At 65.3% G+C, this 57058-nt stretch carries 49 protein-coding genes (1 of these 49 cut by a window edge); 23 read left to right on the top strand and 26 right to left on the bottom strand.

The genetic code is table 11. From position 1 onward, the window contains the following. A protein-coding gene (locus tag LR961_RS17390) for a carboxypeptidase regulatory-like domain-containing protein (RefSeq protein WP_232151234.1) crosses the window boundary here: on the top strand, window positions 1-1017 show its 3' portion. Its footprint begins 738 nt before the window's first position; the window shows 1017 of its 1755 coding nt (coding positions 739-1755); the start codon falls outside the window, past its left edge; its stop codon occupies window positions 1015-1017. A gap of 270 nt (window positions 1018-1287) precedes the next feature. Next, window positions 1288-3198, top strand: a complete 1911-nt coding sequence (locus LR961_RS17385) for a peptidoglycan recognition family protein (RefSeq protein WP_232151233.1) — start codon at window positions 1288-1290, stop codon at window positions 3196-3198. A gap of 326 nt (window positions 3199-3524) precedes the next feature. Here LR961_RS17385 and LR961_RS17380 read toward each other — a convergent pair whose 3' ends face one another. Further along, window positions 3525-5444, bottom strand: a complete 1920-nt coding sequence (locus tag LR961_RS17380) for a peptidase M61 (RefSeq protein ID WP_232151232.1) — start codon at window positions 5442-5444, stop codon at window positions 3525-3527. Between the two features lie 105 nt (window positions 5445-5549). After that, window positions 5550-5951, bottom strand: a complete 402-nt coding sequence (locus LR961_RS17375) for a helix-turn-helix domain-containing protein (protein ID WP_232151231.1) — start codon at window positions 5949-5951, stop codon at window positions 5550-5552. A gap of 196 nt (window positions 5952-6147) precedes the next feature. Here LR961_RS17375 and LR961_RS17370 point away from each other — a divergent pair, with 196 nt between their 5' ends. Then, window positions 6148-7155 (top strand): NAD(P)-dependent alcohol dehydrogenase, encoded by a 1008-nt coding sequence (locus LR961_RS17370; RefSeq protein ID WP_232151230.1) that lies wholly within the window; start codon window positions 6148-6150, stop codon window positions 7153-7155. Between the two features lie 78 nt (window positions 7156-7233). On the opposite strand, the gene LR961_RS17365 is transcribed toward LR961_RS17370, so the two are convergent. Further along, window positions 7234-8139, bottom strand: coding sequence for a LysR family transcriptional regulator (locus LR961_RS17365; RefSeq protein WP_232151229.1), 906 nt, complete (start codon window positions 8137-8139; stop codon window positions 7234-7236). Window positions 8140-8264: 125 nt separating this feature from the next. On the opposite strand from LR961_RS17365, the gene LR961_RS17360 reads away from it, so the two are divergent. The 4 genes from LR961_RS17360 (at window position 8265) to LR961_RS17345 (ending at window position 12294) form a co-directional block, all read left to right on the top strand. Continuing rightward, window positions 8265-9131, top strand: coding sequence for a pirin family protein (locus LR961_RS17360; protein WP_232151228.1), 867 nt, complete (start codon window positions 8265-8267; stop codon window positions 9129-9131). Window positions 9132-9228: 97 nt separating this feature from the next. After that, a complete protein-coding gene (locus tag LR961_RS17355; RefSeq protein WP_232151227.1) occupies window positions 9229-9918 on the top strand; it encodes an isochorismatase family protein in 690 nt (229 codons plus the stop codon). A 60-nt stretch (window positions 9919-9978) separates the two neighbouring features. Beyond that, window positions 9979-10620 (top strand): hydrolase, encoded by a 642-nt coding sequence (locus tag LR961_RS17350; protein ID WP_232151226.1) that lies wholly within the window; start codon window positions 9979-9981, stop codon window positions 10618-10620. Window positions 10621-10875: 255 nt separating this feature from the next. Beyond that, a complete protein-coding gene (locus LR961_RS17345; RefSeq protein ID WP_232151225.1) occupies window positions 10876-12294 on the top strand; it encodes a TIGR00366 family protein in 1419 nt (472 codons plus the stop codon). Window positions 12295-12545: 251 nt separating this feature from the next. Here the strand turns inward: LR961_RS17345 and LR961_RS17340 are convergent, their stop codons facing one another. After that, window positions 12546-13076, bottom strand: coding sequence for a GNAT family N-acetyltransferase (locus tag LR961_RS17340; protein WP_232151224.1), 531 nt, complete (start codon window positions 13074-13076; stop codon window positions 12546-12548). A gap of 164 nt (window positions 13077-13240) precedes the next feature. Continuing rightward, window positions 13241-15223 (bottom strand): UvrD-helicase domain-containing protein, encoded by a 1983-nt coding sequence (locus LR961_RS17335; protein WP_232151436.1) that lies wholly within the window; start codon window positions 15221-15223, stop codon window positions 13241-13243. 162 nt (window positions 15224-15385) lie between these two features. On the opposite strand from LR961_RS17335, the gene LR961_RS17330 reads away from it, so the two are divergent. Together LR961_RS17330 and LR961_RS17325 are read left to right on the top strand one after the other, a co-directional pair. Next, window positions 15386-16108, top strand: coding sequence for a sel1 repeat family protein (locus LR961_RS17330; RefSeq protein WP_232151223.1), 723 nt, complete (start codon window positions 15386-15388; stop codon window positions 16106-16108). Window positions 16109-16190: 82 nt separating this feature from the next. After that, on the top strand, window positions 16191-16811 hold the full coding sequence (locus LR961_RS17325; protein ID WP_232151222.1) for a thymidine kinase: 621 nt from the start codon (window positions 16191-16193) through the stop codon (window positions 16809-16811). A gap of 180 nt (window positions 16812-16991) precedes the next feature. Here LR961_RS17325 and LR961_RS17320 read toward each other — a convergent pair whose 3' ends face one another. The 5 genes from LR961_RS17320 to LR961_RS17300 form a co-directional block, all read right to left on the bottom strand. Beyond that, complete coding sequence (locus tag LR961_RS17320; protein WP_232151221.1) at window positions 16992-18593, bottom strand: glucan biosynthesis protein D; 1602 nt, start codon at window positions 18591-18593, stop codon at window positions 16992-16994. Between the two features lie 255 nt (window positions 18594-18848). Beyond that, on the bottom strand, window positions 18849-19661 hold the full coding sequence (gene mutM, locus LR961_RS17315; RefSeq protein WP_232151220.1) for a bifunctional DNA-formamidopyrimidine glycosylase/DNA-(apurinic or apyrimidinic site) lyase: 813 nt from the start codon (window positions 19659-19661) through the stop codon (window positions 18849-18851). 42 nt (window positions 19662-19703) lie between these two features. Continuing rightward, the gene (locus tag LR961_RS17310; protein ID WP_232151219.1) at window positions 19704-20171 is read right to left on the bottom strand and encodes a hypothetical protein; all 468 of its coding nucleotides are present in this window, start codon (window positions 20169-20171) and stop codon (window positions 19704-19706) included. Window positions 20172-20226: 55 nt separating this feature from the next. Continuing rightward, window positions 20227-20559 carry a hypothetical protein gene (locus LR961_RS17305; protein ID WP_232151218.1) on the bottom strand — a complete coding sequence of 111 codons (333 nt, stop codon included), beginning with the start codon at window positions 20557-20559 and terminating at the stop codon, window positions 20227-20229. Next, window positions 20556-21758, bottom strand: coding sequence for a fatty acid desaturase (locus LR961_RS17300; protein ID WP_232151217.1), 1203 nt, complete (start codon window positions 21756-21758; stop codon window positions 20556-20558). The genes LR961_RS17305 and LR961_RS17300 overlap by 4 nt, the downstream gene beginning before the upstream one ends. Window positions 21759-21884: 126 nt before the next feature. On the opposite strand from LR961_RS17300, the gene LR961_RS17295 reads away from it, so the two are divergent. The 3 genes from LR961_RS17295 to LR961_RS17285 all read left to right on the top strand — a co-directional run bounded on the left by LR961_RS17295 (window position 21885) and on the right by LR961_RS17285 (window position 25084). Further along, window positions 21885-22703: an ATP-binding cassette domain-containing protein gene (locus LR961_RS17295; RefSeq protein ID WP_232151216.1), complete on the top strand. Its 819-nt coding sequence runs from the start codon at window positions 21885-21887 to the stop codon at window positions 22701-22703. A gap of 226 nt (window positions 22704-22929) precedes the next feature. Further along, window positions 22930-23769: a phosphatase PAP2 family protein gene (locus LR961_RS17290; RefSeq protein ID WP_232151215.1), complete on the top strand. Its 840-nt coding sequence runs from the start codon at window positions 22930-22932 to the stop codon at window positions 23767-23769. A 190-nt stretch (window positions 23770-23959) separates the two neighbouring features. Next, the gene (locus LR961_RS17285) at window positions 23960-25084 is read left to right on the top strand and encodes a glycoside hydrolase family 18 protein (RefSeq protein WP_232151214.1); all 1125 of its coding nucleotides are present in this window, start codon (window positions 23960-23962) and stop codon (window positions 25082-25084) included. 175 nt (window positions 25085-25259) lie between these two features. Here the strand turns inward: LR961_RS17285 and LR961_RS17280 are convergent, their stop codons facing one another. After that, complete coding sequence (locus tag LR961_RS17280) at window positions 25260-27521, bottom strand: TonB-dependent receptor (RefSeq protein ID WP_232151213.1); 2262 nt, start codon at window positions 27519-27521, stop codon at window positions 25260-25262. Window positions 27522-27695: 174 nt separating this feature from the next. Here LR961_RS17280 and LR961_RS17275 point away from each other — a divergent pair, with 174 nt between their 5' ends. Together LR961_RS17275 and LR961_RS17270 are read left to right on the top strand one after the other, a co-directional pair. Further along, on the top strand, window positions 27696-28709 hold the full coding sequence (locus tag LR961_RS17275; RefSeq protein ID WP_232151212.1) for a TIGR00266 family protein: 1014 nt from the start codon (window positions 27696-27698) through the stop codon (window positions 28707-28709). A 395-nt stretch (window positions 28710-29104) separates the two neighbouring features. Then, entirely contained in the window at window positions 29105-30139 is a 1035-nt protein-coding gene (locus LR961_RS17270) for a patatin-like phospholipase family protein (RefSeq protein WP_232151211.1), read from the top strand. Window positions 30140-30735: 596 nt separating this feature from the next. Here LR961_RS17270 and LR961_RS17265 read toward each other — a convergent pair. Next, window positions 30736-31221, bottom strand: coding sequence for an Lrp/AsnC family transcriptional regulator (locus LR961_RS17265; RefSeq protein WP_232151210.1), 486 nt, complete (start codon window positions 31219-31221; stop codon window positions 30736-30738). 132 nt (window positions 31222-31353) lie between these two features. On the opposite strand from LR961_RS17265, the gene phhA reads away from it, so the two are divergent. Next, complete coding sequence (gene phhA / locus LR961_RS17260; protein ID WP_232151209.1) at window positions 31354-32244, top strand: phenylalanine 4-monooxygenase; 891 nt, start codon at window positions 31354-31356, stop codon at window positions 32242-32244. A 245-nt stretch (window positions 32245-32489) separates the two neighbouring features. Here the strand turns inward: phhA and LR961_RS17255 are convergent, their stop codons facing one another. The 4 genes from LR961_RS17255 to LR961_RS17240 all read right to left on the bottom strand — a co-directional run bounded on the left by LR961_RS17255 (window position 32490) and on the right by LR961_RS17240 (window position 37127). Beyond that, window positions 32490-34064, bottom strand: coding sequence for a PepSY-associated TM helix domain-containing protein (locus LR961_RS17255; protein WP_232151208.1), 1575 nt, complete (start codon window positions 34062-34064; stop codon window positions 32490-32492). A gap of 10 nt (window positions 34065-34074) precedes the next feature. Beyond that, the gene (locus LR961_RS17250) at window positions 34075-34377 is read right to left on the bottom strand and encodes a hypothetical protein (protein WP_232151207.1); all 303 of its coding nucleotides are present in this window, start codon (window positions 34375-34377) and stop codon (window positions 34075-34077) included. Beyond that, on the bottom strand, window positions 34374-34661 hold the full coding sequence (locus tag LR961_RS17245) for a hypothetical protein (RefSeq protein WP_232151206.1): 288 nt from the start codon (window positions 34659-34661) through the stop codon (window positions 34374-34376). Before LR961_RS17245 ends, LR961_RS17250 begins: the two co-directional genes overlap by 4 nt. A 288-nt stretch (window positions 34662-34949) precedes the next feature. Continuing rightward, window positions 34950-37127: a TonB-dependent siderophore receptor gene (locus tag LR961_RS17240; RefSeq protein ID WP_232151205.1), complete on the bottom strand. Its 2178-nt coding sequence runs from the start codon at window positions 37125-37127 to the stop codon at window positions 34950-34952. Between the two features lie 248 nt (window positions 37128-37375). Between LR961_RS17240 and LR961_RS17235 the strand changes: the two genes are divergently transcribed. Genes LR961_RS17235 through LR961_RS17220 form a run of 4 tightly spaced genes read left to right on the top strand, consistent with a single transcriptional unit; the run spans window position 37376 to window position 41482 of the window. Next, window positions 37376-38092 carry a DUF3348 domain-containing protein gene (locus LR961_RS17235; RefSeq protein ID WP_232151204.1) on the top strand — a complete coding sequence of 239 codons (717 nt, stop codon included), beginning with the start codon at window positions 37376-37378 and terminating at the stop codon, window positions 38090-38092. Window positions 38093-38101: 9 nt separating this feature from the next. After that, a complete protein-coding gene (locus tag LR961_RS17230; RefSeq protein ID WP_232151203.1) occupies window positions 38102-40198 on the top strand; it encodes a DUF802 domain-containing protein in 2097 nt (698 codons plus the stop codon). Continuing rightward, complete coding sequence (locus LR961_RS17225) at window positions 40195-40842, top strand: OmpA family protein (RefSeq protein WP_232151202.1); 648 nt, start codon at window positions 40195-40197, stop codon at window positions 40840-40842. The genes LR961_RS17230 and LR961_RS17225 overlap by 4 nt, the downstream gene beginning before the upstream one ends. After that, window positions 40832-41482 carry a DUF2894 domain-containing protein gene (locus LR961_RS17220; protein WP_232151201.1) on the top strand — a complete coding sequence of 217 codons (651 nt, stop codon included), beginning with the start codon at window positions 40832-40834 and terminating at the stop codon, window positions 41480-41482. The genes LR961_RS17225 and LR961_RS17220 overlap by 11 nt, the downstream gene beginning before the upstream one ends. Window positions 41483-41703: 221 nt before the next feature. Here the strand turns inward: LR961_RS17220 and LR961_RS17215 are convergent, their stop codons facing one another. Continuing rightward, window positions 41704-42408, bottom strand: coding sequence for a pirin family protein (locus LR961_RS17215; RefSeq protein ID WP_232151200.1), 705 nt, complete (start codon window positions 42406-42408; stop codon window positions 41704-41706). 136 nt (window positions 42409-42544) lie between these two features. On the opposite strand from LR961_RS17215, the gene LR961_RS17210 reads away from it, so the two are divergent. Beyond that, complete coding sequence (locus tag LR961_RS17210; RefSeq protein ID WP_232151199.1) at window positions 42545-43471, top strand: LysR family transcriptional regulator; 927 nt, start codon at window positions 42545-42547, stop codon at window positions 43469-43471. A gap of 72 nt (window positions 43472-43543) precedes the next feature. Here LR961_RS17210 and LR961_RS17205 read toward each other — a convergent pair whose 3' ends face one another. From LR961_RS17205 to LR961_RS17165, 9 genes are all read right to left on the bottom strand, one after another. Continuing rightward, window positions 43544-44275, bottom strand: coding sequence for an outer membrane beta-barrel protein (locus tag LR961_RS17205; RefSeq protein ID WP_232151198.1), 732 nt, complete (start codon window positions 44273-44275; stop codon window positions 43544-43546). A 221-nt stretch (window positions 44276-44496) separates the two neighbouring features. Further along, complete coding sequence (locus LR961_RS17200; RefSeq protein WP_232151435.1) at window positions 44497-45648, bottom strand: GDSL-type esterase/lipase family protein; 1152 nt, start codon at window positions 45646-45648, stop codon at window positions 44497-44499. A 343-nt stretch (window positions 45649-45991) separates the two neighbouring features. Beyond that, complete coding sequence (locus tag LR961_RS17195; protein WP_057635816.1) at window positions 45992-46630, bottom strand: RpiB/LacA/LacB family sugar-phosphate isomerase; 639 nt, start codon at window positions 46628-46630, stop codon at window positions 45992-45994. Between the two features lie 365 nt (window positions 46631-46995). Beyond that, window positions 46996-47751, bottom strand: a complete 756-nt coding sequence (kduD, locus tag LR961_RS17190; protein WP_232151197.1) for a 2-dehydro-3-deoxy-D-gluconate 5-dehydrogenase KduD — start codon at window positions 47749-47751, stop codon at window positions 46996-46998. A 219-nt stretch (window positions 47752-47970) separates the two neighbouring features. Then, window positions 47971-49029, bottom strand: a complete 1059-nt coding sequence (locus LR961_RS17185; RefSeq protein ID WP_232151434.1) for a LacI family DNA-binding transcriptional regulator — start codon at window positions 49027-49029, stop codon at window positions 47971-47973. A gap of 190 nt (window positions 49030-49219) precedes the next feature. Further along, window positions 49220-50503 carry a TRAP transporter large permease gene (locus LR961_RS17180; protein WP_232151196.1) on the bottom strand — a complete coding sequence of 428 codons (1284 nt, stop codon included), beginning with the start codon at window positions 50501-50503 and terminating at the stop codon, window positions 49220-49222. A gap of 3 nt (window positions 50504-50506) precedes the next feature. After that, complete coding sequence (locus tag LR961_RS17175) at window positions 50507-51043, bottom strand: TRAP transporter small permease (protein ID WP_232151195.1); 537 nt, start codon at window positions 51041-51043, stop codon at window positions 50507-50509. Between the two features lie 13 nt (window positions 51044-51056). Further along, the gene (locus LR961_RS17170; protein ID WP_232151194.1) at window positions 51057-52061 is read right to left on the bottom strand and encodes a TRAP transporter substrate-binding protein; all 1005 of its coding nucleotides are present in this window, start codon (window positions 52059-52061) and stop codon (window positions 51057-51059) included. A gap of 35 nt (window positions 52062-52096) precedes the next feature. Further along, complete coding sequence (locus LR961_RS17165; RefSeq protein ID WP_232151193.1) at window positions 52097-52924, bottom strand: 2-keto-4-pentenoate hydratase; 828 nt, start codon at window positions 52922-52924, stop codon at window positions 52097-52099. Between the two features lie 189 nt (window positions 52925-53113). On the opposite strand from LR961_RS17165, the gene LR961_RS17160 reads away from it, so the two are divergent. From LR961_RS17160 to LR961_RS17150, 3 genes are all read left to right on the top strand, one after another. Next, window positions 53114-54052, top strand: a complete 939-nt coding sequence (locus LR961_RS17160; protein WP_332311048.1) for an alpha/beta hydrolase — start codon at window positions 53114-53116, stop codon at window positions 54050-54052. A 72-nt stretch (window positions 54053-54124) separates the two neighbouring features. Next, window positions 54125-55726: a carboxylesterase/lipase family protein gene (locus LR961_RS17155; RefSeq protein WP_232151192.1), complete on the top strand. Its 1602-nt coding sequence runs from the start codon at window positions 54125-54127 to the stop codon at window positions 55724-55726. Between the two features lie 571 nt (window positions 55727-56297). Continuing rightward, complete coding sequence (locus LR961_RS17150) at window positions 56298-56891, top strand: cysteine dioxygenase family protein (protein WP_232151191.1); 594 nt, start codon at window positions 56298-56300, stop codon at window positions 56889-56891. The last annotated feature ends 167 nt before the right edge of the window (window positions 56892-57058 follow it).

The following is a 57058-nucleotide window of genomic DNA, read 5'->3' as shown; positions in this document are numbered from 1 at the left end:
TTGAAATACCTGCAACGCTGGGCCAGCGACACGGGCGCATCGCTGCAGACCGGCATCCAGGTCGGCGGCGGCGTGCAGCTGGGTGATGCTCCGGCGGCACTGGACGCTGCAAGCCTGGCCAAGCTCGATCTGCTGCTGCTCGATGAGCGGCGTCTGGCAGCATTGTCGTCGGCGCAGCGCGGCAGTATTGCCGGCGCCATGCGCGGCGGGCTCGGTGTACTGGTGCGGATGAGCGGGCCGCTGGATGCCAATGCGCGCCGCGCATTGCGCGAATGGGGACTCAACGCCGGCGGTGGTGAGCGCACCACCATGGTGAAGCTGCCCAACGTGGACAGCGGCGATGGCAACACCAGCAATGAAAGCGCCGCGCTCACCATCGAACGCTTCAACCTCAGCACCGCCGGCAACGACACGGTGCCGCTGCTGCATGCAGCCGATGGCAGCAGCATCGGCGGATGGCGCGCAGTCGGCCAGGGCCGTCTCGGCGTGTTGCCGGTGAGCGACAGCTACACGCTGGTGCTGGCCGGCCATGCGCAGCGTCACGCCGAACTGTGGAACGACGTGCTGGCAACACTGGCCCGGCCACTGCCCACGGCGCCACTGGCGGCATTGCCGGCTTGGGGCTGGGCCAACGAACGCAACGTGCTGTGCGGCCTGCCTGTACGCAGCCAGGCCATCGGCGCCGACGGTAAGCGCAGCGAACTGCTGGCCGATCCGATGGCCGGCAACTGCAGCGGCTGGTGGCCCACGCAGCCGGGTTGGCACACGCTGGTGGCGGGTCAGGCGCAGGCAACGATGATGCTGCTGGACCCCGCACAGGCACGTGCCCTGCACACGCAACAGATGCGTGACGCGACCTTCGCGATACGTGGCAGCGATGGTCCGGGTAACGTCATCCGCGTTGACGCACCCGGCACGCGTTGGCCGTGGTTGCTCGCCTTCATCCTGGTCAGCGGATTGCTGTGGTGGCTGGAGCGACGCAAGCCGCACAGTCCCGCTCCTGCAGGAGCGGCATAAGCCGCGATGCCGGTGGAGCGGAGCCACGCTCCGCTGAAACGCTCCCGGCGAAACCCCTGCCGAGCATGGCTCGGCGCTACCGATGGCGGATGCGCGGCCTCGTTCTCCGGGCCGTTGGCGATTGGATCCCCCAGGTTGTGACCGGCATCACCCTGACAATGCACACCGCTCAGCACTGCGCGCATCGCAGGTTGAAACCTTCACTTCCGCTGCCGGGCACTCCAGTAGAACGGCAGCCACGGGGGGAATCACAACCAAGGGGTTCACACGATGATGCATCGCCACGCCGCAGTGCTGCTGTCTGCCGTCATCACCAGTCTCGTGACCGCACCAGCACTCGCACAGTCCAGCTTCAACCAGGCTTCGGCCCTGGATGCGCAGTTGAATGCCGAGGAAGCCCGCCTCGCACCACAACGGGCCATGTACCTGCGTTACTTCCAACAGGCGTACCGCCGTTATCCATCCATCCCGGCAGGCACGCTGGAAGCGATGGCCTACGTGCAGAGTCGCTGGTCGAACCTGCAGCCGGCCGCGACGCAGGACAGCGAGCACCTGCGCATGCCACCGTCATGGGGCGTGATGGGCCTGTACGCCGGAGGTGGCTTCGCCAACCAGGTCGAGGAAGGCGCACGCCTGCTCGGCGTAAACGCCGAAGCCGTGCGCAGGCAGCCGGCCACCAACATCCTCGCCGCCGCTGCATTGCTGGATGCACAGATCCGCCAGGACATCCCTGCGGCCGCCAGCACCGCACCATCCGCCGAAGCCATCCGCCCTGCATTGATGCGCTATGCCGGCTTCGCACCTGCTGCCACAGTGGCCACGTTGAAGGCCGGCAGCATCGAGGACTATGCGCGCACCAGTTTTGCCTACGACGTGCTGCTGGCGCAGGACCGCGGCATCAACGACCGCGGCATCGTGGTGCCCGAGCGCGCCATCGCTTGGGAAGAAGCATTCGATGCGCCACGACTGGTGATGCTGCGCGCACCAATGGTGCGGTTGGATGTGGCCCGCGATCGCGTCGAAACGGAAGCCTTCCGCATCGACCCGGTCAGCGAAACCCTGCAGACACGCAGCGCCACGCCGGTCGGTCCATTGACCGATGCCACCATCCAGAGCACCGACTATGGCCCGGCGATCTGGAGTGCGGCGTCCACGTCCAACTACTCCGCCTCCCGCTCGGCCGCGATCAGCGCGGTGACCGTGCACACCACGCAGGGCAGTTACGCCGGCACCATCTCCTGGTTCAAGAACGCCAGCGCGCAGGTCAGCGCGCACTATGTGATCCGCTCCTCCGACGGCCAGGTCACGCAGATGGTGCGTGACGCGCACACGGCCTGGCACGTGGGCAGCCAGAACAGCTACACGCTGGGCATCGAGCACGAGGGCTTTGTCGACAACAGCTCGTGGTACACCAATGCGATGTACGAGGCGTCGGCCGCGCTGGTGCGCAACTTCTGCGCCAAGTACAGCGCGATCAGCTGTACCAGCGCCTACAGCGGCGCGGCCAGCAGCGGTATCAACGTGCTGCCCACCAGCGTCAAGATCAAGGGCCACCAGCACTACAGCGGGCAGACGCATACGGACCCGGGCATCAACTGGAACTGGTCCAAGTACTACTCGCTGATCAACCCCGGCAGCGGAGGCGGCACCACCACCTTCCTCGACCGCTTCGAGAGCAGCGTCGGCCACTTCGACACCAGCCCTAGCTATTCCGGCAGTACCACCGGCATCAGCACCGCCTCCACCACCACGCGTGACTGCACAACGCAGAAGAACGGCAGCTGCTCGCTGCGCGTGCTGCTGAAGGACGACACCGCAAACAGCGCAGCGTGGGAGGTCCGCCTGCTCTCCAGCAGCGGCACGCCGGCCAGCAACACCGCGTTGAACCGCAACAATGGCGTGCTGGGCTTCTGGGTGTGGAGTGGTGGCAGCGGCACCAGCGTGGGTGTCGGTATTGATGACAGCGACGGCACCGAACGTTCGACCAGCAGATCCATCGCGGCCAATGTATGGACGTACGTTTCCTGGCCGCTGAGTGACACTGCGCAATGGAATGCCTGGGTCGGCGGCAATGGCAGCATCACCGCGTCGAGTGTCAAGCTCGATGCGATCTGGATCTATCACGCCAACACCGCGTATGACCTCAACGTCTACATCGATGACGTGCAGATCGGAAACTGACACGCGGTAGAGCGAAACCTGTAGGAGCGGCGTAAGCCGCTCCTACAAGAACGTCCGCAGCTCCGTAGGAGCGGCCTCGGCCGCGAAGCTGGTGGAGCAACAGCTGCCAGACCTTCATGCAGTTGCACAATGCACGCGCGCTTCAAACACGGGCAGCTTCGCGGCTTACGCCGCGCCTACATTGCGCATTTCGTATATCGGGATGCATCCCGGCCAGGGAAACGAAAGCCCCTCACGGTAGAGCGGAGCCACACTCCGCCGGGGCCGTATCGGGAAAGCCCATTGCCGAGCATGGCTCGGCACTACCGTGGCTTCAGCGCGTGCGGTTACTTCTTCGCGCTGAGGATCGGCGTCAGGTAGTCGGTGCTTCCCTGGATGCGCTCCAGCACCGGGTAACGCAGGCCGCCGTGGTAGTTGATGCTCAGCGTGCGATACACGTCCATCTGCTTCACCAGCAGGCGGATCGGCTGCTTCCCCTCCTTCGCCGCACGCACCGCTTCTTCCAGTTCTTCGGCGCTGTACTGCAGGTCGTTGACCGCCAGTACCTGCATGCCGCTGCCGATACCGGCGTTGAACGCGGCACTGTCCCAACGCACTTCGCCGACCTTGCCGCTGCTGTCCAGCGACATGCCCAGCGAATAGATGAAGCTGGCGCCACGGCCCTTCATCATCGCCTTGTAGTAGGCGCTGGGCTTGTCGTTGTAGACCAGCTTCCAGCCGGCCGCTTCAATGCCACCGGTCAAGCCGGCCTGACGGTCCAGCCGCTCACGAAGGAACTGCGACCAGTCAGCGCCGGGCTGCACCTGTTCCAGCGTCGCCACCACGTCTTCGAACGTGTAGGTGTCCGGGCGTTCCCATTGGCCATCGTTGTTGCCGAAGAAGGCCTTGGCGAAATCATCCAGGCTGCGCCTGCCGCCGCTGAGTTTGCGGATGCGCACATCCGCTTCCAGCCACAGCATCTGCCCGCCCTGGTAGTAGTCCTCGCTCATCTGGTAGCCGCGGTACGGCTTGGGTTTGCGGCGGGCGATCACCGGATCGTTGGTGGTGTCGCCGAGCGAACGCCATTCCAGCCCCGGACGGTTGTCGGCATAGGTCGCTGCCACCAGCGCCAAGGCATCGCGCGAGGCATCCAGCGGACGGATGCCCGATCGCGCGGTCAGTACGTTGCCCCAGTACTGCGTCTGGCCTTCGTACACCCACAACAGGCTGCCCTGCATCGGCACGTTGTAGTTGAGCGTGGCCAGGTCGGCCGGGCGCCGGTACTTGCCATCCCACGAATGCGTGTACTCGTGGCCAAGCAGATCGCTGCTGCCGACCTTCGCATCCCAGCCGCTGAAGTAATCGCGGTCTTCGCTGTTCTCGCTGGAACGCTGGTGCTCCAGGCCGATGCCGCCAAGCTGGTTGGTCACCGCGAACAGGAAGTCGTAATGGTCGTAGTGCTCGGCGCCGAACAGTTTGCGTGCCTGCGTCACCAGCGCGCGATGCTGCTGGACATGCTCGGGCTTGGCTTCCAGGTCCTTGGCGCGGTCGGCAAACACGTTCAGCCGCACCGGGCGCGTGCCCGAGGGAGCGAGATCGAACATGCGGTGGTAGCGACCGGCGAACACCGGCGAATCGACCAGGATTTCAAGGTTGGTGGGTGCGTAATGCACGGTGTCGCCGTCACGGCGCGCCACCGTCAACGCACTGGCCGCTTCCCATCCCTGCGGGTAGCGCGCACTGGCCTGGTAGGTAATGGCGTGCGCGGCGTGTCCGGCCGGATACAACACCATCGCGTTCCATTGCAGGTTGAGCATGTTCGGCGTCATCACCGTGCGGCCCTGCGCCGAATCGGTGGGGCTGAGGAACTGGTACTCCATGCGCAGCTCGGTGGCGCCTTCAGGCACCTGCACGTTGAAGGTGTAGACATCGAGCGGATCGCGCATCCATTCCAGGCGCTGGCCATTGGCGGTGATGACCAGGCCGGCGAGTTTCTCGATCTGTCCGGTCGGCGAATGGCTGCCCGGCAGCCAGGCCGGGTAATGGAAGCGCTGCAGTCCGCCGCGCACCGGCACCGTCTGCCGCACCTTGAACACGCGCTGGCCCAAGTCGGTGGCATCCACGTCCAGCAGGATCGTGCCCGGATAGGCGGCCTCGCTGATGGCGACGCCGCGTGCGTCGCTGTTCGGCACGTCCGGTGCCGCGTTCGCCATACCCATGACGGTCATCAGTGCCAGACCCAGCACCGCAGGACGGAGTACACGCATCAACAGGATCTCTCTTTGTGGAAGAGGACCATGATGCGTCGGCATCGCCACGAGGACACGGGCCGTTAGGCATGGGCGTGCTGGTGTCCTCGCACGTTGTCCTGATCAGGCGGTTCCGGCCGCGGCCCGATCCTCGCCATCTCCGGCAGTGCCCGCACACGCCGCCTGCGGCAGCACCTCGTCCTGCTGGGTCCGGGCATAGTCCAGCCCCCACGCGCGCATCGCCAGCAGCACCGGCTTGAGCGTCTGCCCCAGCTCGGTCAGCGCATAGTCCACCCGCGGCGGGACTTCGGCATGGACGGTACGGTGGACGATGCCGGCCTGCTCCAGCTCGCGCAGCTGCAGCGTCAGCATGCGCTGGGTGGCCGATGGAATGGCCCGGCTCAGTTCCATGAAGCGCTTCTTTCCGCCGAGCAGGTTGAACAGCACGATTGGTTTCCAGGTGCCGCCCATGACCGACAGCGTGGTCTCCACGGCGCACCCGCTTTTGTTGTCCAGTCGTCGCATGGTTCCTGTCCGGAGTGAGTGGATGAGGTGTCCGCAGAAGATCGCGGACCCCGGCTGCGTCCATTACTTACATTTTTGATACTACAGTTCAAAAATGTGCGTTATCGCCATCGGGATACTTTACATGCAGGATGCTCGCAGCGGTCTGCGGCAACATGCACCACCGGCTGCCCCTCCCCTCGTCTGAAGGATCCACATGCAAGCCATTCAACTCCAGCAACCCGGCGGACTGGACCACCTGCAACTGGTCGAGCTGCCTGCCCCCGGCGCTCCGGCAGCCGGCGAAATCCAGGTGCGCATCCATGCCAGCTCGCTCAACTACCACGACCTGATGGTGGTGTCCGGCGCCTCGCCCACGGCCGACAAGCGCATCCCGATGGCCGACGGTGCAGGCACTGTCACCGCGGTGGGCGAGGCGGTGACCGAGTTCGCCGTGGGCGATGCCGTGGTGTCGTGCTTCTTCCCCGGCTGGCAGGCCGGGCGCACGCTGCCCGCCGGTTTTGCCAGCGTGCCCGGCGACGGTGTGGATGGCTTTGCCCGCGAGCATGTCACCCTGCCGGCCAGCGCCTTCACCCACGCACCCAAGGGCTACAGCCATGAAGAGGCCGCCACGCTGACCACCGCGGGCCTCACCGCCTGGCGTGCGCTGGTGGTGGATGCCGGCATCCGTGCCGGCGACACCGTGCTGGTGCTCGGCACCGGCGGGGTGTCCATCTTCGCCCTGCAACTGGCCAAGTCGATGGGCGCGCGGGTGATCGCCACCACCTCCAGCGACGCGAAGAAGCAGCGGCTGCTGGCGCTGGGCGCCGATGTCGTCATCAATTACCGGGAGCAGCCGCAGTGGGGTGATGCGGTGCTGGCTGCCACCGGTGGACGCGGTGCCGACATCGTGGTCGAAGTGGGCGGCGCCGGTACCTTGCCGCAGTCCATCCGCGCCTGCGCCGTCGGCGGCCATATCGCGCTGATCGGCGTGCTCACCGGTTTTTCCGGTGATGTGCCCACCACCGAGATGATGATGAAGCAGCAGACCCTCAAGGGCCTGGTCGTGGGCAGCCGCGAGCACCAGCAGGACATGGTGCGGGCGCTGGATACCTTCAGCTGGCGCCCGGTGATCGACAGCCGCTACCCGCTGGCACAGATCGCCGAAGCGTTTTCCCACCAGCAGTCGGGCCAGCACTTCGGCAAGATCTGCCTGTCCTTCTGAGCGCAGCGCCGGCCCTCCCCGCGGCCGGCCGGCGTCAGTCATGGCGCGAGGCCAGGCACTGCCCCGCGCTGCTGGACATCAGCTCTCGTCCAGCGCGGCAAAGCTGTCGGCAAGGTGATCGATGAACAACCGCACCGAGGGCAGCAGGCCGCGCCGCGACGGGAACACCGCATGGATGATCTCCTTCGGTGGCGCCCACTCCGGCGCCACATGCTTGAGCCGGCCATCGTCCAGGGCATCGCGCACGATCATCGTCGGCAACTGCGCCACGCCGACGCCGGCAATGGCCGCTTCGCGCAATACGCTCATGCCGCGGGTGATCAGACGCGGGTGATGCGGCACCTCTGCCGTCGCGCCGTCCGGGCCGATCAACCGCCACAACTGCTCACCCTGCGGTACGCCCAGCGCCAGGCTCGGCAACAGGTGCAGGTCGGCCGGGCCATGCGCCATGCCGCAGCGTTCCAGCAGCGTGGGTGAGGCCACCAGGCACTGCGTGCGTTCGGCCAATACCTTCAGCACCAGTTCGCTGTCTTCCAGCGGCGGCGGGCGCACGCGGATGGCCAGGTCGAAGCCTTCGGCGATCACATCGACGCGGCGATTCGTGGCTTCCAGATGCACCTGTACTTCGGGGCAGCGCGCCATGAAGTCGGCCACCATCGCCGCCACGCGGAAATCCAGCAGCATCGTCGGGCAACTCAGGCGCACCACGCCGCGTGGCTCGGAGCGGGTCATCTCGATGGACTCGGCGGCCGCTTCGGCTTCCACCAGCATCGCGCGGCAATGCGCGTAGAAGGTCTGGCCCACCTCGGTCACCGAAAAATGCCGGGTGGAACGCTGGATCAGGCGCACCCCCAGCCGCTCTTCCAGCAGCGCGATACGCCGGCTCAGCTTGGATTTCGGCTCGCCCAGCGCGCGCCCGGCCGGGGCGAATCCGCCGTGCTCGACCACTTTGGCGAAGTAGTACAGGTCGTTCAGGTCCTGCATCGGGCCACTCCATCGTTCACCAGATAGGACTATGAGACCACTTTTTGCCGTCTACCGGGGGCAGCGTTCCAAACCTATCTTTGCTCCAACGAAAGGCGCAGCCGCGCCGCCAACGGAGCAGAAACATGAAGAAGATCAGTGGCCTCTACAGCGCCCCCCGCCCGCACTGGGTCGGTGACGGCTTCCCGGTCCGTTCGCTGTTCTCCTACAACACGCACGGCCGTCAGCTGAGCCCGTTCCTGCTGCTGGACCATGCCGGCCCGGCCGAGTTCAGCCCCACCGACACCCCGCGCGGGGTCGGCCAGCACCCGCACCGCGGTTTCGAGACGGTCACCATCGTCTATGACGGCGAAGTGGCCCATCGCGATTCCACCGGTGCCGGCGGCGAGATCGGCCCGGGTGACGTGCAGTGGATGACCGCCGCCTCCGGCATCCTCCACGAGGAGTTCCACTCCGAAGCCTTCACCCGTCGCGGCGGCAAGCTGGAGATGGTGCAGCTGTGGGTGAACCTGCCGGCCAAGGACAAGATGTCCACGCCGGGCTACCAGAACATCAGCAATGCCGACATCCCGGTCGTGCCCCTGGCTGATGGCGCCGGCACGGTCCGCGTGATTGCCGGTGCCTTCGGCGGTCAGCACGGCCCGGCCCGCACGCACACACCGATGGATGTGTGGGACCTGCGCCTGCAGCGCGATCACCACACCACGCTGGACTTCGCCGAAGGCCACACCGTGGCGATGGTGGTGCTGCATGGCACCGTGCTGTTCAACGGCAACCAGGTGGCACGCGAAGGCCAGATGGTGTTGTTCGACCGCGCTGTCGGGCAGGTGGAGCTGGAAGCCAATACCGATGCCACCGTGCTGGTGTTGGCCGGTGAGCCCATCGACGAGCCCATCGCCGGCTACGGCCCGTTCGTGATGAACACGCAGGACGAAATCCGTCAGGCGATGGATGACTTCAACTCCGGCCGCTTCGGCCAGATCGCCGCTTGAACCCATGACCGGGCGTAACCGCCCGGTCACTTCCCCGTCGCGCCTGCATTACCGATGCAGCGCGATCGTCCTATCGCTACTCAATGAGAGCCCCGCCATGAATGCCTTCCCGTACGCCGCCAACTTCAATGGTGCCAAGCCGGTAATCGACCCGGACAACGTCGCCATGCTGCTGATCGACCACCAGAGCGGCCTGTTCCAGACCGTGCACGACATGCCGTTCACCACGCTGCGCCGCCTGGCCTCGACCCTGGCCAAGCTGGCATCGCTGGCCAAGATCCCGGTCATCACCACCGCCTCGGTGCCGCAGGGCCCGAACGGCCCGCTGATTCCGGAAATCCACCAGAACGCACCGCACGCCAAGTACGTGGCGCGCAAGGGTGAGATCAATGCCTGGGACAACCCCGACTTCGTGCAGGCAGTGAAGGACACCGGCAAGAAGCAGCTCATCATCGCCGGCACCATCACCAGCGTGTGCATGGCGTTCCCGTCGATCGCGGCGGTGGCCGACGGCTACCAGGTGTTCGCGGTGATCGACGCCTCCGGCACCTATTCCAAGCAGGCGCAGGAAATCACCCTGGCGCGGATGATGCAGGCCGGCGTGGTGGTGATCGACGTGGCAGCGGTGGCCTCGGAGCTGCAGAAGACCTGGAACCGCGCCGATGCCGCCGAATGGGCGCAGGCCTACACGCAGATCTTCCCGAACTACCAGTTGCTGATCGAGAGCTACAGCAAGGCGCAGGAAGTGGTGACCAACCACGAGCAGCTGGATTCGCAGCGCAGCTGATCCGTTCCCCGCACTGCGCGCCGGGTGCGTGCAGTGCTCATCCCAAGAAGGTGCTCTGTCATGACCAGTGAAACCAAGCGTGACCCGAAAGCCGGTGATCTGCTGACCCCGGAAAACTCAGCCCTGATCGTCATCGATTACCAGCCCGTGCAGGTGAACTCCATCGCTTCGATGGACCGCCAACTGCTGGTCAACCACATCGTCGGCGTTGCCAAGGCCGCAAAGGTCTATGGACTGCCGATCGTGCACTCCACGGTCAACGTCAAGACCGGCTTGAACAAGCCGCCGATCCCGCAGCTGCGCAAGGTGTTGAAGGACGAGCCCACCTACGACCGCACCACCATCAACTCGTGGGAAGACGTGGAGTTCCGCAAGGCCGTGGAGGCCACCGGTCGCAAGAAGCTGATCATGACCGCACTGTGGACCGAAGCCTGCCTGACTTTCCCGGCGCTGGATGCACTGCGCGAAGGGTATGAAGTGTACGTGCCGGTCGATGCGGTCGGTGGCACGTCATTGGCCGCCCACGATGCCGCACTGCGCCGCATCGAGCAGGCCGGTGCCAAGCTGATCAGCGTCGCCCAGCTGTTCTGCGAACTGCAGCGCGACTGGAACCGTGCCGACACCGCCAAGCAGTTCATGGAACTGTTCATCAGCACCGGTGGCACGGCCGGCATCCAGTTCGGTTACGACGCGGCAGAGTGATGCAGGAGTGGATGGGGAGCTCAACCGCTACCCCACCCCAGCCCTCCCCTAGGCTTACGCCAAAGGGAGGGAGCTAAAAGCACCACTCTGCGGGCTGATCGAACGGCACGAATCGCCCCCTCCCTTTGGCGTAAGCCTAGGGGAGGGCTGGGGAGGGGTGCTATTGCTGTTGCCATCCCTACTATCCGAAGGTCCAGTTCCAGCGACCACGTCACCGCGCTACCGTCGAGCGGTTGTTCCTCACGGTAGCTCCCCATGCACACCACCCAAGACACCGCCTCGGCGCGTTTCGCCATCCGCTGCGCGCAGTTCGCCGAACGCTGGTTCCCCGATTCGTGGGTATTCGCCGCTCTCGCCCTGGCCGCCGTGACACTGGCCGCGTTGTCGATCGGCGCGCCCGCCACTGACACCGCCAAGGCCTTCGGCGACGGCTTCTGGAGCCTGATTCCCTTCACCATGCAGATGGCCTTCGTGGTCATCGGTGGCTATGTCGTGGCCTCCTCCGGCCCTGCTTCGCGGCTGATCGACCGCCTCGCACGCGTACCGCGCAACGGCCGCACGGCGGTGGCATTGGTGGCCATCGTGTCGATGCTTGCCTCGCTGCTGAACTGGGGCCTGAGCCTGGTGTTCGCGGGCCTGCTGGTACGTGCGCTGGCCCGCCGCACCGAACTGAAGATGGATTACCGCGCCGCGGGTGCGGCCGGCTACCTCGGCCTGGGTGCGGTTTGGGCATTGGGCCTCTCCTCCTCGGCCGCGCAGCTGCAGGCCAACCCGGCCAGCCTGCCACCGTCGATTCTCGCCATCACCGGCGTCATCCCGTTCACCGAGACCATCTTCCTGTGGCAGTCCGGCGTGCTGCTGGCAGCGCTGGTGGTGGTGTCGCTGGTGATCTCCTACGTTACCGCGCCCAACGCCAACTCCGCGCGCGATGCCGCCGACTGTGGCGTGGACGTACACAACGACGTCGCACCGCCCAAGGCCAAGCCCACCCGCCCCGGCGAATGGCTGGAACACAGCCCGCTGCTGATCCTGCTGCTGGTGTTGCTGGCCGCCGGCTGGCTGCTGCATGAGTTCTCGACCAAACCCGCCATCCAGGCGATTTCCGGCCTGAACACCTACAACCTGCTGTTCCTGATGCTGGGCGCGCTGCTGCACTGGCGTCCGCGCAACTTCCTGGATGCGGTGACGCGTGCGGTACCGTCCACCACCGGCGTGCTGATCCAGTTCCCGCTGTATGGCTCGATCGCCGCGATCATGACCACCGTCAACGGCAGCGAAGGCCACAGCGTGGCCCACATCATCTCCACCTTCTTCACCCAGATCGCCAGCCACGACACCTACGCATTGCTGATGGGCAGTTATTCGGCGGTGTTGGGTTTCTTCATTCCGTCCGGTGGCGGCAAGTGGATCATCGAGGCGCCCTACGTGATGCAGGTGGCCAACGACCTGCAATACCACCTGGGCTGGTCGGTGCAGATCTACAACGCCGCCGAGGCACTGCCCAACCTGATTAACCCGTTTTACATGCTGCCACTGCTTGGCGTACTCGGCCTGAAGGCACGCGACCTGATCGGCTTCACCTTCGTGCAGCTGCTGGTGCACATTCCGCTGGTGCTGATCCTGCTGTGGGCACTGGGTGCAACGCTGGCTTATGTGCCGCCAGTGATGCCCTGAAGGCTGCTCCGCTATCCACTATCCCCTCTCCCTCTCCCGCAAGGGCAGAGGGGCTCGGATTCCTGCAAGTTGAAGCATTGCCCGCAATTGCGGCTCTGAAGCCCCTCTCCCCTTGCGGGAGAGGGGTTGGGGAGAGGGCACGAAGCGAAGCCCTCCTGAAATCAGCGACACGAAGCCTTGCCCGAACCCTCATCCGCCCTTCGGGCCCCTTCTCCCGCAGGGAGAAGGGGGTTACATCGATGCCTGAAAGTTCAGTCCGTCCCATCCGCCAACAAAAACAGGAACAATTCCTCATCCTTGCCCGGCAGCGTCACCACACCATCGGTGACGAACCCCAGCTTCTCCAGCAATGCCACCGAACGCGCATTGCCCTTTGAGACAATCGCGCACAGCGTCCTGATCCGCAGCTTGTCGTGCGCATAGGCCACGACGGCACGCGCGGCTTCCAGTGCATACCCCTGGCCGCTGAACTCCCCAAGCAGTGCGTAGCCCACATCCACATGGATCAGGCCATCTCGACGCACCAGTCCGGCGTTTCCCATCCACGCGCCATCGCTGCGGCGTTCGATCACATACATGCCAAAGCCGTGGTTGACGTAGCTGGCGAACGGCCCGTTGCGGATGTAGTCGCGCGCCTGTTCCTGCGTGCGCACACCGCGGTCGCCGATGTACTGGTGGAAGCCCGGCTCGTTGAGCAGCGCCAGCATGCCGGCTGCGTCGGTGTCGTCGTCGCGCAGCAGGCGCAGGTTGAGGCGTTCGGTCTGGATCAAGGGTTGGGGCATTGCCGGGTTCCATGCGGGATGTGCAGGCCGAGCTTACCCCTCCCCGGCCCTCCCCTCCGCCTGCGGCGCAAGGGAGGGAGCAACGCGGCACACGTTGACCTGTCCGACCGTCATGATCCGCCCCCTCCCTTGCGCCGCAGGCGGAGGGGAGGGTTGGGGAGGGGTCAGTCAAACAGCGCCTGGATCGCCGCCAACCCCGCCTTCGCGCGCTCCTGCTTGTGCGCGGCATCGGCCACCGGGTCGGCGCCGTCGCGCTGGATCTCGCTGGCCGGCAACTCGTCGAAGAAACGACTCGGCTTGAGCCGGATATGCTCGCCGAACTTGCGGGTGAGCCGGCTGAAACTCATCCACAGCTGGATCTTGGCGCGGGTGATGCCCACGTACAGCAGCCGTCGTTCTTCCTGCAACGTGCCCTCGTCCAGGCTGACCTGGTGCGGCAGCACGCCGTCCTCGCAGCCGACGATGAACACATAGGGAAACTCCAGGCCCTTGGACGCGTGCAGCGTCATCATCCGCACCTGGTTGCCGCCGTCGTCCTTGTCGTTGCGCGATATCAGCGCCAGCTGCGCGGCCATGTCGGCGGCGCTGGCACCACGCGGACCGCTCTCGAACCACGACGCCAGCTCCTCGATGTTGTTGGCGCGGCGCTCGTAGCTGGTGGTGTCCTTGGCCTGGTTGCGCATCTCGGCCAGCAGGCCCGAATCCTTGGCGACACGGCGCACCAGATCACCGGAGGTCATGTCGCGCATGTCCATGCGCAGCGCGCGCAGGATGTCGGTGAACTTGCTCAGGCTGTTGGCCGCACGCGGTGACAGCTGCGCCAGTGCGCCCATCACCTCGGCGGCCTGCGCCATCGGCATGTCCTTCTCCGATGCCAGCTCGGCCAGTTTGGCCAGCGTGCTGGCACCGACATCACGCTTGGGCGACTGCACCGCACGCATGAACGCGGTGTCATCGTCCGGATTCACCAGCAGCCGCAGCCACGACAGCGTGTCCTTCACTTCCTGCCGTTCCAGGAACACCGTGCCACCGTTGAGGTGATACGGCACGCCTACCAGTTGCATCGCCTTTTCCAGCGGACGCGACTGGAAATTGCCGCGGAACAGGATGCAGAAATCACTCCACGGAATCTTCCTGTTGGTCGCCAGGAAATGGATTTCCGATGCGACCTTCTCCGCTTCGTGCTCGCTGTTGCGGCACTCCCACACGCGGATGCGCTCGCCATCGGCCTGGTCGGACCACAGCGTCTTCAGATGCTCGTGCGGGTTGTGTGCGATCAGCGCGTTGGCCGCGCGCAGCACGCGGTTGGAACAGCGGTAGTTCTGCTCCAGCTTGATGATCTTCAGTTCCGGGTAGTCCTGCGCCATCTGCTGCAGGTTTTCCGGATTGGCACCACGCCAGGCGTAGATGGACTGATCGTCATCACCCACGCAGGTGAAGTTGCCGCGCGGCCCGGCCAGCTGCTTGAGCAGCCGGTACTGGGCGTCGTTGGTGTCCTGGCATTCGTCCACCAGCAGGTAGCCGATGCGCTCGCGCCAGGCCAGGGCGATGTCCGGGTTCTCTTCCAGCACCTGTACCGGCAGCCGGATCAGGTCATCGAAGTCGACCGCGTTGAACGCGGTCAGGCGCGCCTGGTACAGCTCGTAGACCATCGCCGCGTTCTTCTCGCGGCTGCTGCGCGCCGCCGCCATCGCCTGCTCGGGCGAGAGGCCGGCGTTCTTGGCGCGCGAGATCAGGTTTTTCATGTCCTCGATGTCGTCGGGCTTGGCCTGGCTGCCGCCCAGCAGGTCCTTGATCTGCCCGGTGGCGTCGTCGGCATCGAAGATCGAGAAGCTGCGCTTCAGCCCCACCTGTTCATGTTCGATCTGCAGGAATTTCAGCCCCAGCGCATGGAACGTGCAGATGGTGACCTCGGCCGCATCCTCGGCGCGCAGGCGCTTGGCCACGCGCTCGCGCATTTCCTTGGCGGACTTGTTGGTGAAGGTGATCGCCGCGATGCGCCGGGCGGGGTAGCGGTTGCTGCCGATCAGGTGGGCGATCTTCTCCACGATCACGCGCGTCTTGCCACTGCCTGCACCGGCCAGCACCAGCAGGGGACCTTCGGCGTGTACCGCCGCAGCGCGTTGGGGGGGATTGAGGGAGTCCAGCATGAGGTGGTTTCAGTCGCAGGCAGGCAGTGTAAGCCATCGCCGCCGAGCCCCCCACCATCGTTGCGGGAGGGCTGCTGTGTACGCATTGAGCTTGGTGAACGGTTGTAAAAGCCATATTCAGGTGCTGGAATGCGCCACACAGTCATAAGGATCGATGACATGCGTAACTCATGGGTCGCCGTATTTCTCACGGGGCTTGTCGCGCTACCCGCGCTGGCTGCGGCGTCGACGGAAGATGCCTGTCGCAATTTGTCGTCAAAGCCCATTCCGGCCGAAATAATGACCGCTGGTTTCTATGACGCCCACCCGGACATGCGTTGGCGGAATGCTGCGCTGGAAGCCTACAAAAAACGCAATTACTCCAAGGCGCTTCGGGACTTCAAGCGCGCCGCGAACTATGCGGACAAATTCTCCCAGCTCATGGTCGCCCACATGTACTGGGAGGGCCTTGGAATCGCTGCCGATCAACCACTTGCCTATGCTTGGGTGGACCTGGCAGCCGAGCGCAACTACCGCAATTTTGTTGCTCAGCGCGAAGCCTACTGGGCACAACTCGATGAACAGCAACGTGCAGAAGCTGTGCATCGTGGGCAAGCGGTTTACGCCCGATATAGCGACAGCGTTACCAAACCAAACCTGGAGAGGGAGCTGCGCCTGGCAACCCGGAGCATGACGGGAGGCCGTACAGGCCTGGTAACCGGAGCCCTGTATGTCACAGATGTAAATGGCAATGACATCTCCGGATCGGTGTACTACGACCCGACCTATTACCGACCCGAAATGTATTGGTGCGACCAGGACGCTTATTGGTCCCGGCCGATGCGTTCCAATGTGGAGGTTGGCCCACCACAAACTGCCTCGCCGGACGTCGACACGCCCTGAACGATCGACACAACAACAGTACTGCCCCTTGCACCCGCATTACCGGTCGGCACCCGCTTGCGTTGCCGCGTTAAAATGCGGCATGGCAAAGCTCTATTTCTATTATTCGGCGATGAACGCCGGCAAGACCACCACCCTGCTCCAGTCCGCGCACAACTACCGTGAGCGCGGCATGCGGGTGGCCCTGCTGACCCCGCGCCTGGACCACCGTGCCGGCACCGGCGTGGTCGCCTCGCGGATCGGCCTGCAGGCCGAAGCCACCGCGTTCGAGCGCGATACCGACCTGCAGAAGCTGATCGAACGTGACATCGCCCAGCACGGCAAGCTCGGCTGCGTGCTGGTGGACGAGGCACAGTTCCTGAGCAAGGCACAGGTGTGGCAATTGTCCGAAGTGGTCGACGAACTGCGCATCCCGGTGCTGTGCTACGGCCTGCGCACCGATTTCCGTGGCGAATTGTTCGAAGGCAGCCAGTACCTGCTGGCCTGGGCCGACGAGATGCAGGAGATCAAGACCATCTGCCACAGCGGCAAGAAGGCCACGATGACCGTGCGCGTGGACGAGAACGGCTTTGCCGTGCAGGACGGCCCGCAGGTGGAGATCGGCGGCAACGAGCGTTATGTGTCGGTCAGCCGCGCCGAGTTCAAGAAGATCACCCGTGGCGAAGGCCGGATCGACCCGATGCAGGCGCCGCTGCCGTTGTGAGGTGATGTGCGGAGGGCAGAAGCGTTAGCCCTCCCCAACCCTCCCCTTGGCGATGCCAAAGGGAGGGGGTGGTTTCTGCAGGTCGGTCGAATCACAGTGAAGCCCCGCTTCTGCTCCCTCCCTTTGGCGCAGCCAAGGGGAAGGTTGGGGAGGGGTGCTTCAAGCAGAGACTCAAGCCAATCAATACAGCGTCCGCTCCGGCGCGCCCGCTGCCGGCGGGGTGTACTGATACAACCACGTCTCGGTCAGGGTCTTGCCGCCGCTGCGCAGGTACAGGCGGATGTCGATCTGGTCGTAGCTGCCTTCCGGCGGCACCAGGTCGAACATCGCGCGGTAGCCCTTGATCTCGCGCAACGGCCGCGCCGAGACGATCTCGACCTTGCCGCGGCTGGTCTCCACCACTGCTTCCACTTCGCCCTTGTCGATCAGGCTGGCCAGCTCGCCGCCTTCGAAATCCACCGCGAAGCGCCATGAGAAATACTCACGCTTCTTGCCGATGATCCCGCCCAGGCCGGTGCGGCTGGCCACGCAATGCGCCAGCGGCGGCCGTGCCGGCGGTTCGGCGCCCCAGTACAGGCGATAGCCGACCAGCAGCTCCTGGCCCGGCTGCGGCTTGGCCTTGGGGTTCCAGAACGCGACGATGTTGTCGAAGGTTTCATCAACCGTGGGAATCTCCACCAGTTGCACCGAACCCTCGCCCCACTGCCCCTTCGGCTCCACCCACAGGCACGGGCGCTTCTCGTAGAACACGCCGTCGTCCTGGTAATGGTCGAAGTTGCGGTCACGCTGCAGCAGGCCGAAACCACGCGGGTTGTTGTCCACGAACATGTTGAAGCGCAGGTGCGCCGGGTTGCACAGCGGCCGCCAGATCCACTCGCCGGCACCGGTCCACATCGACAGGCCGTCGGTGTCATGGATTTCCGGGCGCCAGTCCCAATCCATGCGGCGGTCGTTCTCACCGACCTGGTACATGCTGGTGCACGGTGCGATGCCCAGGCGCTCGATTTCCTTGCGCGGGTACAGGGCGCTGTCGATGTCCATCAACAGCACGTCGCCGTTGGTGATCGCAAAGCGATACGCGCCGGCCACGCTGGGCGAATCAAGCAGGCCGTAGACGATGATCGTGTTCGAATCACCGCTGGGCTGTTCCAGGTAATAGGCGATGAAATCCGGAAACTCTTCCGGCTTGCCCATGCCGGTGTCGATCGCCAGGCCGCGCGCGGATTGGCCGTACTGGCCTTCCTTGCCGACCGCGCGGAAGTAGCTCGCGCCAAGGAAGGCGGCGAAGTCGCGGTCGGTATCGGCACGGGTGTTCAACCGGAAGCCGGCAAAGCCGAGGTCGGCCGGCAGGCGCTTGCCGTGGATGCCGCTCTTGCCGTAATCGAAGGCTTCACCGTCGTAGGCCAGTTCCTGTGCCTTGCCGTCGGCCACGTCGAACATCCGCACCGGCGAATGGAAGTACAGCCCGAGGTGGAAGAACTTGGCCTGGAACTTGCCCGGCTGGTTGGCCCACAGCGCGTGGTCCTGGCGGTAGCGGATGGACTGGTACTGGTCCCAGTCCAGCGCTTCCAGCTCGGCCGGAAGCACGCGCTTGTGGCTCTGGTACGGCGCGGCGGCCAGCGCGCGGGCCTGGCCCTTCAGCGCGGCGAAATCGAAAGGCTGCGGTTGGCCGATACGGCGCAGGCCCAGCTGTTTGTCGGCGGCGGCACAGGCCGGCAGCGCCGGAATGCCGAAAGCGGCCAAGGCCAGCGAGGCGCGGCGGAGGAAATCGCGGCGTTGCATGCAGTCATCCGAAGCGGGAGGTTGCGCATGATAGGCATACCGTCACTAACTCGGGAGTGAGTGGCTGGGGGATTCAAAGCAGAGCAACGGCACCCCTCCCCAGCCCTCCCCTGCTGCGCAAGGGAGGGATGGTTCCTGCGGGTCAAGCGGATCGCAGCGCAGCCATGCTTTTGCCCCCTCCCTTTGGCGAAGCCAAGGGGAGGGCTGGGGAGGGGTGCCGTTGCCCTGCTTCTGCTTCTGCTACCGCCACCACTGTCAGCGCTGGCAGTACCCGCACCACACCGTCGCCCGCTGGCCGATGCTGGCGTAACGCAGCAGCCGGCCACACTGCTTGCAGTTCTCGCCTTCGCGGCCGTACACCAGCAGCTCCTGCTCGAAGTAGCCCGGCGCACCGTCCGGGCTGATGAAATCGCGCAGCGTGGTGCCACCACGGGTGATGGCGTGGCCGAGGATTTCCTTCACTGCGTCGCCCAGGCGTTGATAGCGCGCCCGCGACACCTTGCCCGCCTCGCGCAACGGATTGATGCCGGCCATGAACAGGCTTTCGGCCGCATAGATGTTGCCCACGCCGACGACGATGCGCTGGTCCATCAGGAAGGTCTTCACCGATGCGCTGCGGCCACGGCTGCGATGGAACAGGTAGTCGCCGTCGAACACGTCGTCCAGTGGCTCCGGACCAGGATCGCGCAGCAGCTCGTGCGTCTCACCGGCGGGCTGCCACAACAGGCAGCCAAACCGGCGCGGGTCGTTGAACCGCAGCAGGCGGCCATCCTCCAGGCTGATGTCGACATGGTCATGCGCGCGCACCGGCGTGTCGCCGGGTAGCACCCGCAAGCTGCCGGACATGCCCAGATGCAGCAATGCGCTGCCGGCATCGGTATCCAGCAGCAGGTACTTGGCACGACGGCGGATCGCTTCGATGCGCTGGCCCGGCAGCTGCTGTTCGATCTCCGCCGGGATCGGCCAGCGCAGGTCCGGGCGGCGCAGGATCACGCCGTGGATGCGCCGCCCTTGCAGGTGTGGCTCCAGGCCTCGGCGGGTGGTTTCTACTTCGGGGAGTTCTGGCATCGCTCAATCCTGATGATTACGCCCCCGTAAAACCGGGCGGGCTTACTCGCTGGCGCGCAGGCAACCAAAGCCACGCACGCGCATTTCGAAAGGCTGCACATCCACCGTCGCGTCGGCGCCATCGGCAGCCTTGCCCATCACCATCACCGAGCATTGCCCGCCACGCGATGGCTCCAGGCCCTGCAACACCCGGTACTGATGGCCTTCCTGCGGGGTGAAAGCGAAGGTGACCGTACACGTCTTGCGGCCATCCCGGATCTGCACATCCATATGCGCCTTGCGCTGTGCATGCACGCGCAACGTTTCGGCGCCGGTACGGCCGATATAACAACCGTCCTCGTTGAAGTTCAGCGCGCCCACGATGCCAAGTCCGGGATCGATGCTCACCTCGGCCGCCGGCTCGCCTTCCACCGGTTGCACATAGGGCTTGTTGCCCAGTGAAAACGCCAGCGCCATGACCGGCGTGGCGAACAACGTGGCGGCCACAAGCGGCGCGAAAAACGGCTTCATCCTTGATCCCCTGCATGCATGACGGGCGCCATTCTGATCGCAGGCTGCCGTTGCATCAACGCGGTGGTGCCATCAACTCGCGGGCACTCAGGTAACCATCGCTGTCGGCATCCTGCCGGGCAAAACGCGCCAGGATCACCTGCCGCTGCTCCTCGCGGGTGATCGGCTTGCCACGTCCGCCTGGCTGTTCCGCTGCCTCAAGCACGCCGTTGCCATTGCGATCCATGCGGTCGAATGCATAGAACATCCACTGCAGGTATTCGTCCGGGCTTACCCGGCCATCGGCATCGGCATCCATCCGCTGCAGGTACGCAGTGGTGTCCTGTACCTGCGCGGCTACTGGCAGCGCCACCAGCAGCAGGCCAGCGGCGATCAAGCGGCCGATCATGCGCCGCTGAGCGAGTAGCCCTTCAGGCGCGCCGCATAGGCCTGCAGCGCGGCACTGCCGCTGGCCTCTGCTTCCTGGCACCACTGTTGCAGCTGGCGCAGGCGCTCGGCCGCGTCGTGGCTGCGGGCTTCCAGCAACGCCGACAGCCGCGCGCGGTGTTCGACCAGCTGCTGGATGCGCGGGCGCTGCTGCACCCATTGGTTCAACTGTTCGCGGCAGGCCGGCTTGAGCCAGCGACCGTCATTGACCAGGCCCTTGCGCATGCGCCTTGGCAACAGCTTGCGCAGCTTGGCGCCGGCAGCGGCGGCTTCTTCCTTCAGGGCCGGTGCGAACACGTTGCGCTGGTAATCGGTCATGGCCTGGAAGCGGTGCGACAGCAACGCCTTGAGCGTGTCGGCATCGGGCACGGCGATGTTGGGGCGGATGTCCATGGTCGGCGCCACGCGCAGCACCTTGGCCAGACGCAGCATCTGCAGCAGGCGGATGGCCTGCCAGCCGATATCGAACTCCCAGCGCCGCATCGAGAACCGTGCCGAACTCGGGAAGGCATGGTGGTTGTTGTGCAGCTCTTCGCCGCCGATCCACAACGCCCAGGGCGTCAGGTTGGTCGAGGTGTCGGCCGATTCGAAATTGCGGTAACCCCACCAATGGCCCAGGCCGTTGACCACGCCCGCCGCCCAGAACGGAATCCACGCCATCTGGATCGCCCACAAGGCGATGCCCGGCAGGCCGAACAGCACCGTGTTGACCGCGAACAGCAGCACCGGGCCAAGGTTGGCATGCGGGGTGTACACGTGGCGCTCGACCCAGTCCTCCGGCGCACCGCGCCCGTACTGTTCGATATCGGCACGCTGCGCGCGCGCTTCGCGGTACAGCTCCACGCCGCGCCAGAACACCTGGCCGATGCCCTTGGTGACCGGGCTGTGCGGATCGTCCTCGGTTTCCACCTTGGCGTGGTGCTTGCGGTGGATGGCCACCCACTCGCGGGTGATCATCGAGGTGGTCAGCCACACCCAGAAACGGAAGAAGTGGGAGATGACCGGATGGAAATCCACGCCGCGATGGGCCTGGCTGCGGTGCAGGTACAAGGTCACCGCGAAGATGGTGAGCTGGGTGAACACCAGCAGCACCGCCAGCATGCCCCACCAGCCCAGGCCGGCAATGCCACCGGTGAGAAACGTGAGCAGCGCTTCGGACATTGCAGAACTCCAGGCAGGTCGGTGCCAGATGAAACCAGTGCTACACATGATGGGGCCTGCCGCTGCAAACTTCATCCGCCCGCGGCTCATCCGTTGGTCGAATCCTCAGCTGCCTTTCACATCTGAATGTCCATTGCCCCGGCCGCCATCGCGGCACCCTTGATCGAGCTGAACCATGCCTGCGTCGTGCGCGGCCAGGTGCGCGTCCTGCATGAACTGAACCTGCGCATCGAGCAGGGCCAGCACACCGCCATCCTCGGCCCGAACGGCTGCGGAAAGTCCTCATTCATCAAGCTGATCACGCGCGAGTTGTATCCGCTGGCACGCGCCGATGGCCCCGTGCCGGTGCAGGTGCTGGGGCAGACCCGCTGGCAGGTGGACCGGCTGCGCTCGCAGCTGGGCATCGTCACCGGCGACCTGTCCAGCAACCTGGCCGACATGCCGGGGCTGAGCGTGGAGGAGGCGGTGATTTCCGGCTTCTTCGCCAGCTACGTGGTGCCGGCGCACCGTGACGTCACCGAGGCCATGCGTCAGCGTGCCCGCGAGGCGCTGGGGCTGGCCCGTGCCCTGCCGCTGCTGGGCCGCAGCTACGCCGAACTGTCGGCCGGCGAGACCCGCCGCGTGCTGATCGCCCGCGCCCTGGTCAACCAGCCCAAGGCGCTGCTGCTGGACGAGCCCTCCACCGGGCTGGACCTGATCTCGCGCCAGCACCTGATCGACACCATGCGCCACCTGGCCCAGCAGGGCATCACCCTGGTGCTGGTCACCCACCACATCGAGGAGGTGATTCCGGAAATCGCCCGCGTGGTGCTGATGAAGGGCGGGCGCATCTTCGCTGATGGCCCGCGTGAGGAGCTGTTGCGCTCGGCGCCGCTGTCGGAGGTGTTTGGTGGCCCGATCGAAGTGCGCGAGGAAGCCGGCCGGCTGACGGCCTGGGTGGAATGAGGGAACCGCACCCCTCCCCAACCCTCCCCTGCGCCCTCGGCGCAAGGGAGGGGGCAAACAGCCGCAGCCTGATGCTTCCGCCGATCACGCGATCTTCCCCCTCCCTTGCGCCGAAGGCACAGGGGAGGGTTGGGGAGGGGTGCATTGGCTGACTAATCCCCACACACAGTCCCTAGTCCATGATGCGATGATGCCGGCCCGTTCCGCCGTCCCTGTCGTCCCTGCAATGTCACGTATCCGATTCCCGCTGCGCCTGACCGCAGCCCTGGCGCTGGCCGCCGCGCTCGCCGCCTGCTCCAGCACTCCTTCCTCCTCCCCTGCCCCCACCGCCGACGCCAAGCACGGCGTGAGCGGCTACCTGCATGGCGATGCCATTCCCGACAGCCTGGCACTGAGCCCGGCCCCGCCGGCCGCAGGCTCGGCCTGGGCACAGCTGGACGAAGCCGTCGCCCGTGAAGCCATCAGCATGCGCGGCAGTGCGCGCTTCCAGCAGGCACATACCGATGCCGACCTGAAGTTCCCGGCCGGGGCCGACCAGTTCAGCTGCGCGCTGGGCGTCCCGGTCACCGCCAAACACGCGCCCACGCTGTATCGCCTGCTCGAACGCAGCCGCATCGATGCGAGCGCGGCCACCAAGGCGGCAAAGACCCATTACCAGCGCCCGCGTCCGTTCATGGTCAACAACGCGCCGACCTGCACCCCGGAAGACGAGGAAGGCCTGCGCAAGAGCGGCTCGTATCCGTCCGGGCACACCGCCATCGGCTGGGCCTGGGCGTTGATCCTGGCCGAAATCGCACCGGACCACGCCACCGCGCTGCTGGAGCGTGGCCGCAACTACGGCCACAGCCGTCTGGTCTGCAACGTGCATTGGTACAGCGATGTGCAGCAGGGCCGTTTCATGGGCGCGGCCACGGTGGCGCGCCTGCATGACAACCCGGAGTTCGTCGCCGACCTGGCCAAGGCACGCCGCGAGCTGGAGCAATCGCGCACGCTGGATCTGCCAATGCCGCGTGACTGCGCTGCGGAAACCGCGGCACTGACTTCCAACATCTCCGAAGCGCGCTGATACCGCGCGGCCCTCGCGTTGTTGCCGGATGCTGTTCCCGCAACAACGCGGCAGGGCCTTGCGCAACCCGATGCCGCGCATGGCAGTGCAGCGCGCGCACCCGCCGCAATTGGTTTCCAACGTCACCGCACGCGCGGCCAGCATGGCCCTGCCGCTACAGTCCGGGATTCCACATGCACAAGGGAATCCCATGCCTGCACTTCTTCGACGCCCTCGCCTGCGGGCACTGCTGGCAATCACGCTGCTCGGCCTGGCCACCCTCGCCCACGCGCGCACGCCACGCGTGATCGGCTACGTGATGGACGGCCCCGCACCGTTGCAGCTCACCGCCGAAAAATTGGATGTGGTGAACTTCGCCTTCGCCGTGGTGCGTCCGGATGGCAGCGTGTACCTGCCCGACAACGTCGACCCGGCACGCCTGCATGCACTTGTCGGCAAGCGCGCGGACAACCCGTCGCTGCAGATCGTGCTATCGATAGGCGGCTGGGGCGCCGGCAACTTCTCCGAAGCGGCCGCCAGCGATGCCGCACGCACCCGCTTCATCGACAGCAGCGTTGCGCTGATGCACCAGTTCAAACTGGATGGGCTGGATATCGATTGGGAATACCCCACGCTCGGTGACGCCGACATCAGCCACAGCCCGGATGACCGCCAGAATTTCACCGTGCTGCTGGAACAGCTGCGCGCGCGTCTGGATGCCGAGGGCCAGGGCAAGCGCCACTACCTGCTGACCATCGCCGCCGCCGAAGGCCGTGCCGCCGCCGGCCTGGAACTGCCGCGCATCGCCAAGTCGCTGGACTGGATCAACCTGATGACCTACGACTTCTACGGCAGCCTGACCAAGACCACCGGCCACCATGCCGGCCTGTCGGCCTCGCCGTTGGCCACGGTCGAAGGCCGTACCACCGAAGGCGCAGTGAAGTACTTCCTCGATGCCGGCGTGCCGGCCGAAAAGATCAATGTCGGCGTACCGTTCTACGGCCGCACCTTCGGTGACGTCGGCAGCGCCAACCAAGGACGCTTCCAGAAATTCAGCAGCGAAGGTGGCTTCATCTCCTGGCGCGACATCGTCCATACCCGCCTGAACAATCCGGACTGGGAACAGCATTGGGACGAGCAGGCGCAGGTGCCGTGGTTGTGGAACCCGAAGGAGCGCCGCATGGTCAGCTACGAGGACCCGCGCTCGCTGGCCCTCAAGGCCGAGTACGTGAAGCGCAATGGGCTGGGCGGCATCATGTACTGGGAACAGCGCCAGGACGACAACGAGCAGCTGCTCGACGTACTGCACAAGGCGCTGCACGACGCACAACGGTAGTGCCGAGCGATGCTCGGCAAGCGGCTGCCTCGGCAGGACATCGCACCCTCACCCCAACCCCGCTTCCGGCGGGAGAGGGGCTACAAAAGCGCAGCACGGCTGCGCTCTACCGGAAAACAGAAAGGGCGCGGAGTTCCGCGCCCTTCCTGTTTCATCCATCACGCTGCAACGGCGATCAGAACTTCGCGGTGAACTCCAGGCCATACGTGCGCGGCTCGTTGAGGAAGCCGGTCAGGTTGTTGAAGTCGATCGCGCCGACCACGCGGGTCTGGTTGGTCAGGTTGCGACCGAATGCCGCCACGTCGTACTGGCCGTAGGCCCAGTTGTAGCCCAGGCGCAGGCCGCCTTCCAGCGACGAACGGCCACGGAATTCCGGCGACTCGTACAGGAAGAAGTTGACCTCGCTGCGGTAGGCCCAATCGGTGTACGCATAAAGCTCGCTGGAATCGCTCAGCGGGAAACCGGCACGCAGGGTCACGTTGTGGATCCACTTCGGCGCCTGCGGCAGTGCGTTGCCGTTGACCAGCGCGTAGGTGGTGCCGCCGATGACGGTGGTCGGGTCGGTGATGGTGCAGCCGCCGCCGCAGATCGCCACCGCCAGATCCTTGTCCTTGATCTCGGTGTCGTTGTAGCTGCTGCCCAGGGTGAGCAGCACGTTGTCGGTCAGGTAGGCCTCGAAATCGAGCTCGGCGCCCTGGCCGATGGTCTTGTCGGCGTTGAGCAGCGTGGCGGTATTGTTGCTGCCGCCCACCGCGATCAGCTGCTGGCCGTCAACGTTGTAACGGAACACGTTGAAGCCCAGGCGCGCGCGACGCTCGAACAGGTCGGCCTTGATGCCGGCCTCGTACGAAATCACCTTCTCCGAATCGGCCTGCGACACGCCGCCGAAGGCCAGGCGGCCCTGGATCGACGGTGCGCGGAAGCCCTTGGCTACGCGCGCATAGACGTTGAGGTTGTCGGTGATCTGGTAGACGCCGCTCAGATCCCAGCTGACATCGTCAACGTCGGTGTTGGCGATGTACGGGCCGCTGACCGGCGTACCAAACGGCACGGCCTGCAACACGCTGGCGGTGAAGTCCTTCTTGTCCTGCGTGTAGCGCACGCCACCACGCAGCTTGAACTTGTCGGTCACATCGAAATCGCCCGAGGCGAACACCGCCCAGGCCTTGTTGCGCTGGCTCTGCACGGCGTGGCCGGTCTGCGGATTGCCCGGGGTCAGCGAGTCGTAGTTGAAGCTGTCGATGGTGACGTCTTCATCGAAATAGAACACGCCGGCCTGCCAGTCGAAGCGGCCCCATTCGTTGGACTCCACACGGAATTCCTGGGTGATCTGGCGATGATCCGGCAGGCCATCCATCGACTCGGAAGCAAACGGGATGAAGCCCGGCCCGGACTCCGGCAGGAACGCCGCGCCATAACCGCCATCGATGTCACCACGATTCTGCGACTTGGCGGTTTCGTAACCGGAGATGGAGTACAGCGACACCTTGCCCAGGTCCCACTTCAGGCGGGCGCTGCCGCCCCAGGTTTCCAGCTCGGAATAGTTGACGCCGTCCACCGAGACCTTGTCGCGGTCGAAGCCGGGCACCAGCGCGTTGCTGCCCTTCTCGATGATGTTGGCGCGGAACAGGCGTGCGGTGCCGTTGAGCTTGCGCTTGTGCAGGTTGAACAGGCCTTCGAACTGGTCGCCTTCGTACAGGAACTGCACGCGGGCGGCGGCTTCGTCATAGCCTTCGAAGCCATCGTTGGGCGCATTGGCCACGGTGTTGTCGACGTAATCGTCGCGGCGCTGGTACAGCGCCGACACGCGTGCCGACCAGCGATCGGTCAGCGGGCCGCCGTAGGCGCCCTGGGTGTTCCAGGTGTTGTAGCTGCCGTAGCCGACCTTGAGGTAGCCATCGGCGTCCTGCGAGGGACGGGCCGAATCGAACTTGACCACACCGGCCGGGGTGTTGCGGCCGAACAGCGTGCCCTGCGGGCCGCGCAGCACTTCCACGCCGGCCAGGTCGAACAGCGGGAAGCCCTTCAGCAGCGGGCTTTCCTGCACCACGTCGTCATACACCAGCGATACCGGCTGCGAGGCGTTGAGGTCGAAGTCGGTGTTGCCCAGGCCACGAATATAGAAGCGCGGAAACGCACGGCCGTAGGACGACTCGATGTTGAGGCTGGGCACGCGCGCGGACAGGAAGCGGATGTCGTCACCGGCCGAACCGATCACATCCAGCTTCTCGCCCTGGATGGCGGTGATCGAAACCGGCACGTCCTTGGCATTTTCCACACGACGCTGCGCGGTGACCTGCAACGTGTCCAGAGCGACGGCATCCTTGGCCGGGGCGGCGTCCTGCGCGGCGGCGGTAAACGGGAGGACGGCAAGAACAGCGACAAACAGCGGATGCGCAGCCGGAAAACGGCCGCGGACGATTCGAGTCGGGGACATGGCGGAGAGGGACCTGGTGTGGGTGATGGGGAACTGCGCCTAGCACACGATTGTTGCAGTACAACATTCACATCGCAAACACGGGCACGTTAAGCCACATGACGCCTGTCAGGGGTGAAAGCGGCCCCGGCCCGCATAGACTTGGAGCCCTTTCCCAATCCCAGGCGATCTGTCATGACCCAGTGGTATTTCCATGTCCCCGGCCAGGCCGACCGCGTCGGCCCACTGGATGAGGCTGCCGCCCGCCAGTACGCCCAGGCCAATCGCCAGGCGCTGGCCTGGCGCGAGGGCATGCAGGGCTGGCAGGCCGTGGGCCAGGTGCCGGAACTCGGTGGCCAGGCCGCACCGCCGCCGGTGCCACCGCCGGTCGGTGGCAACCGCAACCGCGCAGACGACATCGACTTCCGCATCGTCGGCCATGAAATGCAGTTCGTCGAAATCGAACTGGACCCGGGCGAGAGTGCCATCGCCGAGGCCGGCGCGCTGATGTTCAAGGACTCCACCGTGCAGATGGACACCGTGTTCGGCGACGGCCGCCACGAAGGCCAGGGCGGCGGTTTCATGGACAAGCTGATGTCCGCCGGCAAGCGCGTGATCACCGGCGAGAGCCTGTTTGCCACGGTCTTCACCCACACCGGCCAGGGCAAGGCCAAGGTCGCTTTCGCCGCGCCCTACCCCGGCACGGTGCTGGCGATGAAGCTGGACCAGCATGGCGGCAAGTTGATCTGCCAGAAGGACAGCTTCCTGGCCGGCGCGCGTGGCGTGCAGGTCGGGGTGCACCTGCAGCGCAAGGTGATGACCGGCCTGTTCGGTGGCGAAGGTTTCATCATGCAGAAGCTCGAAGGTGACGGCTGGGTGTTCGTGCACGCCGGTGGTTGCGTGGTCGAGCGCGAACTGGCCGCTGGCGAACGCATCGACGTGGACACCGGCTGCGTGGTGGCCTACCACGCCGGCGTGGACATGGAAGTGCGTCGCGTGGCCGGCCTGAAGAGCATGTTCTTCGGCGGCGAAGGCGTGTTCCTGGCCACCCTCACCGGCCCGGGCAAGGTGTGGCTGCAGTCGCTGCCGTTCTCGCGCCTGGCCGGGCGCATGTTCGCCGCCGCCCCGCAGGGCGGTGGCCAGAGCCGCGGCGAAGGTTCGGTACTGGGCGGCCTGGGCCGACTGCTCGATGGCGACAACAAGTTCTGAGCGCGCTGTAGTGCGATGAGTACACGACGGCAGGCGCGAAGCGCCTGCCGTTCTCTTTTGCGTTCCTGTCTTCATCCCCGCGCCGATGCAGGACACCGCTTGCGCATGGAACCTCGACGGCACCGTAGGATCGGCGCAAGCCGCGATGCTGGTCGAGGTTGAGGCCGCTGGGCCATCCGCAACTGCAAGGTTGTTCGGCAGCGGCATGGGTGGTTTCGCGGCTTACGCCGCCCCTGCATGCCTGCGGTGCGCAGCTTCAGGCGGCCGTGCACCGGGGCCGGCACGACACGCCGCGATGGCTGTTGCAGCCGCGCCTAAACGGCAACCACGCCGCGACGCTGCCGCCGGCCCGCAAAGCGCTATGCTGGCGCCCTTTCCAAGCCCCCCTATTCATCATGAAGCCGCGCAACGCTCGCCTGTTGTTGTCCCTTTCGCTGTTTGGCCTGCTGGCGGCCTGTGGTGGCGAGAACACCAAGCCCACCCCGCCGCAGGCGGTGCGACCGGCCACACCGGTCAAGCCGGTGAAGATCGGCGTGGCGCTGGGCGGCGGCGCGGCCAAGGGCTTTGCCCATATCGGCGTGATCAAGATGCTTGAAGCCAACGGCTTCGAGCCAGTGGTGGTGTCCGGCACCAGCGCCGGCAGCGTGGTCGGCGCGCTCTATGCCAGCGGCATGAACGCCTTCCAGATGCAGCAGAAGGCCGTGGCCCTGGACGAAGCCAGCATCCGCGACCTGCGCCTGTTTTCCGGTGGCCTGGTCCAGGGCCAGAAGCTGCAGGACTACGTCAACGCACAGGTCGGCAACAAGCCTGCCGAGCAGCTGCGCAAGCCGTTTGCAGCGGTGGCCACGCAACTGGAAACCGGTGACCGCGCGGTGTTCGTGCGCGGCAACGTCGGCCAGGCGGTGCGTGCTTCCAGTTCCATCCCCGGCGTGTTCGAACCGGTGAGCATCGGCGGCAAAACCTATGTGGACGGTGGTGTGGTCAGCCCGGTGCCGGTGGATGCGGCGCGCCAGCTGGGCGCCGAGTTCGTCATCGCGGTGGATATCTCCAGCCGTGCCAGCGGCCAGCGCCCGAGCGGTCTGCTGGGTGCGGTGAACCAGTCCATCACCATCATGGGCCAGCGCCTGGGCGAGCAGGAGCTGGGCCGCGCCGACGTGGTGATCCGCCCGGCGGTGCTGGACATCGGCGCAGCCGATTTCGAACAGCGTGGCCGCGCGATTCTGGAAGGCGAGAAGGCCGCGATGGCGGCAATGCCGCAGATCCGCGCTGGCGTCGCCCGCTTGCAGCAGGCACAGACCGCAGCGGTCCGCACCGCTGAAGCGCGCAACGCCGCTGCACAGGCTGAAGCGCATCAGCGCTGCCAGGACAGCCGCAGCCGCCTGGAGAAGCTGCGTGGCGTCGAGAAGAATTGCAGCGCGCAGGCGCGTTGATGCTTCACGCTCCTCCCCTTGGCCCTTGGCCCTTGGCCAAAGGGAGGGGGCCGTAGCGCCTTCTCTCGTCAGGAGGTTGCCGGGACAGCCGCAGCCGCCTGGATAAAGCTGCGTGGCGTCAAAAAGAATTGCAGTGCGCAGGCGCGTTGATGCTTCACGCTCCTCCCCTTTGGCGTAGCCAAGGGGGAGGTTGGGAGGGGGTCAACCTGGGTTCCGCGCAGTGGATGAAATCACCGCGAAAAGCACCCCTCCCCAGCCCTCCCCTTGGCCCATGGCCAAAGGGAGGGGGCCGTAGCGCCTTCTCTCGCCAGGAGCTTGCCGGGACCGTCGCAGCCGCTTGGAGAAGCTGCGTGGCGTCGAGAAGAACTGCAGCGCGCAGGCGCTTTGATGCTTCACGCTCCTCCCCTTTGGCGTAGCCAAGGGGGAGGTTGGGAGGGGGTCGCCCTGGGTTCCGCGCAGTGGATGAAATCACCGCGAAAAGCCCCCTCCCCAACCCTCCCCTTGGCCCATGGCCAAAGGGAGGGAGCCGTAGCACCTTCTCCCATCGGGAGAAGGGCGGAGCCGGGGCACTTTCTTCCGTCAGGAAAGGGGCAAGCTCAAACCCGCCCCAACTGCGACAACGGCAGCGCGCGGAACTCCTTGACCGTGCGCAACACGAAGCTGGAATTGACGTCGGCCACGCCGGCCGCATCGAGCAGCTTGTCGAGCAGGAATGCCGAGAAGTGGTCCAGGTCGCGCACGTAGACGTGCAGCAGGTAATCCATGTCGCCGGTGAGCGCGTGGCAGGCCACCACTTCATCCCACAACTGCACGGCCTCGACGAAATGGTTGATGGCCGCCTGCCCGTGCTTGGACAACTGCACCCGCACGAATGCCTGCAGGCCAAGACCAATCGCCCTTGGCTCCAGCCGCGCACCGTAGCCGGCGATGACACCCTCCGCTTCCAGCCGCTGCACCCGGCGCAGGCACGCCGATGGCGAAAGGTTCACCCGCGCTGCCAGCTCGGCATTGGTGGCGCGCCCATGCTGCTGTATCTCGGCCAGAAGCCGCAGATCCGTGCGATCAAGCGTGACTGAAGCCATCTTTGTTGCTCCGCAACATTGAATTGACGCAACAATATTGCGCCAAGAACCGCTGGCGGCGCAATTTCGCAAACCTCTTGCGCGGCAGGCTTCCTACCATGCGGTTATCTATTCCCTTCAGGAGCTGCCGCCATGGAAGCCAACCCGCGCCGCGTCGAACATCAACAGACCGACAAGGGTTACGTGCCGGTCTATACCACGGCCGTGGTGGAGCAGCCGTGGGACAGCTACAGCGCCGATGACCATGCCACCTGGAGCACGCTGTACCAGCGCCAGCGCGAGCTGCTGGTCGGCCGTGCCTGCCAGGAGTTCCTGGACGCCCAGGACGAGATGGGTATGAGCGAGCACATGATTCCGCGCTTCGACCAGCTCAACGAAGTGCTGGGCGCCGCCACCGGCTGGACCCTGGTCGGCGTGGAAGGCCTGTTGCCGGAACTGGATTTCTTCGATCACCTGGCCAACCGCCGTTTCCCGGTGACGTGGTGGATCCGCCGCCCGGACCAGATTGATTACATCGCCGAACCGGACCTGTTCCATGATCTGTTCGGCCACGTGCCGCTGCTGATGAACCCGGTGTTCGCCGACTACATGGCCGCCTACGGCCGTGGCGGGGTCAAGGCGCATGCGATCGGCCCGGAGGCGTTGCAGAACCTGACCCGTCTGTACTGGTACACGGTGGAGTTCGGCCTGATCAACACCGCCGACGGGCTGCGCATCTATGGCGCCGGCATCGTCTCGTCCAAGGGCGAATCGCTGTACTCGCTGGAATCAGCCGCGCCCAATCGGATCGGCTTTGACCTTGAGCGGATCATGCGCACCCGCTACCGCATCGACACGTTCCAGAAGAGCTACTTCGTCATCGAAGGTTTCGACCAGTTGATGGCAGCCACCGAGCCGGACTTCACCCCGATCTACGAACGGCTGGCCTCGCAGGCGCATTTTCCGGCCGGTGAGGTGCAGGACGATGACCGCGTGTTCCAGCGCGGCAGCGGCGAAGGCTGGGCCAGCGACGGCGACGTCTGAGCCGCTGCCCACGAAGGCCACAGCACACCGGGTCCTGCTCCCTCCCTTTCGCGTAGCGAAGGGGAGGGTTGGGGAGGGGTGCTTTCAGTGGCAACCCCACCTCACCGCAAGAAGCACAAGCTATACCCCTCACCCTCCCCTTGGCCCTCTGCCAAAAGGAGGGAGCGGAGCAAAGGGCAAGAGCTACCCCCTCCCAACCTCCCCCTTGGCTACGCCAAAGGGGAGGAGCAAAGCGGGGCTGCGCTCTACAGGGGGTTGGGGCTGGTCTGCGCCCAGACGCTGTCGGTATGGCCCTGCTGCAAGCGCAGGCGCGTGCGCTGGGCGATGTACAACATCACCGGCACCGACAACAGCGCGGTCACATCCACCGGCCAGCTGCCGGCATGGCTCCATGCACCGCCGATGCCCCACACGCCGGCCAGGCTCGACAACGGAATCGCCAGGGTGAACACCGCACTGGCCCACAGCAGCTCCACCGCACCGCGTGATGCGCCGCGCAGGAACGCCCAAGCGATCGCGGCCACGAACACCGCGTAGTAGATGCCGGTGTGCCACGCCTTCAGATCCGCCACCAACGCAGGCAACCATTTGGTTGCGGCGAGGCTGGCGGAAATGCCGGCCACGCACCCCAATGACACGCCCACCGTCAGGCAGCCCAGCACCCAGCCCGAGCGTTTCTGCGCGGGCGTCTCCGGCCCCTTGCGCTTGCGCCGCCGCGATTCCACCCACAGCAGGTTGCCGGTGTAGAACAGCGCCGCGCCGGCCAGGCCCATCAGCACGTACAACCAGCGCACCGGGTTACCACCGAAGCTGCCGAAATGCAGCATGAAGAACGCATTGACCGATTCATCCCAGGCGGACATGTGGCCGGGCAGATCATGCGGGTCCACCTGCCCGCTGTACGGGTCCAGATGCGTGCTGGCGTACAGCCGCGCGCGCGTGCCGTGGCGCACGTCCAGCCCGGTTACCGTCGCCTCGACATGCCCGTCCTTGCGCTGGAAACCAAAGCCCTGCACGTCGAAACCGGGCAACTGCACTTCCACCCGGCGCAGCAGTTCGGCCGCCGGCAACACGCGTGCACCGGTGGGCGCGTCATCGTGTTCTTCACTCCATTCGATGCCCTCCGGGTACACCACCGCGCCCTGCGCGTCGTAGAACTGGTCATGGAAGGCGAACACCACGCTGGTCAGCGCGATCACCAGGTGGAACGGCAGGCTGAACAAGCCCAGCGCGTTGTGCGCGTCCAGCCACATGCGCTTGATGTTCTTGCCGATGCGCAGCGCGAACACGTCCTTGGTCAGCGTCGGCAGCAGCACGATCAGGCCCGAGATCAATGCCACTGCATAGGCCAATGCCACCGCGCCCATGATCGGCCGCGCCACCGCATCCGGGAACGGCAGCCCGACCAGCTGGTGCAGCGTGTCCACCAGCTGCGCCACCGGCGCCTTGCGCGTCTGCTCCACCTGCAGGCTGCCATCGGCGGCAAAACTGGCGGCGTATTCCTTGAACTGACGACGGCCGCCAGTGCGTTCCTGCCAGTACACGCGCGCCGGCTGGTCGGCACCGGGTTTGACCGAAATGAAGTAACGCGCAGCAGCCTTGGGATGCTCGGCCAGCACCGCTTCGACCAGCGCATCGGCGCGCTCCAGCGACGGTGCGGCGGCCAATGTCGATGGCGGCGTTGCCCAGCGCTCCAGCGGCTTCTCGAACATGGTGACCGAGCCGGCATAGAAGGCGATGAACAACATCAGCCCGCAGACGATGCCGATCCAGATATGGACGTCCTTGTAGACCTTGATGATGTCGCTGCGAATCTTCATGCCTGCGTCCTCACGCCATCACCCAACGCGTCAACCACAACAATCCGAATGCGACCACATTGGCCGCGCCCAGCCACAACCATGCGCGCAGGCTGTCGCGGAACAGATAGACGAAGGACAGCACCGCCGCCCAGATCGGTGCCATCAGCCACATGTTGAACTGGTTCTTGCCGCCACCGGCGCCGATGCCGTCCGGCCCCAGCCAGGCGAACAGGCCGGACAACGCCAGCGCCAGGCCGAAGCCCAGCACCACGCCGGCACAGGTCTTGCCGAACCAATGGCGGCTTTCCAGCCGCACGCGCGCCTGGCTCATGCTGCCCTCCGCGCGCGTACGCGGGCTCGCCACGCGCCCAGGAATGGTGCGATCGACCACACCAGCGTCAGCAGCACCAACCACGCCGCTATCGCTTCAAGCGGTGCCATCAACTGCCACATCGCCAGCAACGAGACGAGCGCAAGCACGCTGCCCGGCCACCACGCATGGCGCGTCGGCCACGGGCCTGCGCCCCGCAGCTGTTGTTGCGGCGAGGCAACGTACAGCAGCAGTGCCGCAAGGCAGCCTGTGACGGCGGAGGTGATGGCCAGCAACTGCGTCATGGCGCGGCGCCTTGGTCGGGATGAAATGCATTCATTCGCTCTGGTCCGGAGGTTGGCACTGGGAAGCGCCGGCAAGGTTGGGAGTGGAGCTGCTGGGTGGATTTGTTCCCCCGTCCTTTGCCCCTCTCCCCAACCCCTCTCCCGCAAGGGGAAAGGGGCTTTGAAAACTGTAATTACCGGCAACGCCTCAGTTCGCGCTGAATTGAGCTCCCCTCCCCTTGCGGGAGAGGGGTTGGGGAGAGGGGAAAGAGGAAAAGGAAAGCGGCCAGCAACCCGCTCAACCCAACATCACCAACTGAACCGCGCGGTGGCAGTAACCGTTCGACCCGTGCCGTAGTAGCAGGAAGACACGCCACCGCAGGTCGAGACAAAACGCTTGTCGGCCAGGTTGCTGACGTTGAGTGCGAACTGGGTTCCCACCCGGCCGTGATGGCCGACGTCGTAACGGATGGCCGCATCCCACAGCGTGTAGCCCGGAATCAGGTACAGGTTGGCGCTGTCGCCATAGCTTTCGCCGTTGTAACGCACACCTGCGGCCAGGCTCAGCCCTTCCAGGCCACCGGCCTGGAACGTGTAGTCCGCCCACAACGCGGCGGTCCAGTCCGGCACCATCGCCAGCTGCTTGCCGATGTAGCCGTTGTTGCTCTTGGTGACTTCCGAATCCATCCAGCTGGCAGCACCGATCACGCTGAAGCCTTCCAGCGGGGTGATGCGGCCTTCCAGTTCGACGCCGCGCACGCGGCCTTCGCCATCCTGCACCTGGCACTGGCTGTTGCCGGCGGTGCCGCAGGTGTTGTGCGTGAGGTCCGGATCATTGGTGAGGATGTTCTGCTGGCGCAGGTCGTAGGCCGAAAGCGTCAACAGGCCATCGAAGGACGCCGGCTGGTACTTGATGCCTGCTTCCCACTGCTTGCCGGTCACCGGGTCGAACGCCGACAGCGTGTAGCTCATGTTGGTGTTGCTGCCCGACGGCTGGAACGACTCGGCGTAGCTGAGGTACGGGGTCAGCCCGTTGTCGGCCACGTACAGCACGCCCAGGTTGCCGCTGAAGGCTTCTTCCTCGCCACGGGTCGGAATACGGGCGCCATAACGGTTGGTGGCCACGGTGTAGCTGCGGGTCCAGGTGTCGTCGCGGGTCCAGTCATAACGGCCACCAAAGGTCAGCCGCCACTTGTCCAATGCAACCTGGTCCTGCAGGTACACACCGGTCTGGCGGTTGATGCCACCGGAGTAGCTGATGCTGGTGGTGACCGGCACGTAGTTGGTATAGACCGGGTTGAAGATGTCGATGTCGCGCGGGTTGAGCATCGCCCCGCGCGCGCCGGTCCAGTCGGCCTTCTGCCAGTCCACGCCGATCAGCAGCGTGTGCTCGGCCGCGCCGGTGCTGAACTTGCCGGTGATGCGCGTATCCACCGTATCGCCCTTGGAGTCACCTTCGCCCCAGGTGGCACGCCGCTTCTGGGTGCGGCCATCGGCGTTGAGGCCGCCATTGGTCACCACGGTGCGGAACAGGGATTGGACATCGGTATGGCGCGCACTCTGGCTCAGCGTCCAGTTGCCGTTGAAGCTGTGCTCGAACAGGTAACCGGCGGTCCAGATGGTGCGGTCATAGGTGTTCCAGCCGGGCTCGCCGATGAAGGTGGTGTTCTTCATGTGGCCGTAGGGCGTGGCCACCAGCGTGCCGTCCATCGGCAAGAACTGGTAGGTCGAACCGCCGTCGTCCTTCTGGTAGAGGCCGAGCAGGGTCAGGCGCGTGCGTTCGGCGATCTGGAAGGTGTAGCTCGGGGTCAGGAACCAGTGCTTCTGTTCGGTGTGGTCGATCTGGGTCTGGCCATCGCGGTACAGGCCCACCAGACGCAGCAGGTGGCGGTTGTCGTCGCTGCCGGCGCCCACGTCGAAGGCGGTGTTGTACTGGCCGTTGCCGTCGATGCCCAGGCGCAGTACCTGCTGCTGGTCCGGCGTCGGCGTCTTGCTGACCTGGTTGACCATGCCACCCGGAGCCACCTGCCCGTACATCACCGCCGACGGGCCCTTGAGCACTTCCACCCGCTCCAGGTTCCAGCTGTCGACCATGGTGCGGTTCCACTGGCTGCCCTGCGGCGCGCGCATGCCGTCAACGGTGACGTTGTTGGACCAGCTGCCGGCATCGAAGCCACGGATGCGGAAGTCATCGACGCGGTTGTCGATGCCGCTGCTTTCCAGGGTCACGCCAGCCACGTAGCGCATGGCCTCGTTGAGGTTCTGCACGCCACGGGCGTCCAGCTCCTCACGGGCGATCACCGACACCGACTGCGCGGTCTCGGCGATGGCGGTATCGGTCTTGGTCGCGCTGGAGGCGTGCGAAGTGGTGCGGTAAGCGTTGACGTGCACCGCATCGAGCGTGCGCGCCGAATCGGCGGACGCTTCGCCAGCCTCGGGTTCGGCGGCGAATACGGTGGCGGGGAACAGGGCCACGGCAACGGCCATGGACAGCAGCGCCGGCCGAGCGGCGACAGAGCAACGGGGGAAGGACACGGGGTCAACCTACGGTGATGGCAAGCGTTGGCTGACTGCGCTCGGCAGCGGCTGATGGCGGCCATTGTACGAACAATAATCATTCTCAACAACGACATTTATCAAGCAACGCCTTGCCTGACGGCCTTTCCCGGCTGAATGCCGGCGCCCGGGCGGAGATTCCGCCGCCATGTAAAATGCTGATTTTTTAGTCAGAACCCATGGCGAAAGCTTCCCAACGGGCGCCCGTCCTGGGCCCGGCGTTCATTCGCCTGCTGGCCCGCCTCAAGGACGATGCAGCCTCGCACACGGCCCCGGACGTGTCCGAGCGGCTTGCCCAATGGTTTGACTGGAACCGCGCCATCACTCTGTCCCGCGCCCTGGACAATCCCCCGCCTGAGGCCCCGCAAGGTGCTGCCTTCAGCCCAGCGCAGGACGCCGAGTGCGCCCGCACCCGCAGCGCGTTGAGCGACGCCATCCACGCCGACATCGACCTCAGCCCGCCGCGCAACGCGCCCCCGGTTGAAACCCTCGCCCAGGCCGAATTCGCCCCGTACCGCCAGCACTACCTCAAGCGCCAGCGCGCGATGCAGACCAGCACCGGCAACCTGCGCGGCCGCCTGCGCGACATGCTGGCGCGGCAATCAGCCGCCAAGGCGCGGCTGGCCGAAGTGGATGCGGTGATGGAAGCCACCCTCAGCCCGCGCGAACACGCCCTGCTTTCCAACGTACCGGCCCTGCTCGGCCTGCACTTCGAACGCCTGTACAACAGCAACACCATTCCTGCTCCCGATGCCGACCCATCGGAAACCCCCACGGCAGCCACCGGCCCCTGGCTGGCCACGTTCCGCCAGGACCTGCGCATTGCGCTGCTGGCCGAACTGGATGTCCGTTTCCACCCCATTGAAGGGCTGCTTGCAGCCCTGCGCACCCGGTAACCAACGCTCATGCTCAAGAACCTTGTCGCCGTTGTCGTGTTCCTCGTGGGCCTGTTGGCCGTGTGCTGGATCGGCGTGGGTTACGCCGGCACGCACCCGCTGGCGGCCGTGGTCGCGGCGGTGATCGCCGCCTGTTATCTGGTCGGCGCGCTGGAGTTGTTCCGCTACCGCCAGGCCACCGCGACCTTGGCCCAGGCGCTGCCGGCCATCGGCGAAGCCGGTGACAACCTCGACGGCTGGCTGTCGCGCCTGAGCACCAGCCTGCGCAACCCGGTGCGACTGCGCGTGCAGGGCGAGCGCGTCGGCCTTCCTGCGCCTGCCTTGACCCCGTATCTGGTCGGCTTGCTGGTGCTGCTGGGCATGCTCGGCACGCTGCTGGGCATGATGGCCACGCTGCGCGGCACCGGCCTGGCGCTGGAAAGCGCCACCGACCTGGATGCCATCCGCAGTTCGCTGGCCGCGCCGGTCAAGGGCCTGGGCTTTGCCTTCGGCACCTCGATTGCCGGCGTCGCCAGCTCGGCCGCGCTGGGCCTGTTGTCGGCCCTGTTCCGCCGCGAGCGGGCGCAGGCCGTGCAGGAACTGGATGCCGGCATCGCCGCGCATCTGCGTGCGCACTCGCCCGCGTTCCAGCGCAATGAAACCTTCCGCCTGCTGCAGGAGCAGAACGCGCTGATGCCGACCCTGGTCGATCGCCTGCAGGCGATGATGGCCAGCCTCGAACAGCAGCAGCAGGGCAACAACGAACGCCTGCAGGCCGGCCAGCAGGAATTCCACCAGCGTACCGAAGCGGCCTATACGCAGTTGGCCTCGTCGTTGCAGCAGTCGATGCAGGCAGGCATTACCCAGCAGGCCAACGCCGTGGGTGCCGCGCTGCAACCGGTGGTGGATGCCACCATGAGCGGGCTGGCCGAGACGTCCAACGCACTGCATGCGGCCATCGACAACGCAGTGCAGAAGCAGCTCGACGGCCTCAACGCATCGGTGCGTGGCGCCGCCTCCGCCGCCAGTGACAGCTGGAGCGCGGCATTGGCCGAACAACAGCGCGGCAACCACGCACTGACCACGGACCTGCAACAGGCGCTGCAGCAGTTCACCGCCACCTTCGAACAACGTTCGTCCAGCCTGCTCGATGGCGTGGCGATCCGTTTGCAGGAAAGCGCGGACCACACCGCTGAAACCTGGAACAGCGCGCTGACGCAGCAGCACGGCGCACACGATGCGCTGGCGCAACGCAACGAGCAGGCGCTGCTTGCCGCATCCAGCAGTTTCGATGCGCACTCGCGTGCATTGATCGAAGCGTTGCAGCATTCGCACAGCGAGCTGCAGGCGTCCTTCGCCGCGCGTGATGAACAGCGCCTGGGCAACTGGTCGCAGACCCTGTCGACGATGGTGGCCACGCTCAACGACAGCTGGACGCACAACGGCGAGCAGGTCGCCCTGCGTCAGCAGCAGATCTGCGACACGCTGGCGCGGACCGCGCAGGCGATGAGCGAGCAGTCGCAGGCGCAGGCCCGTGACACCATCACCGAGATTTCGCGTCTGGTGGAAAGCGCCGCCGAAGCCCCGCGCGCCGCGGCCGAAGTGGTGGCCGAGCTGCGCCAGAAGCTGTCCGACAGCATGGTCCGCGATACCGCCATGCTCGACGAACGCAGCCGCCTGCTGTCCACGCTGGAAACGCTGCTCAACGCGGTCAACCACGCCTCGACCGAGCAACGCACCGCCGTCGATGCACTGGTCAGCACCTCGGCCGATCTGCTCGAGCGCGTCGGCAGCCGCTTCACCGCACAGATCGAAACCGAAACCGGCAAGCTCGACAGCGCCGCCGCACATGTCACCAGCAGCGCGGTGGAAGTGGCCAGCCTGGGCGAAGCCTTTGGCACTGCGGTGCAGCTGTTCGGCCAGTCCAGCAGCGCCTTGAACGAACGCCTGCAGCTGATCGAAACCGCGCTGGACAAGTCGCTGACCCGCAGCGACGAACAGCTGGCTTACTACGTCGCACAGGCACGCGAAGTGATCGACCTGAGCATGCTCTCGCAGAAGCAGATCATCGGTGAGATGCAGCAGCTGGCCGTGGCCCGTGACGGCAACGGGGCCGGCCACGCATGAGCGACGAGATCGAATTCGACGCCGAATCCACCGCCACCACCTGGGCGGCGTTCGGCGATCTGATGTCGGTGTTGCTGGGCGCGTTCGTGCTGATCCTGGCCAGCGTCATCGGCATCCAGTTGCTGCTGCACAACCGCCTCGACGAGGAAGTGAAGCAGCGCCAGGAACAGACCGCCAAGCTCAAGACGCTGGAACAGGCGCTGGCTGCACCGCTGGCGGCAGGCCGCGTCACTGTCATCAACGGCCGCATCGGCATCAGCGGCAGCGTGCTGTTCGCGCTCAACTCCGACCAGCTGCAACCGGAAGGCCGCGAGCTGCTGCAGAGCATCGCCGGTCCGCTGCGCGAATATCTGCATGCGCGCGAGGAGATCCTGATGGTCAGCGGCTTCACCGACAACCAGCCGGTGCGCGTGGCCAATGCGCGCTTCGCCGACAACCTGGAACTGTCAGCCGCGCGTGCGCTCACCGTCACCCGCACCTTGATCGCCGATGGCGTGCCGGCCGCGTCGGTATTCGCCGCCGCGTTCGGTGCCGAGCAGCCGGTCAGTTCCAACGACGATGAAGCCGGCCGCGCGAAGAACCGTCGCGTCGAAATCGCGCCCATCCCGCGCCCGAAACAGGACGGCATGGCGGATGCGAAGTAATTCCGCCACAGCACAATCGCGATTGGATGCATGGCGCGCACAGGGCGCAGACCGCATTGATCCGGTGCGCTTCAGCCTGATCAGCGCCCTCGCCCGCCGCGCCGAGCAGCACGATGGTCTGGTGCGGCAGCAGTTGGATGCGCGCCTGTCGCAGCTGGTTGCAGCGTATGCCGAGGCCGTGGACCAGCCGTCATCGCTGTCAGTGCCATGCGAGCCGACCCCAAGCCCGCTCAAACTCGTGCTCGATAAGCTCAACGCCGTCCCGCTTCAGTATCCGTTGCCGTTGTCCGCATCCGGCAGCGCCGCTGCGGAAAGCAGCGAAGGCGACGACGTGGTCGATCCGGCACCGATGCCGGTGCTCGATGAGTTCCAGCAGCTGTGGAGCCGCATCCGCATCGAGAGCCTGCTGCGGCAATGCCTGGATTCCCTGCCCGAAGACGCTGGCCCGCTGCATTCCAGCGTGCTCACCTACCGGGCGATGGCACTGATGCAGGACATCTCGCCGGACTATCTCCAGCACTTCATCGCCTACGTCGATGTACTGACGTGGATGGAGCAGCTGGGTGGCGGTGAAGGTGGCAATACTGCCACGGGCCGCGCACCCGCAAAGCGCAAGAGCGCGCCGCGGAAGAAGAAGTAATGGCAAAGCACGGCAGCCCTTGGCGGCTTCCGTGCAGACGAGCCATCCCTGCAGGGATCAATGCGTCCTTGTCCATGACCTCCCGGTGCGCTTCACTTACCCGAACAACGCCTCGACACGCATCGCAGTGAATCATTCGCCAGCGTTACGCAGTGGCATGAACAGGAAGGGCGCAGTCACCTGCGCCCTTGCCCAACCAAATTCCGCCTGCCGTCGGCGGCTCAGGCCGCCGTATCCACCAACACCAGCTCGGTGTCTTCCAGCGCGCGGATGTGGATGCTCTCCACACCGGTGATGGCCGCGCCATCGCGGGCTTCCAGGGTCACGCCGTCCACTTCCACCTTGCCGGTGTTGGGCACCAGGTAGCCGTGGCGGGTGGCATCGGTGAAGCGGTACTCGGTGGTTTCACCGGCCTTGAGCGTGGCACCCAGGACGCGGGCATTGGCGCGGATCGGCAGTGCCTCGTCATCGCCCTGCATGCCGCTGGCCAGGGTGATGAAGCGGCCCGAGCGCTCGCCCTTGGGGAACGGCTTGGTGCCCCACGACGGCTTGCCACCGCGCTCATCCGGGAAGATCCAGATCTGGAAGATGCGGGTGATGCCCGGCTCCATGTTGTACTCGGCATGGCGGACGCCGCTGCCGGCACTCATCACCTGCACATCGCCCGCTTCGGTACGGCCCTTGTTGCCCTGGTCGTCCTGGTGGCTGATGGCGCCTTCACGCACGTAGGTGATGATCTCCATCTCCGCATGCGGGTGCGGCGGGAAGCCGGTGCCGGGCTGGATGGTGTCGTCGTTCCAGACCCGCATCGCGCCCCAGTTCATGCGCTTGGGGTCGTGGTACTCGGCGAAGGAAAAGTGGTGCTTGGCATCAAGCCAACCATGATTGGCTCCACCAAGGCTGGCAAACGGGCGACGTTCAATCATGGCGTTCTCCTGCGGGTAAGTGGTTTCGATGGGCGCAGTCTAGGCCTCCCCCTACCCGCCGAGAATAGAACCAATGGAAATTCATTCTTTCCATTTATGACATGATCGTGAGAACGCCACTTGCCCGCCCGCTGCCATGAACCGACTCCCCGACCTGGAAGGCTGGGCCATCTTCGCCAAGGTGGCTGAAGCCGGCTCCTTCGCCCGCGCCGCCGAGGAACTGGAGCTGTCGCAGGCCACCGTTTCCAAGGCCATCACCCGGCTGGAAACCCGCATCGGCACCACGCTGTTCCACCGCACCTCGCGGCGCATGTCGCTGACCGCCGCCGGCGAGGCTGCGCTGGAACGGGCCGCGCGCATCCTCGGTGAAGGTGAAGCGGTGGAAGCCGAGGTGGCCGACCGCTCGGCCGCCCTGCGCGGGCTGATCCGCATCGCCGCGCCGATGTCCTTCGGCGTGTCGCGGCTGGCACCGTTGCTGCCGGAATTCATGCAAGCGCATGCGGATGTGGAGCTGGACATCCAGCTCAGCGACGAAATGGTGGACCTGGTCGCCGAGCGCTTCGACATGGCGCTGCGCATCTCCACACTGGCCGACTCCAGCCTGCGCGCGCGCCCGCTCTGCCAGATGCGCATCCTGCTGGTCGGCGCGCCGGAGTACTTCGCACAGCATGGGCGACCCAAGCATCCGCGTGATCTCGCCGGCCATCGCGGCTTTCAGTACAGCTACACGCGCAGCGGCAACACCTGGCGTTTCCGCCACCCACGCCACGGTGAGTTCGCACAGACCGTGCCGCGGCAACTGCAGGCCAACAACGCCGAAGTATTCGACGCCGCACTACACGCCGGATTGGGCCTGGCGCTGCAACCGGAGTTCCTGGTCTGGGAGGCGCTGCGCGAGGGCCGGCTGGAAACCGCAATGGACGACTGGCAGGTCGAACCGCTGTCCCTGAGCATCGTCACCCCACCCGGCCTGCACCGGCCAGCACGCGTGCAGGCGTTGATCGACTACCTGGCGCAGCGCCTGCAGAAGGAACCATGGGCGACAACCGCGGCCGCGCTGTAGTGCCGAGCCGTGCTCGGCATGAGCCTTCACCGGCGAAGCCCCAGCGCAGCATGGCTGCGCTCCACGGATGATTCAGAAGCGGACTTCGCCGCCCAGCGTCAGCACGTCGGCGCGGTTCACTTCGAACTCGTTGTCGTCGTAGTAGTACCGGTAGGAATACAGGTAGGCGGTGTACATCAACTGCAGGTTGAAGTTGCGATTGATGTCCACGCCGATGCCCAGGCCGGCGTACGCGCCATCGATATCGACGCTTTCACCAAACCAGTCATCGGACTCGGCATACCAGTAGCCGCCGCGGGCGATGCCAAACCACGGGCTGTTACGACCAAAATTGAAACGGGCATTGCCGCCGATGCTGACGAAATCGAAGCTCGGAACTTCCTCACCCCGCCACGTCGTGTCTTCCAGCCGGCTGGCGGCCACCTCGACACCCACCTGTACGTCCGGGCCCGCCTGCCAGCGGTAACCCGCGTTGACGCCAAGTACGCGCTGATCGATATCCTCGAACACCCAACCCGCACCGGCCTGGGCGCCAACGAAGAAGCCACCACGCGGCTGTTCGGGTGCAGCGGGATACCACTGCGACGCTGCGGCCTGGGCCGGAGCGCCGGATTGGGGCTGAGCCGGTGTCTGCGCCGGGTAAGCGCTTGCTGCCGGAGCCTGTTCGGCCTGAGCCGTCGGTGCGGTCGCGGCCTTCTGCTGCGCGCGATAGGAAGTCCAGCCCGAGGACAGCGACTGGGCGCCGGCAGTCGATGCGACGGTGAGCAACAACAGCGGAACGGTTACGGCCGCGAACTTCTTCATCTGTCCTTTCCTTCTGGATATACCGACAAATCCCTGACTGCTCACCCAGGCGGCGCAACCGGTTCGGTGTCATATCCGCGCGACCATCCCCAGCCAAAGCGGCCGCACCCGGGCATTGCACGTGCAACACCGGCGTGACGGTACTTCGGCAGCCCCCATTGCGCGGCACATTGAAGGCAGCCATGCGCGCTGTCAACTGAGCTGGCGCAAGGCCTGGGCCACTAGCGGGCCGGGACCGGACTTGCCGGATACGCCAGCATCACCACCAGGTCCTCATCGCCGGTCTGCTGCAACGCATGCGTGCTGCCACTGCGGGTCAGCAACGCATGCCCAGGACCAACTTCGTACTGCTGGCCATCGAGCACGTACAGGCCGTTGCCGCTGACGATGTAGTAGATCTCGTCCTTGTGCTGCGGATGCAGGCCGATGCCCGCGCCCTTGTGCAGCACGCGCTTGCGCATCACGAACGGCAGGTCACCGATGTCGGCAAAGAACGAATAAGCCGTGGTCGGACCGGCACCACCATGTGGACCCGGTTGCTCGCGGCCGATGTCCTGCTCGCGGATCACCTGTGAGCCGTGCGGGTTGGCCGTTGCCGGCTTGTTTGCAGGTGTGAGCGGTGCAGTCGCCGGGGCACGCGTACTCGCGTTCGCGGTCGTCGCTGCGCTGATCGCACCGCAATCGATGTCGCGTTTCAGTAGGCACTTCATCTGCGGCTGAAGCTCTACCCAGCCACGCATCACCATACAGGCGACGGCATTGGCGCCGGCAACACTGAAATGAGTGCCGTCAGCTTTGTTCTGTTCCGGAACGAACATGAAGTAAGGCTTTGCACCCTGCTCGCCCAGCGCACGTACCCATGCCATCGAACTGGCATTGAGGTCGATCAGCTGCACGTGCTGCTCACTGGCCACGCGTTTCATCGCCTGCGTGTAGCGGCCGTGCGTATCCAGCAGCGCACCGAAGTCGTACAGCAGCCGTGCAACCGGCGTGACCAGGATCGGCGTTGCGCCCTTGTCACGTGCCAACGTGATGTAGCGGCCGAGGAACATCGCGTAGTCGCCGTCCGGATCGGTGTAGCGGCTGGCGTCCTCAAGCTTGGCATCGTTGTGGCCGAACTGGATCAACAACACATCACCGGCCTGCAATTCCTTGCCGATGACATCCAACCTGCCTTCGTTGATGAAACTGCGCGTACTACGCCCACCAACGGCGTGGTTGCGCACCTGCCACTGCGCCGGGTCCAGCCAGCTCTGCAACGCCTGCCCCCAACCGGCCTGCGGCGCACGTTCCGGGCCGTAGCTGGCGGCCGTGGAGTCGGCAGCGATGAAGACACGCTGGGAGGCGCCTTGTGCGTAGGCGAAATTTGTCATGCAGCAGATGGCGATCAAACACAGCGCGGGCAGTTTCATGTTTTTTCTTCTGCGTTAGGCCGCACGGCCCTTGCCGGGCAATGCGGGCGGGCTTGCGAAGCCCGTTGAGCGCCTCTGCGCTGGCGCAAAGGCCGGGACGCGAAGCGATGGGGTGTGGAGGGAATGCTTCTGCCTCAGTCAAAGACCACTTCGGCAATGCAATGCCGTTGTCGGCGGTGGATGTGCCTGCGGCTTGGCGACCAAGGCCGCCCCTGCCGCAGCGCCATGCAGCCACCACAAACAACAAGGGCGCCATCAGGCGCCCTTGTCCGCCCGCAAGGGCACTACCGCGATGCCGGGCGGCTTACTTGCCCAGCACGCCCTTCACGTAGGCCACGATGTCCGCGTCCTGGGCGTTGTCGAAGAACGCCTTCTGGAAACGCTCGCCACCGACTGCCTGCTTCACCAGTTCCGGGTCGATCGACTTCAGGCCTTCGACGAAATCCTTCGAAGCGCCCTGCTTCACCTGCGCCAGGATGCCGGCATTGGCCATCTGCGATTCCTTGCGCTCGGCCGGGTAACCCTGGCCACGCTCGCCAGCGAATGCCTTCTCGAAGATGTAGCGGATGTTGATCTCCGCACCCCAGCCGAAGCCCTTGGCAAACGGCAGTGCCAGCGCATTGCCGCTGTTGACCTGGGCGAAAAGGAAGGCATCGGTCGGCTCGATGCAGTAGCCGCAATACACGCCCGGCCATGCATTGAGCGACATCATCGCGCCCTGGCCGGTGCCGCAACCGGCAACGACGAAATCCACTGCCTTCGAGTTGAGCAGCAGCGCGGCGCAGATGCCCAGGTGGATGTAGGTCAGGCGGTGGTCGTTGTCACCGTCCATGCCCACGTTGAACACGTCATGGCCCTGAGCGGCGGCCACGGTGTTGAGCTGTTCCAGCACCACCGGGTTCTTGGCGGCCTGGCTGAATTCCTGCATCAACGCGATCTTCATTGCATGACTCTCTTGTATGGGGAAACGTTGTTGTTGATGAGTTGAAAGCCAAAGCAGCGGCTTCCCTCATCCGCCCCTTCGGGGCACCTTCTCCCGCACGCGGGAGAAGGGAAATCAGTGCAGCTCGCCATTGCTGCCAAGGCTGTTGCTTTGGCTGTTGCTTTGGCTGTTGCTTTGGCTGTTGCTTTGGCTGTTGCTTCGGCTGTTGCTCCAGCTGCTGCTCCGGCCGTTGCTTTGGCAGTTGCTTCAGCTGTTGCCTTAGCCGTTGCCTTGGCTAATGCTTTCCCCTCTCCCGCATGCGGGAGAGGGGTAGGGGTGAGGGCGCCTTTCAGCTTCTGATCCCACTCCCACGCACACCTGAAAACTCAGCGCGCCAACCAACCACCATCCACCGGGATGATCGCGCCGTTGACGTAGTCCGAAGCGCTCGACGCCAGGAACACGGCAGTACCACCCAGGTCTTCCGGCTTGCCCCAACGGCCGGCCGGGATGCGATCCAGGATGGCCTTGTTGCGGTCTTCATCGGCACGCAGCTGCGCGGTGTTGTCAGTGGCCATGTAGCCCGGCGCGATCGCATTGATGGTCACGCCCTTGCCTGCCCACTCATTGGCCAGCAAACGGGTGATGCCGGCGATGCCGCTCTTGGACGCGGTGTACGACGGCACCCGCACGCCGCCCTGGAAGGACAGCATCGAGGCGATGTTGATGATCTTGCCGCTGCCCTGGGCGATGAAGTGCCTGCCCGCTGCCTGGCTCATGAAGAACGCCGACTTGATGTTCACGTTCATCACGTCGTCCCAGTCCTTCTCGCTGAAGTCCACCGCGTCGGCGCGACGGATCAGCCCGGCGTTGTTGACCAGGATGTCCAGACGGCCGAGCCCGGCGATGGTCTCGGCGACCACGCGCTCAACCGGCTCGATGCTGATTAGGTTGGCTTCGATGTTGAGGAAGCGGCGGCCCAGCGCGCGCACCTTCTCGGCGGTCTCGTCGGCAGGGACGATGCCGGCACCGGCAATGTCGGCACCGGCGGCGGCAAGCGCCAGCGCGATGCCCTGGCCCAGGCCCGTATTGGCACCGGTTACCAGTGCGACCTTGCCTTCGAGACTGAATGGATTCGTCATGGTGTTCCTCTCCCTGAGCGGTGGTTCGTGGGTTGCAGCCGGCAGCGTGGCCGGAAGGGTTGCGACAGCTGCGTTTCAGCCGCAGCCGCGGACTTGTCCGGCCGGCCCCGGAGTGCGGCTCCAGGGCGGGTTCGGAGTGATTCTAGCGGTTATGGAAACCGGTGTCATTTTGCGCCGCAAGAAGATGTATTTCCTTTATGGAACAAAAGCTTGGGTGTGTCAGTCCTGCGGCGGCTGGCAGGAGTCGCGGACAATCAGGTGCGGGCGCACGCTGGCCAGCGGCAGAGCATTCTTGCCCTCGGGCTGGATCAACATCGCAGCGGCGGTACGCCCGGTGTCGCGGGTATTGCGCCGCACCGAGGTCAGCGACGGCCACAGGCGCGAGGCCAGCGGACTGTCGTCGTAGCCCACGATCGACAGCTCGCGCGGAATGCTGATGCCCGCACGCATGGCCACCTTGTAGACGCCGGCAGCCATTTCATCGTTACCGGTGAAGATGGCGGTCGGGCGTTGCTTGCCCAGCAGCAGCTTCTCGGCCGCGGCCACACCCGATTCGAAGGTGTAACCGGCTTCGATGATGCGTGCCGGCGGCAGTTCGATGCCGCGGTTGTGCAGCGCCTCGATGAAACCGGCGGTGCGCTCGTGCGCCGAACGGTACGCCGACGGACCAGTGATCAACGCGATGTCACGATGACCCAGCGACAGCAGGTAATCGGCCGCCTCGGCCGCGCCATCACGGTCGTGGGTGATCACCATCTGCGAGGTTTCATCCAGCGGCAGCGCGGCGATGCGGGTGAAGCGGCAGCCGATCTCTTCCAGCATGTCGGCCAGCGCCTGGTCTTCGGAGGCACGCGGAACCAGGATCACGCCGTGCAGCTTCTGCTGCTGCACGAACCGCTTCACGCCCTCGATGTAACCGGGGCTGCGGGTGTCACACGGGTGCACCACCAGCTCGAAGCTGGAACCACGCAGTGCATCCAGCGCGCCGTTCTGCATGTCCACCACGTACTGCGCGGTGGGGTTGTCGTACACCATGCCGATCAGGAATGAGCGCCGGAATGCCAGGCCACGGGCAAGCGGGTCGGGGGCGTAGCCCACTTCGCGCATCAACGTCTCGACCTTGTCGCGGGTGTCTTTGCGCACCAGCGGCGAGTTGTTGATGATCCGCGACACCGTCTTCTTGGAGACACCCGACAACCGCGCGATGTCGTTGATCGTGGCGGGCCGCCCCAGGTTGTGGGGCGAGCTATCGGCGTCGGTCTTCTTGCGCAATGGCATTTCCTTGAAACCGTTCAATGCGTGCATTCTATCGGGACGCGCTCAGTCCGGTGCGCGATAACGGACGGGTTCGATGGCGACGACCGGAATTGGCTGAACCCGGACGGGCTGACCCCCGCCCCATTGTGATGGCGAACGGGAGTTGGCATCTGAACGGGGTACAGCCCGGTGAACGCGGTGCGCCTTGCCATCAGCTGCGCAGCAACGCCGGCAGCCACAGCGACATCCCCGGCAGGAACGTAACCGCCAGCAGCACGCCCAGGCCAGCCAGCCAGAATGGCCAGATGGTCTTCATGCTTTCGCCCACGGTGATCTTGCCGATCGAGGTACCGATGAACAGCACCGAGCCCACCGGCGGCGTCACCAGGCCCAGGCCACCGGTCAGCACCAGCACCAGGCCGAAGTGGATCGGGTCGATGCCGTAGGCCTTGGCCACCGGCAGGAAGATCGGCGTACAGATCAGGATCATCGGTGCCAGGTCCATGAAGGTGCCCAGCAACAGCAGCATCACCACGATCATCAGCAGCACCATGTACTTGCTGTGCGCGAAGGACTGCAGGAGCTCCACCGCCGCTGCCGGCACTTCCAGGTAGGCCAGCAGCCAGCCGAACACCGCAGCGGTGGCGATCACGAACAGGATCACGCCGGTGCTGCGCGCGGCATGCACCACCGTGGCCATGAACTCCTTCCAGTGCAGCTGGCGGTACAACACCGTGGTCACCAGCAATGCGTAGACCACCGCGATCGCCGCCGACTCCACCGCAGTGAAGATGCCGGCGCGGATGCCGAAGAAGATCAGCCCGACCAGGCCCAGGCCCGGTAACGCCGCCACCAGTCGCAGCAACACCGCACGCATGCCCGGGAAGGCTTCCACGCCGTAACCGCGACGACGCGCGACCACGTAGCCGGTGATCATCAGCACCACCGTCATCAGCAGCGCCGGCACGATGCCTGCGGCGAACAGATCAGCGATGGACAGCCCACCACCGGCCGCCGCCGAAAACAGGATCAGGTTGTGCGACGGCGGCACCAGCAGCGCCACCAATGCGGCGGTGATGCTGACGTTGACCGCGAAATCGCGGTCGTAACCGCGCTTGACCATCTGCGGGATCATCGTGCCGCCCACCGCAGAGACATCGGCAATCGCCGAACCGGACACGCCACCGAAGAACAGCGAGGACAGGATCGACACCTGGCCCAGGCCACCACGCATGCGCCCGACCAGCGAGGAGGCCAGCGAGATCAGGCGCTCGGAGATGCCACCGCGCATCATGATTTCACCGGCAAAGATGAAAAGTGGAATGGCGATCAGCGATGCCGAACCGGTGCCGGCGGAAATCTGCTGCACCAGCACGATGCTGGGCAGATCCAGGTACAGCAGCGTGGCCAGCGAGGCAGCGGCCAATGCGTAGGCCACCGGCACGCCGATCATCAACAACACGCCAAACACGACAAATAGAATTGCGATATCCATGACTCAGCGGTCCCCTTCAGCGTCGTGGTTGGCGCCGCTGGTAGCGGCCAGCATTGCCTGCACCATCCGGTTCAACGCAAACACCGTCATCAGCGCACCGCCGATGCTCAAGGGCAGGTAGTTCACGCTCTGCGGCAGGTCGGCGCCGGCAGTCTTGATGTGCAGGCCGTCCATCCACAGCACCCAGCCCCACCAGGCGATGAAGGCGCCGATGGTGGCGACGATCAGCGGTACCAGCACGTCGATCACGCGCCGTATCACCGGGCTGATGTGTTCGGCCAGCAGGAAGAAACCAAAATGGCGGTTGGTGTACACGCCGGCCGCCGCACCCAGGCTCATCGCCGTACTCAGCAGCAGCAGCGTCACCGGCTCGGTCCAACTCGGCGAATCATTGATCACGTAGCGGGCGAACACCTGCCAGCCCTGCACCACCACCAACCCCAGCAGGGCGACAACGGCGATATGGATGGCGATATCGGCCAGTTTCTCCAGCACGCGCTGGAAGCCCGTCGTCGCCGCGATTGCATTCGTATCAGACATCGGTGCGTGGTCCTCAGGCGAAGTCGCGGATGCGACGGTGCAGCGCAGCGATATCCGCCTGCTTCAGGTAGTCCTGCAGCAGCGGTGCTGAGGCCTGGCGGAATGCGTCGATATCCACCGCATTGGCCTTGACGCCGTATGCCAGCACCGCTTCACGTGCCTTGTTTTCCGAGGCATCCCATTCGGTGCGCATCACCTGCACCGACTTGCGTGCCAACTCCAGCACCAGCTGCCGATCAGCCGGGCTCAATGCATCCAGGCTGCGGCGTGACATCAGCAGGATGTCCGGCGCGTACGAATGCTGGCTTTCGGACCAGTAATGCGCGGCCTCGAAATGACGGCTGGAATGGAAGCTGCGCATGTTGTTCTCGGCGCCGTCGATCATGTGCGTCTCCATGCCCGAGAACGTGTCGCCCAGCGACATCGGCGTCGGGTTGGCACCGAACATGTGCATCAGCTGCAGGAAGATGTCCGAGCTGGCCACGCGCAGTTTCAGCCCGTGCAGGTCCTTCGGTTCCACGATCGGATGCTTGGTGTTGTAGAAGCTGCGCGCACCGGAGTCATACACCGCTAGGCCGACCAGTTCGCGGCTCTCGAAGCCACGCAGCACCGCATCGGCGATGCCGCCGTCCAGCGCACGGCGCATGTGCTGCACCGAGTCGAACACGTACGGCAGGCACAGGGCGCGGGTCAGCGGGAAAGCGTTGTTCAACGCACCGGAATAGACGCGGGTGATGTCGATGGCACCGAAGCGCGCCATGTCGATCGCCTCGGACTCGCGGCCCAGCTGGCCGGAGTGGTACTGGTTCAGGCGCAGGCGGCCGCCGGTCTGCTCCTGCAACTGCTGGCCAATCCACTTCACCGCGGTGACCGTCGGGTAGTCGGCCACATGCACGTCACTGGCGGTCAGCAGCTGACTGTCAGCCGCCACGCCCTTCCCGCCTGCCGAACAAGCGGCCAACATCGGAGCGGCCATCGCCCCCAGGCTGGTGGTAAGAAAACCTCGTCGAGTAACCATTGCGCCCTCCCGCGCGTGATTGTGGTGCCGCGGTGTTACCCGGCGGGCACGGCCCTGCACGAAATCTCGCCGCAACCGGCGAAGCGGATCAATGCCTGCTGGCCCACGCCGATGTCATGGATGCCGGTGGCATTGCCGGTGGCGATCAGTTCGCCCTTCTTCAACGGCCGGCCACGCTTGGCAGAACGCGACAGCGCGAATGCATAGGCCGCGCGCAGGCCGCCAGGCAGATGGGTGGCACCACCGGTGCCGACGACCACACCGTCGATGGCGGTTTCGGCGCGCAGGTCCGGTTCGTCGCGCTGGGTCCAGTCGGGAATTTCCGCGCCCAGCACCAGGCCGTTGTTGTTGCCGAAGTCGGACACCACCACACGCGGGCCCAGGACATTGATCGTCGCCAGCGGGCTGCTGGCTACTTCGACGCCAATGAACAGGCGCGCCGCCAGGGCCTCGGCTTCTTCCGGGGTCCAGTCCAGCTTGTCGGTCGGAGCGTCGGCTTCGAGTTGCAGCACGTATTCCGCCTCCACCGCAGCGAAACCACCGGCAGCCGAAAACACCGGGATATCCACGATGGCACCGGTAGCATTCCAGAGATTGCGCTTGAAGATCGGGCCCAGCAGGCGCTCGTCGCCAGACACATCACGGCGCTCGGCGGCGATGTAACCAACCTTCCAGCCCACCACCTGGTCGTCCCAGCGGCCGATGGCCAGATCCTGCACCTGATAGGCAGTCACCAGATCGTCCGGGATCGTGCCGGGAAAATCCGGAAGCGAACGTCCCTGGCGGCGTGCTTCCACAAAACTGCGGGCAATATCGTCCAGCCCTGCATCCGACGGGTGCTGACTGCCTGGGTCGTTGCTCAAGTGACTCTCCTGATGTCTTTGTTGCACTGCCAATCGACAGTGCCGTTGTTGGCTGTATAAGGTAAACCGGTGTCATCTGACAATGTGCAGTGCACCAGAACCTCGAGCACCCTTCACCGAGCAATGTCCGCCATGCGTCCGCATCTTTCCGGAAAAGCCTTGTACTACCTGCTCTTAGCGCTTCTTTCGATGGCTCTTCCGGCAACTGCTGCCAATCTGCCTGACGGCGAGCCGGCCCTCGATTCACGTGACCACATCTCGCTGTGGCCGCAAGGATTGGCACCGGGGGACAAAGCACTTCCATCGCCGCAGCGGATCGTCGAACGCAGCACGGCCCCGGCCCTCCCGGACCGCTACATCGACCACGTCAGCCAACCCTATCTGATGGTCTACCGGCCGGCCCGGCCCAATGGCAATGCGCTACTGGTGATCCCCGGCGGCGGCTACCAGCGCGTCGTGCTCGACAAGGAAGGCACGGACCTGGTGCCGGCCTTTGTCGAACACGGCGGCATCACCTTGTTCGTACTGCGCTATCGCCTGCCGGGCGAAGGCCGTGCCGATCGCGAGGCCGCCCTGGCCGATGCCCAGCGCGCCCTGCGCCTGATCCGCCACCGCGCAGCCGAATGGGGCATTGATCCATATCGCATTGGCACGATGGGCTTCTCGGCCGGTGGCCACCTCGCTGCCCGCTTGGGGACCGGTTTCAATCACAGCGTTTACCCCGCCACCGACGCCATCGACACGGAAAGCGCCCGGCCTGACTTTCAACTGCTGGTTTACCCGGTCATCGACATGCGTGGCGCCGACACCCATGCGGGTTCGCGCGATCGTCTGCTCGGCATCGCGCCCGGTCCCGACCTACTGCAGCGCTACTCGATGCAGACCCAGGTCAATGCAGATACCCCGCCAACCTTCCTGCTGCACGCCGGCGACGACGAGGTGGTTCCGGTCAGCAACAGCCTGCTGTTCTACCAGGCCCTGCGTGCGGCCGGGGTTCCCAGCGAAATGCACCTGTTCCCCCACGGCGGCCACGGCTTTGGCACCCGCGCCACCAACGGCCTGACCACCGCCGCCTGGCCACAACTGGCGCTGGACTGGATTGCCTCCCAGAAAGCCCCGATGCCCTGAGCCCCTCTGCCCTGCCGGAAACGTTTGGGTGAGGGCAAACCCTCCCCGTCGACTCGCCCCCCGACCACCACCATGACCCAGCCCCCCTTCAACCCAGACCGCCGCCACTTCCTTCACCAGGCCAGCCTGCTTTCTGCCGGCATCGCGCTGGCCAGCGGCCCGGCCTGGGCGATCACCCGTAGCGCACCCATCGCCCGTACCCGCAGCGGTCGCATTGCCGGACAGACCGAAAACGACATCCACGTCTTCCGCGGCATCCCCTATGGCGCCGACACCACCCCGCGCCGCTTCCAATCGGCGCTGCAGGAATTGCCCTGGCGCGGTATCCGCGACGCGCTGGAGTACGGCACTGCCGCTCCACAAACCGGCAACGAAGGCCCAGGCAGCGAGGACTGCCTGCGCCTCAACGTGTGGACACCGGCCCTGGGCGACGGCCGCAAACGGCCGATCCTGTTCTACATCCATGGCGGCGCCTACAACAACGGTTCCGGCAGCGATCCGCTGTACGACGGCGGCAACCTGTGCCGGCGCGGCGACGTGGTGGTCATCACCGTCAACCATCGGCTCAACCTGTTCGGCTATCTCTACCTGGCCCAACTCGGCAGCGAGGTGCTGGCCGATTCCGGCAACGTCGGCCAACTCGACCTGATCCAGGCGCTGCAATGGGTGCAGCAGCACGCCGCCGAGTTCGGCGGCGACGCCAACAACATCACCGTGTTTGGCCAGTCCGGTGGCGGCGCCAAGATCGCCACACTGATGGCGATGCCGGCGGCAAAGGGCCTGTTCCATCGGGCCTGGACCATGAGCGGTCAACAGGTCACCGCCGCCGGACCACGTGCCGCCAGCCAGCGCGCCCAACGGGTGCTCGATCATCTCAAGCTCGGCAGCGCCGATGCCCTACGCCACCTGCCGATGGAAAAACTGCTGGACGCGATGAAGCTCCGCGATCCATCCCGCGTGGAGAACAGCAGCCTGTACGTCGGTCCAGTCCTCGACGCACGCAACCTGCCGGTCCACCCGTTCTGGCCGCAGGCTCCATTGCAATCGGCCCATATCCCGATGGTCATCGGCAACACCCACGACGAAACCCGCGCCTTCCTCGGCAACGACCCGGGCAACCATGCGCTCAGCTGGGACGAACTACCGGCGAAGCTTGAGGCCCAACAGTACGTTGACCTGCTGCCCTCGGTAGTCATCGCCGGGTACCGGCGCCTGTACCCGCACTACACGCCCTCGGAAGTTTTCTTCGCCGCCACCACCGCAGGCCGCTCCTGGCGAGGCGCCGTCGAAGAACTCGAAGCCCGCGCCCGTCAGGCCGCGCCCACCTGGGCCTATCAACTCGATTGGTACGACCGCGGTGGTGAGGCGGCCCACCTGCGCGCTTTCCACACACTCGATATCCCGTTGGTGTTCCACAACCTGCAGCAAGCCGGCTCGCGCACCGGCAATGGCGTCGAAGCGCAGCGTGTAGCCGACACAATGAGCGACGCCCTGCTCGCCTTCGCCCGCCACGGCGACCCCAACCACGCCAACCTTCCAGATTGGGCGAAATACGCGCTTGATCGCCGCCAGACCCTGCAATTCGACGCCCAAAGCCATGCCAGCGACGACCCACGCGGCGGCGAACGCCAGCTCTACCAGCAAGCTCCCTTCATCCAGCGCGGCACGTTCTGACCCGGTATCCCCAGGTCCAGGCCCTGAAACAGCCTCGCTTCCCCCAAAAAACCGAAGAGGCTGCCCAAAGAGCGGATGAGTGCTTCCCACTGTCGCCCAATCGCCTGCCAGAGCGGCCTCACCACCAACACCCACCGACCCGGTGCGCAAGTTTTCGAAGCAGCGCACCGACAGATCCAGCAAGGCACCGAAATCCCCTCTCCCGCAAGCGGGAGAAAGGCCACGCAGGACGGATGAGGGTTTCTTGCTGGTGCCCCATCACCTGCCAGAGGGGCCTTACCACCAACAACCACCGACCCGGTGCGTAAGTTTCCGATGCAGCGCATCGAAAGATCCAGCAAAGCACCGCAATCCCCTCTCCCGCAAGCGGGAGAGGGTGCCCGGAGGGCGGGTGAGGGCGCCGTTGCTGTTCGCCTTTACCCTCGCGTCTCCACAACCACTCACACCACAATCAACAGCCGATCCACGTGGCCTGGATCTCCCCATTCATCCTCATCCCAGCAAGCCTGCGGCGATCCACCCGGCGTCCACTGACAACAGAATCTTTACCGCGCTCCCCTAGACTGCGGTCATGAGGTTGGACATCAGCCAATACCCGGACTTCCCCGGCCGTCAGCATCTGCTCGATGGCATTGACCACGCCGTGTGCGCCACCGACGCAGCGACAACCGTTTCGCGGGTCCAGCAAGTGCTCGAACGTGCGATCAACGATCCACGCATCAGTCTGCCAGCGAGCGTGCATGCGCCCGTGAGCGAGCACTATGCCCGCCGCGAGCTCTATCGCAGCCCGACCCACGGCTACAGCATCATCGCCATGACCTGGGGCCCCGCGCAGGGAACACCGCTGCACGATCACGATGGGCTGTGGTGTGTCGAAGGTGTCTGGCGAGGTGCTCTGGACATCACCCCTTACCAACTGGTCGAGCGCGAAGGCGAGCAGTTCCGTTTCGCCGCTCGACAATGCCTGCACGGTTGTCGCGGCAGCGCTGGCAACCTGATCCCACCAGACGAATTCCACACCTTGCACAACGCCCGCAGCGACGACATCGCCGTCTCGGTTCATGTCTACCAGCGCCTGATGCAACGCAGTCACATCTTCGAACCACTCCCGGAAAAGCCGCAGTGGTACCAGCGCCAGACCCGCTGCCTGGCCCTGGATGCCTGACAACAACTCAGCGCACCCGGACTCGGACTCGGACCCGCAAGAGCATCCGGCACAGCCGGCATCCCAATGGCGTCTGGGTCTGCGCCCCCGATCGAGCGCGCATGCACCGATCGGCGATCACCACGCCCGCCGCGAGCTCTATCGCAGTCCTGCGCCTGGCTACAACA

The organism is Stenotrophomonas sp. SY1, from assembly GCF_021202945.1.
In the GTDB taxonomy this organism is placed as follows: Bacteria; Pseudomonadota; Gammaproteobacteria; order Xanthomonadales; family Xanthomonadaceae; genus Stenotrophomonas.
The sequence above is the reverse complement of the archived record's forward strand: the minus strand, read 5'-3'. Positions and strand labels throughout refer to the sequence as shown.

What these genes read in the sequence shown, in the direction of transcription:
- LR961_RS17290 (WP_232151215.1), top strand. Translation starts at nt 22,930, where the DNA reads ATGTCACGTATCCGATTCCCGCTGCGCCTGACCGCAGCCCTGGCGCTG.
- LR961_RS17345 (WP_232151225.1), top strand. Translation starts at nt 10,876, where the DNA reads ATGCACACCACCCAAGACACCGCCTCGGCGCGTTTCGCCATCCGCTGC.
- LR961_RS17240 (WP_232151205.1), bottom strand. Translation starts at nt 37,127, where the DNA reads ATGGCCGTTGCCGTGGCCCTGTTCCCCGCCACCGTATTCGCCGCCGAA.
- LR961_RS17170 (WP_232151194.1), bottom strand. Translation starts at nt 52,061, where the DNA reads ATGGTTACTCGACGAGGTTTTCTTACCACCAGCCTGGGGGCGATGGCC.
- LR961_RS17235 (WP_232151204.1), top strand. Translation starts at nt 37,376, where the DNA reads ATGGCGAAAGCTTCCCAACGGGCGCCCGTCCTGGGCCCGGCGTTCATT.
- LR961_RS17245 (WP_232151206.1), bottom strand. Translation starts at nt 34,661, where the DNA reads ATGACGCAGTTGCTGGCCATCACCTCCGCCGTCACAGGCTGCCTTGCG.
- LR961_RS17185 (WP_232151434.1), bottom strand. Translation starts at nt 49,029, where the DNA reads ATGCCATTGCGCAAGAAGACCGACGCCGATAGCTCGCCCCACAACCTG.
- LR961_RS17325 (WP_232151222.1), top strand. Translation starts at nt 16,191, where the DNA reads ATGGCAAAGCTCTATTTCTATTATTCGGCGATGAACGCCGGCAAGACC.
- LR961_RS17255 (WP_232151208.1), bottom strand. Translation starts at nt 34,064, where the DNA reads ATGAAGATTCGCAGCGACATCATCAAGGTCTACAAGGACGTCCATATC.
- LR961_RS17350 (WP_232151226.1), top strand. Translation starts at nt 9,979, where the DNA reads ATGACCAGTGAAACCAAGCGTGACCCGAAAGCCGGTGATCTGCTGACC.
- LR961_RS17300 (WP_232151217.1), bottom strand. Translation starts at nt 21,758, where the DNA reads ATGTCCGAAGCGCTGCTCACGTTTCTCACCGGTGGCATTGCCGGCCTG.
- LR961_RS17200 (WP_232151435.1), bottom strand. Translation starts at nt 45,648, where the DNA reads ATGACAAATTTCGCCTACGCACAAGGCGCCTCCCAGCGTGTCTTCATC.
- phhA (WP_232151209.1), top strand. Translation starts at nt 31,354, where the DNA reads ATGGAAGCCAACCCGCGCCGCGTCGAACATCAACAGACCGACAAGGGT.
- LR961_RS17205 (WP_232151198.1), bottom strand. Translation starts at nt 44,275, where the DNA reads ATGAAGAAGTTCGCGGCCGTAACCGTTCCGCTGTTGTTGCTCACCGTC.
- LR961_RS17270 (WP_232151211.1), top strand. Translation starts at nt 29,105, where the DNA reads ATGAAGCCGCGCAACGCTCGCCTGTTGTTGTCCCTTTCGCTGTTTGGC.
- LR961_RS17230 (WP_232151203.1), top strand. Translation starts at nt 38,102, where the DNA reads ATGCTCAAGAACCTTGTCGCCGTTGTCGTGTTCCTCGTGGGCCTGTTG.
- LR961_RS17295 (WP_232151216.1), top strand. Translation starts at nt 21,885, where the DNA reads ATGTCCATTGCCCCGGCCGCCATCGCGGCACCCTTGATCGAGCTGAAC.
- LR961_RS17215 (WP_232151200.1), bottom strand. Translation starts at nt 42,408, where the DNA reads ATGATTGAACGTCGCCCGTTTGCCAGCCTTGGTGGAGCCAATCATGGT.
- LR961_RS17210 (WP_232151199.1), top strand. Translation starts at nt 42,545, where the DNA reads ATGAACCGACTCCCCGACCTGGAAGGCTGGGCCATCTTCGCCAAGGTG.
- kduD (WP_232151197.1), bottom strand. Translation starts at nt 47,751, where the DNA reads ATGACGAATCCATTCAGTCTCGAAGGCAAGGTCGCACTGGTAACCGGT.
- LR961_RS17265 (WP_232151210.1), bottom strand. Translation starts at nt 31,221, where the DNA reads ATGGCTTCAGTCACGCTTGATCGCACGGATCTGCGGCTTCTGGCCGAG.
- LR961_RS17150 (WP_232151191.1), top strand. Translation starts at nt 56,298, where the DNA reads ATGAGGTTGGACATCAGCCAATACCCGGACTTCCCCGGCCGTCAGCAT.
- mutM (WP_232151220.1), bottom strand. Translation starts at nt 19,661, where the DNA reads ATGCCAGAACTCCCCGAAGTAGAAACCACCCGCCGAGGCCTGGAGCCA.
- LR961_RS17375 (WP_232151231.1), bottom strand. Translation starts at nt 5,951, where the DNA reads ATGCGACGACTGGACAACAAAAGCGGGTGCGCCGTGGAGACCACGCTG.
- LR961_RS17385 (WP_232151233.1), top strand. Translation starts at nt 1,288, where the DNA reads ATGATGCATCGCCACGCCGCAGTGCTGCTGTCTGCCGTCATCACCAGT.
- LR961_RS17155 (WP_232151192.1), top strand. Translation starts at nt 54,125, where the DNA reads ATGACCCAGCCCCCCTTCAACCCAGACCGCCGCCACTTCCTTCACCAG.
- LR961_RS17330 (WP_232151223.1), top strand. Translation starts at nt 15,386, where the DNA reads ATGCGTAACTCATGGGTCGCCGTATTTCTCACGGGGCTTGTCGCGCTA.
- LR961_RS17370 (WP_232151230.1), top strand. Translation starts at nt 6,148, where the DNA reads ATGCAAGCCATTCAACTCCAGCAACCCGGCGGACTGGACCACCTGCAA.
- LR961_RS17310 (WP_232151219.1), bottom strand. Translation starts at nt 20,171, where the DNA reads ATGAAGCCGTTTTTCGCGCCGCTTGTGGCCGCCACGTTGTTCGCCACG.
- LR961_RS17305 (WP_232151218.1), bottom strand. Translation starts at nt 20,559, where the DNA reads ATGATCGGCCGCTTGATCGCCGCTGGCCTGCTGCTGGTGGCGCTGCCA.
- LR961_RS17320 (WP_232151221.1), bottom strand. Translation starts at nt 18,593, where the DNA reads ATGCAACGCCGCGATTTCCTCCGCCGCGCCTCGCTGGCCTTGGCCGCT.
- LR961_RS17355 (WP_232151227.1), top strand. Translation starts at nt 9,229, where the DNA reads ATGAATGCCTTCCCGTACGCCGCCAACTTCAATGGTGCCAAGCCGGTA.
- LR961_RS17380 (WP_232151232.1), bottom strand. Translation starts at nt 5,444, where the DNA reads ATGCGTGTACTCCGTCCTGCGGTGCTGGGTCTGGCACTGATGACCGTC.
- LR961_RS17220 (WP_232151201.1), top strand. Translation starts at nt 40,832, where the DNA reads ATGCGAAGTAATTCCGCCACAGCACAATCGCGATTGGATGCATGGCGC.
- LR961_RS17180 (WP_232151196.1), bottom strand. Translation starts at nt 50,503, where the DNA reads ATGGATATCGCAATTCTATTTGTCGTGTTTGGCGTGTTGTTGATGATC.
- LR961_RS17195 (WP_057635816.1), bottom strand. Translation starts at nt 46,630, where the DNA reads ATGAAGATCGCGTTGATGCAGGAATTCAGCCAGGCCGCCAAGAACCCG.
- LR961_RS17250 (WP_232151207.1), bottom strand. Translation starts at nt 34,377, where the DNA reads ATGAGCCAGGCGCGCGTGCGGCTGGAAAGCCGCCATTGGTTCGGCAAG.
- LR961_RS17275 (WP_232151212.1), top strand. Translation starts at nt 27,696, where the DNA reads ATGACCCAGTGGTATTTCCATGTCCCCGGCCAGGCCGACCGCGTCGGC.
- LR961_RS17365 (WP_232151229.1), bottom strand. Translation starts at nt 8,139, where the DNA reads ATGCAGGACCTGAACGACCTGTACTACTTCGCCAAAGTGGTCGAGCAC.
- LR961_RS17175 (WP_232151195.1), bottom strand. Translation starts at nt 51,043, where the DNA reads ATGTCTGATACGAATGCAATCGCGGCGACGACGGGCTTCCAGCGCGTG.
- LR961_RS17160 (WP_332311048.1), top strand. Translation starts at nt 53,114, where the DNA reads ATGGCTCTTCCGGCAACTGCTGCCAATCTGCCTGACGGCGAGCCGGCC.
- LR961_RS17285 (WP_232151214.1), top strand. Translation starts at nt 23,960, where the DNA reads ATGCCTGCACTTCTTCGACGCCCTCGCCTGCGGGCACTGCTGGCAATC.
- LR961_RS17280 (WP_232151213.1), bottom strand. Translation starts at nt 27,521, where the DNA reads ATGTCCCCGACTCGAATCGTCCGCGGCCGTTTTCCGGCTGCGCATCCG.
- LR961_RS17225 (WP_232151202.1), top strand. Translation starts at nt 40,195, where the DNA reads ATGAGCGACGAGATCGAATTCGACGCCGAATCCACCGCCACCACCTGG.
- LR961_RS17340 (WP_232151224.1), bottom strand. Translation starts at nt 13,076, where the DNA reads ATGCCCCAACCCTTGATCCAGACCGAACGCCTCAACCTGCGCCTGCTG.
- LR961_RS17360 (WP_232151228.1), top strand. Translation starts at nt 8,265, where the DNA reads ATGAAGAAGATCAGTGGCCTCTACAGCGCCCCCCGCCCGCACTGGGTC.